Genomic DNA, 57,671 nt, shown 5'->3' with positions numbered 1-57,671 from the left:
TCGCGAATCCGCGGTGATTCTTAAAGAAATGCCTTTACTTCCCTCTTCTCCTGCCGGAACTTTGAAAGATTTACGAAAGCATCTCCATTCATTCCGCGGACTTTCTTCCCCTTCTCCCCAAATCCAACTTGCCTGCCATGTCGTCAACGTCATCCTCTAACATCCTCCTTACGTTCCTACCTCTTCTTTTTATTATAAAAAAAGGAGTTCGTAATGTTATAGGTTGATAACGACATTCTATGGGTATATGATGACTGTATCACAACCCTATCACAGCCCTATCAAAGGAGTTCATTATGCGCAGACCCGATATGCTCGTTGAAAAAGGCGAGGAATTTTTTACGAACGGTTTTTCTATCTTCGTCAACAAAGTCTACGAACGTTTCGATCTGCCTGAACATGTTCATGACTTCTTTGAAATCTGTTATGTTTGGGAAGGCAGCGGTTTTCACTATATCGGAGATCAGACAATTCGCGTGTCCAAGGGTGATTTATTTTTTCTCCCCATTGGTATCTCGCATATTTTCCGCCCTTCATCCCCACATCCGAACAAGCGGCTGATGATAGGCAACTGCATTTTTGACCAGTCACTTTTTCATTTTCTTACCTCTATACTGCCAGATCAGTACCAGATGTATCGGTTTAGTGATCTGGTTTCGAAGGGGGATCAATGGCTGCAAATGCGGGAACGCTCGGGGGAGTTCGGACATTTGTTCGACTCTTTGCATCATGAATTTCAGCGTAAGCAGACTGGCTATGAAACCATGATATGCGGTCTCCTGCTGCAGTTGTTCATTGGTATGGAGCGGTCTTTGGAGCAAAAAGATACCCCGTTCTCTCCCCAGCAAGACCGAATGGACGCTGTCCTGCACTATATGCGCAGCCATCTGTCCGAGAAAATTACGTTACCCCAATTAGCCAAAGAGATAGATATCGGCCCCCGGCAACTGCAGCGTATGATCGAATCTTATTCTGAAGGGTCATTCACCTCATTGCTCGCCCACGAGCGGATCAGCCAAAGCTGCCGGCTGCTGACAGATCCGCTGCATCGCGGCCGGTCTATTGCCGATATCGCGGCTGCCGTGGGTATTCAGGACCCGAAACGGTTTTATCGATTGTTTAAGGAACGGACTGGCGTGACGCCGGCGGCTTATCGTGCGGGGAAATAAAAAATTAGGTCCCAACCAACATATACGTTGATTGGGACCCCTTATAAATTATAGTGACAGGACGATTTGGTGGGATTCACTATCGTCATGTAACAGGATGTAAGGACCCTCCTCGATAGTGAACTTTTTCATATCGGCGTCCTTTCCATCCATCGACAACGTTGTTTGTCCACTAGACTTTTGTGAAGGATTTTTGACAGTGATGTGGTACACTGTGCTTCCAAAACGGTAGTTGGCGGCAAACTCCGGCCATTCTTTTGGCATACATGGGCGGATGTACAACCGTTCTCCCCTGCGGCGCAGGCCGATAATCCATTCAATTCCAGCTTGGTACATCCATCCTGACGCGCCTGTATACCAAGTCCATCCAGCATGACCTTTATGAGGTTCTTCGGTATACACATCTGCAGACATGACATAAGGCTCACCCACATATTTACGCACTTCTGATGACGTTTTCGTATGCATAATGGGGTTTAACATATGGAACAGCTCGAACGCTTTGTCTCCTTCTCCAAGCCCACACCAAGCAATGATGCTCCAGAGCACACCGTGTGTGTACTGGCCTCCGTTCTCACGGATACCTGGTGGATAGCCCTGAATATAGCCAGGACTTGGATCGGTTTGATCAAATGGCGGATACAGAATATGCGCTACCGACAGGCTTCGATCCACAAGTTCTCGATCAAATGAACGCATAGCTTGCAAAGCTTTGTCTGGCTGCGCCATGCCAGAGATGACAGACCATGATTGCGCGATCGCGTCAATCTGGCACTCCGCATTATGGATGGACCCAAGCCATTGTCCAGCATCAGTGAATGCTCGTCGGTACCACTGACCATCCCACCCTTTTTCATTCAGCGAATCCGCAAGCTTCTGCTGGATGTGTAGATAATTTGCTGCTCGCTCGTTTTCTCCGCGACGTTCACTCAATTCAGCCATTCCTTGTAAAACATTACCCAAGAACCAACCTAGCCACACACTTTCTCCTCGCCCTTCAGCGCCAACCCGACTCATCCCGTCGTTCCAATCTCCAATTCCGATCAAGGGCAGTCCATGCTCACCAAAACGTAAGCCTCGGTCAAGCGCACGCAAGCAGTGCTCAAAGATCGTACCACTTTGCTCGGATAACACGGTCGGCTCATAACGTTCATGCTCCTTTTCGCCCAAAGGTTCGCTTCGAAGAAACGGAACTCTTTCATTTAGAAGGCTCTCGTCTTCCGTATGTTCCATGTACCTGACAACCGCGTACGGCAGCCACAACAAATCATCGGAAAAACGAGTACGAATGCCGCGGTGCGTTTCTTCATGCCACCAATGTTGAACATCTCCTTCTTCGTACTGGTGGCTCGCGTGAAGTAGTATTTGCGCCCGTGTGAGATCGGGACGACTATGGAGCAACGCTAGTGAATCCTGTAGTTGATCACGGAAACCATATGCGCCACCTGCTTGATAAAATGCAGAACGCGCCCACATCCGGCAAGAAAGGGTCTGATATAGCAGCCAGTTGTTCAGCATGATATCCATCTCAGGACAAGGGGTCGAAACTGTAATCGTACTCATGGCATCATCCCAAAACTTGATCACATCCTCGAATGCCTGATCGCAAACAAGCGATTGACGATACTTCTGTGTAAGCTGAACAACGGATTCACGCGAATCTTCACAGCCTAGTATAATGTAAACGATTTGTTCAGAATTAGGCTCTATCACGAATTTGGTTTGAATGGCTCCACACCCCTCGTACGTAGGCCCTGTTGCGCCTGACAAGTGAAGCCGGTCCATGACAGCAGGATGATCAAGACTGCCATTCCGGCCAATAAATTCCAAGCGGTCTGCTGTCCATGACAAGTCCATATTGGGAATAACACTAGCTGCCGGATGAATCGTTAGAAAAGCGGTCGCATCACGAAAATTTTCTTGATACGTATTTCGTGCCATAAGTACTTCATTCTCCGGATCCCAATCCGTGACAATGAACGAAGCATTCCCTTCACGGTGTACACCAAGCACCCATTCAGCATAATAAGTCGCCGATAACCTCCGCTGCTCGGAAGTGTTGTTGTACAGCCGCAATTTAATCACTTTAACTGGATCATTCAGCGGAACATAAACGGTCATTTCTTGTTGAAGACCGTGGCTTTCATGAAGATAACGCGTATATCCGCGACCATACACTACCTTATACGTGGAATCCATTTGCTCGCGAGCTGATGTTAACGACCAATACGCCATACTTTCCTCGTCCCGCAAGAAGCATACTTCCCCTGGTTGGTCGATGGCGGGATCGTTCGACCATGGTGTTAATTTACATTCGCGGCTATTACGCCACCATGTATATCCGGTGTATAGTTCTGATGTCATACAGCCGAATTTCGGGTTAGCCATCACGTTAATCCATGGTGCTGGCAGGTAATTACCATTTTTCAGTACGATGTGGTACTCTCGGCCGTCTGCTGTAAAACCTCCCCAACCGTTGAAGAAGAGAAGATCATTTGTTTCGACTGGTTTAGCCGGTGCAAAACGGTTTGTTGATGCCGTTATCGGGACCAGTTCAGCTAGTGTGTGGTTAGGCACAAATGCTTTTAATTGCGCCTTCAGACTTGGACCATCTGCACGTAGCACAATACGGGATACAGCGAACAACAATGACCTGTCACCCTCCACTAATTGAGAAGCTGGCAGGATATGCACACTGCCTTGTCCTGCAGCCTGTCCGCCAACGATTTGTTCCACCATACGCCGAAGGGCATCCTGTAAATCTTGCTGATATCCCTCTACGGATTCATTCAATATGACAAGATCGATGAACAGCCTATTATGACGCAAGTACTCGAATCCAACGATTAACTTGTTAACAAAAGATAAATTCATTGTATCTTCGACCTGTATCATGACAATAGGCAAATCACCAGAGATTCCATATGCCCAGAGTCCTTGTTGTCCCTTTTGGTTAACAGCAATACTGTTTGCACGCTCTGGATTCAGAGGAGCAGTATACAGCGTACGACCCGCTAACAGTTGAAAAACAGCCAAATCCGCAATAGTTATATGTAAATGCTGCATTTCAATTTGACTTCTCGTCCATGCAAGTTGAAAGGATCTCTCGACTTGTTGGTTCATGGATAACTGCTCAACCATATCGATCGCTTGTTCTTTCGACTCCGCAACGCCAGTTAGAGCTGTCAATTCGACTCGTTCACCAGGCTGCAGTGTTATTCGTCGTCGCATAATAAATGCAGGATCTGCCACCGAACCAACTGTGCCGCCCAGTCGGGTTGCGATGCCACTAGGCCTAGATAACTTATATCCCCTGCCTACAAATCGGGCTCGATCTGTTTCATACTCCACAGGTCCAAGTGACTTGTCGCCAGTTGTTAACGTATGGAATGCCCACACTGATTTTTCCCCACCATCGCGAGGACGTTTACGAGCAAGCAGGCATTCTGTATCCGCATCGAATTGCGTTTCAATGAATAATTTGGTGAAAGCCGGATGTGCTTTATCTGCATCATGAGGTGCTAATGCAATTTCGAGAAATGTCGTCACCTCGATGATCCGCGCTTCACTCCCCTTATTAGAAAGCGTTAACCGACGAACTTCGGCATTCGCTTCAGGTGACACACATATATCAAGAGTCGTGTGCACATCCTCTTCCTCACTTAGGAACGTGGATCGCTCCTGCGAGAATTGCACTCGCTGTTTGCGTGACGGCTGACGGCATGGTTGAAAAGTCGGAGACCATACTTTATCCGAAGCGACATCCCTAATATACATATAGCTTCCCCACTGGTCCGTCACTGGATCTTCCCTCCAGCGTGTTACGTCCATGCCTTCAAACCGGATGAATCCGCTGCCGCTGTTGGAGATCATCGCTGTGAGCGATCCGTTCGAATGTACATTCACCTCGGGAACCGCAGTATCCGCAGAATCATATTCACGCAGAGGGGCAATATGTGCCGGTTTCGGTTTTTCAATCCTTGACTGCCCGGATAATTCTCGTTTTATGATGGAATCCCGTGAAGGAATCCGCTCTTGTAACAAAAGTTCCGCCGCCTGCACACGTTTATCGCGATGAAAATGATCATACATTTTACTTGGCAGTAGTACATTGGCAAGCGTCAGTAAGCTCATTCCTTGGTGATGTGCCATAAAGCTTTGGATGATCTTGCATGTATCACCTTCAGGCATTCGCCCAGGGGTAAAGTCAATAGCCTCATAAAAGCCATATTTGCCGCGCGCGCCTAGTTTTTCCATTCGAAGCAAATCGTTCAGGCCTTCACGCAGCGCAAAAGGAAGTGCCATCACGGTCGCATAAGGCGCGAGAACCAGATCTTGTTCAAGTCCGCGTTTAAAACCTAGGCCTGGAACGCCGAATGCCCGATACTGGTAATTCATTTGATAATCGAACGCGTAATAACCGGATTCCGAGATACCGAAAGGAACACCCCGTTCACGCGCATATTCAATTTGCCGATTCACAACTCCTCGATACGTACTTGCCCAGATCGAGTTCCGATAAGAGCGCATAATCAAGCTTGGCATCAAGTATTCAAACATCGTACCGGACCACGAAACCAGAGTCGTCTGATTCCCTTGCCTTTTTGCCGTTCGACCGAGTGCTAGCCAATGGGATACGGAAACTTGCCCTAGAGCAATCGCTACGAAGCTTGTTTGTCTGGCTTCAGAAGCTAACAGGTCATATAGAATGTTATCCCGTTGGTTCGATGAGGCATGGTAACCCAGAACGAAAAGTTTGGCTTTATAGTCATAAAGCGGTCTGAAGTCGGTCTCTATAATTAATGCTTCGAGACGATCCATCAGCTTGTAGCCGAGCGTTACCCAATCGCTAGAGGCTACTTGAGGCGATGAATAGCTGTCCTTCTTCGCTTGATTCAAAGCAAGATGATCTTCCAGTCCAAGGTGTGTCATTTCTTCAGGACTTGTTTGATCAAGGTCAACGGAAAATTCAACATTCAGGCCCAAATTACCACTTATATCTGACGAAAATCGCTGTTTGCTTGTTGTGAAATCAGTCTTTAGCCAATGGGCTAGACCTTGCTTTACCGTCATTAAACTAGCAACGAAATTTCCCGAATCAACTGTTGAGACATAGGCTGGCGGCAGTACACCAAGGGAAAGGGTATCGTACCAGTTGTAAAGATGCCCGTTCCATTTGTCTAACTTTTCGACAGTACCAACAGTCCGTTCTAAACGCTCCACAAGCTCAGGTGTATCAATAAACCCGAAATCCCGAGCAGCTAGAGACGCTGTTAGCAAAAAACCAATATTGGTTGGAGACGTACGATGTGCAACACCATTTGGAGGATCCATTTGCACATTATCCGGTGGCAGAAAGTGATCCTTAGGACCAGCATAATCCTCATAGAATTCCCAAATTTGTTTAGCTAACACACGCATCTGGTCCTCTTCCACAGCGGTGAATTGCAGCTCTTCCTGCGCAATCGGCTGGTTCAACCAGCGGACAGCAATAGGAGCTAACGCCCAAATCAAACAGAGCGTGAAACCCATCCATCTTAATCCTGTATTCTGCTGCATCGCTACAGCGCAAGCAAACAGGATAATTAATCCATATCCGCCGCTTGCACCCAGCAACAACGACTGTTGTTTCCCCCTATTTCTTCGTTCAATCTGAGAAGAACTTGTCCATTCAAGCATACGACGTTTGCTAATCGACAATCTGTATAGGGTCTTACCAATCGCATCGAGAAGAACAGCGCTTTGAAATGGTAAGGTCAGAATATTTATTAGCACGTGTAAACCCGTAGATAACACCCTCCGGGGATGCCAAATGGCTGTCTTCATATGAACAAGTTGCCGGATCATCGGCAAGAGCATGGTTACAAGAATGAAAACAACCCAACCAACCGAGGATCCAGGCAGCACACTGAAACCAAGTGCCAATATGAGGAGATAAATAATTGGAAGCAGACTGCGGCGCAAATTATCGATCATTTGCCAACGTGTAATCGCGGACAAATCAACAGGCCTTAATGCTCCCCGTCGGTCGCAAACACGAGGAAAAAGCCAACAGAGCATCTGCCAATCTCCTCGGACCCATCTGTGCATGCGCTGCTGATAAGAAAGAAAACTTGCCGGGTGGTTATCGATCAGTTCAACATCCGATAGCAACGCAGCCCGCAGAAAGCCTCCTTCAAGCAAATCGTGGCTAAGTACTGTATTTTCAGGAATACGTTCGCATAATAGTTCTGCAAATGTATCCACATCAAAGATGCCTTTTCCCGTAAAAATGCCTTGTTCCATTGCGTCCTGATACGGATCTGATGCTGCAAAAGCATATGGATCTAATCCTGGCTCCGAACAAATGTAAGCAAATCTCGATTGCATGGCCGACTCATAACTAGTTCCAATTCGCGGCTGCAGTACTCCGTATCCTTCTACGACTCTAGTTCGCGCTTGATTTAAGCGTGGTCTGTTATAGGGAAGGTGAAGCGTACCAATCATCCTCTGAGCGCTTCCCATCGGCAGCTGTGTATCCGCGTCCAATGTTATGATGTAGCGAAATGGCGGTAGAACTACCCCATCACCTATCAGGGATTCGAAGCTCGTCTCTTTACTTCCTTTCAACAACTCAACGAATTCCACCAATTTCCCGCGTTTCCGTTCCCATCCCATGAAGACTTCCTCAGCAGGGTTCCATTTTCTGCGGCGCTGGAAGAAATGAAAGGTTGCTCCTTCTGGAATCGCATACCTCCCGTTAAGTGTCGCAATTCTTTCTTTGGTAAAAGCAACAAGCGCATGGTCTTCTTGAAGCGTTTCCTGCGCGGCATCCGTAAAATCACCCAAAAGAGCGTAATGAATGTTCGGATCCCGGTTGGCCAAATAATGAATTTCCAGACGATTGGTGAGCTCTTCCGCTTCCTCTGTTGTGGACCAAATGGCAGGAATGACAACCATTGTGGTTGCAGTCGAAGGCACTCCGTTCGAAAAATCATAACGCAGCAGAGGCCGAGGGCGTATCGTCCGCTCGATGCCAAAGTGGAGCCAAGTAATGACCCATTCGCTTACAGGAAGGGAAAGCATAAGCAAAACAACTCCCCAGCCTACTGGTGTTAAGCTACGTGCACCGCCAATCCAAGCACTAGTGGCAAGAAGTGCAAGCACGAACAATCCGATTAACAGAGTTAAGTAGGTACCCGTTGCTCTCTTTGCAATACCTGTTCCGCGCACTGGTCTAGTCTCGCTGCATAATCGCAAGGAATGTTCTAACTTCTTGATCCCAGCTGGATCAAATAAAAAATAAGCCACAAACGTCGATCGTGGTGGGTCAATTCCCTTATTTCTTTGCTCGTCGCCCCACTGTTCATTCTCTACCTTGGAAAGTGCTACTGCATGACTTGCGATCAAATTTTCGGGTAAACGCAAACGGTGTGCTAATTTTTCAACCCGATTAAGGATCTCGTTCCTGCTATAAGAATCAAGAAGCGAATAATCATCCGTACGATCTTGGCGAAGCGTTTGATCCAGCAAGCAAATGCGTTCGAATAGGTTATCCCAATCCATACGCTCATTTTTTCGCAAACTACTGATCAAATTACCTGCCTTAACTTGAAAGGCTGACTGTAGCTGAAGCTCGTAAGATACAATGCGGTCCAGATCAATCGAACTATTCTCTAACTTGCAAACTAACCATTCCCGCACGGTCGCGGAATCCTCTGCCCATTCCCGCAAGTGACTAATCAAATGGACGATCCAAGGGCCTGATAGCGGAGCTTTTTGCTCGGCTTCGTCTAATATTGCGTTAATCGTCTCTGGATTTAACTTGGAAGGTTCTATTCTTGAAAATAACTGTTCAACTTCTACGCAAATCTCGCGTCGTTCCCGGACAAGTGACATGGTTTCTGATAACCTTCCGATCAAAGTCATCCGAAGTATGAGTGAGATGGCACAGGTCTCAGCAAGTCGCAAAGCTGATACTTCTTGGTATGCGTTCAAATAGGAAGCCAGGGTTTCCTCGTCCAATATACCGTCAACTTGTTCCAAATAATCTTCGCAAAGCGTTTGGATACGAAAAGTCCCCTTCTTTTGAAAGCTAGGTAAGTAATCAAAAGAGCGGTTGGAAAAATTAGCTTTCACCTCTATTGCTTGTTCCTCAATGAATTCAGCATTATCCAGCAGCCATTCTTCTGCAGGTAAAGCACAACTTGCAGGGCTGTTCTGCAACGAGAATACGAAATCCCTTAAGCTCTCTATGTCACTCTCAAATTGATTCCATATGTATTTGGGGTGAACTCGCATTACTGTTGGTGTGTGCTGTAAGGCGAGTTCACGTGCTCTTTGACAGATTTTATCCGTATTATTTATCATTTGCCCCTCCGGAGATCAGTTTCTACAATTTCTTGTCTTACTGTCGTCCGGTACAACGAGGATTCCGGGACAATCAAATTATTCCCAGTTTTGTATAATATCATTAGTGCTTTTTAAGATTGTATTTCTGTAAACTTATTACATCATGTCAATTGATTAAGAAGGATACCCTTAGAATGTAATGATAAACTGTCAATGTAGCGTAAAATAGCCCCCATCTGAAAAAAAATCAGTTGGGGGCTATTTTACGTTTACGACCTTAATATAGTGTCATCAGTCAGTCGGAGGTATCTTTCGGAAACTCCCTTTCCCTCGGGAATTACCTTAAGAGATTGGTTTTCGCCAGTTCGATGATTTCGTTCCCTTGCCCATTCAAAACTGCTTTCAGCATCCACATCGTAAATCCACGTGCCTGCTCGAAATTAATTTTCGGCGGCATAGCCAGCTCCTGACGATTAACGACAACGTCCAGTATTACCGGACCGTTGTGTTCGAGCCCTCGGCGGACGGCGCTTTCTAACTCATTCGGATCCTCGACCCGAATTCCTTCGATTCCCATGGCTTGAGCTAGTTCAGCAAAGTTGGGATTGTCAAGTTCCGTTCCGAATTCTAAAAAACCTGCTGCTTTCATTTCTAATTCCACGAACCCAAGCGCACCATTATTAAAGACAACGATCTTGATGGGGAGCTTATGTTGACGAAGAGTCAATAAATCTCCGAGCAGCATGGTAAGTCCCCCGTCCCCCGACAGCGAAATAACCTGACGTCCGGGCTGCGCAACCTGTGCTCCAATAGCTTGGGGCATGGCGTTCGCCATTGTCCCGTGGTTAAACGAGCCCAGAAGCCTTCTTTTTCCATTCATTCTTAAATATCTGGCAGCCCACACAGTCGGCGTTCCTACATCGCAAGTCACAACGGCATCCTCATCTGCGAGATCGCTGATTACCTTCATGAGGTATTGCGGATGAATAGGCGCTCGGCCGGGAGCTGCGAGATTGTCCAGTTCCTCGCGGACTTTGGCATAATGTGCGGCAAAGTGCTGCAAATGATCAGGGGAATGCGGTTCGGTTAACAAGGGTAATAGCATTTCGACCGTCGTCTTCACGTCTCCGCACACCCCATATGCGAGCGTCGTTCGCCGACCTAGCCGGGAGGAATCCAAATCAACCTGAAGGATGGTCGCTTCCTGTGGATAAAATTGCCTATATGGAAAATCAGTACCCAGCATGAGTAAGACATCGCATTCCATGATGGCGTGGTATCCGGAGGCAGATCCGATGAGACCGGTTAATCCAACGGAATATGGGTTATCGTACTCCAGATACTCTTTACCTCTCAGCGCTATGACCATCGGGGATTGCAGCTTCTCGCAAAGTTTCATGAGAGAAGCATGAGCTCCCGCGCAGCCGGCACCGCAAAGCAAGGTGATCCTCTTGCCTTTGTTTAAGTAGTCGGCAAATATCTTCAATTCGTCTGTAGAAGGGCAGACAATCTGCCGGGTGGAATGGATAACACGTTGCGGAACAGGGCTTTCATCGTATTCGAAAGCGGCTACATCACCTGGCAGAACTAGGACAGACACGCCCGACCTTGCCGTTGCCGTTTGCATCGCCATCGTAACCGCTCGAGGCATTTGCCCCGGTCCGGTTACAACTTCACAAAAGAAGCTGCATTCCTGAAACAACATGTCCGGACGCGTCTCTTGAAAAAAGCCGCTGCCGATTTCACTGCTCGGAATATGAGCAGCAATCGCAAGTACTGGCACCCGGTTTCGATGGCAATCGTACAATCCGTTAATGAGATGCAAATTGCCTGGTCCGCTGCTACCCGCGCAAACCGCAATTCCGCCACTAAGGGCGGCATCTGCGCCCGCCGCGAATGCTGCAACCTCTTCATGGCGGACATGGATCCATTCAATTTTTCCGGAACGACGGATCGCATCGAGCAAAGCATTGAGCGAATCTCCGATAATACCGTATATGCGCTTCACACCAGCGTTCAGAAGGGACTCCACGATGGAATCCGCTATGGTTCTTCTCAAGAGAATCTCTCCTTTATGTTTTTCTTATTTTGCCATAATATGAGCAGCCTATTCCTGATTCCACAACGATTTAAGCCAGAAAAACCGCTGTGCAAAGATCAGCAACCATTAACAGATCTTATCCGTGTGAATATGGATCGATTTATCCCAATCCGAAAATGTCAATGTATCCTTATCCCAATAATACTTCAGATCTTCATTTTTCCAGTCCTTGTAAATCTCTTCCCAAGTGAAGCCGCCATGTGCCTTTAACGAGCTTCGGTCTATCACTTGATCTTCAGGCTGATATCGAAAATCACAAGATAGCCGGATTTTATTCCCCATTTGGTTTGGCATGGCCTTATGAACCGTATGGCTTTTGAACATAACAACATCGCCGGCCAAGTAATCTCCATAAGCCCATTCTAAATTCAGGCCGCATAATAAGGACTCCAATCCTCCAGCACCGCTGCTTCCTGTCACATTCAGCAGGCCTAACTTATGACTTCCTTCCAGCATGGCAAGACCTCCGAGCTCTCGCGGACAATCCCCTAGAGGGAACCAACAAGTCCATGTGCTAGACGAGCCTTGAATATACAAAAAATCTTGATGAGGTGGTGTTGGGATCATACTGGGATGAGGCATGATGAGCCTGCAAATATTGCGCGGATGCGGAAAAGGCTCGGACCCAAAAAGGATTTTAAATACATTTAATAGTTCAGGGTCCTGTGCAATGGCATGAAATTCCTCTAACTGCTGCACTTCGAGATAGATTTCTGTGGAGACGCCAACCCCATACGTGCCTTGAACAACCAACTGCGATACGTTCTCAGGATCAGCTACCCCATCCATAATATCTGTGTCACAGCTTAACAACCCACGCCGCTCCAATATGTGAAGGATTTGCTTGCGTAGACGAAATACTCTTTCATTAGAAAGCAAGCCGCGAAAAAAAAGATATCCATCCTGATCTGCTTTATCATGTAGTGCACCTGGATGTTTTAAAAGGGCGGTTGAATCCTCAAAATCTTTGCTAGGCTGTTTCATGGCATTGTCCATTTTCATGTTCATTTTGTACGCCTCCTCATCGATAATTACTGTCATTATATAGGATTAAATGAACGATGAATTTAGAGGGAGTCGCACATATTTATAATTTATAGACTTTTGCTTTCTTAATTTTTGCTAATTTCAAAGGGTTCTCGTATACTAACAATAAGTTTTTTGCAAAATTCGTATATATTGTTGTGGAGGAACACCGTGCACAGAATCAGTTGGGACGAGCTTAATCCAGTAATCAATTATGCAAATATTTTAAAATGCGAACCGGAATTCCAATTTGGGCCCAGAGTCATTACAAACCATCAATTCATCTATATCTCCAAAGGTAGAGGAACCGGAAATATCCAAGGGCGTACGTATGCTGCGAAAAAAGGGGACTTGTTTTATTATGGGCCTACGATTACTCATTCCTTTAAGGCAGATAGAAGCCAGCCCTTTGAACTCTATGGCCTTCACTTTGGCTTAAATGAATCAATAGACTATTCAAACTCACCGTTCTCTTCTTATCCACAACCATCCTATTTCAACGCTGAACAAAGCGAGAATCTGTTGGTTATTGGTGAAGGCACTGTCGATACATTAAATATCGGAGATCTCATTCCAGCTGGCGATTCAGGTGTTGGAGAGGTCATCCACCAAATCACACTTTCCTACATAAAGGATAGCCCTATGTCCGCCGTGATGAACCGCTCCCTGCTAATCAGCCTCTTTGGCTTATTACATAACCATTCCCAACACCTGACCGATTCTCACCCACACCTGACTAAGGTTTTGAATCAGATAAGGACAAAGTTAATTGAACATGCAACGGCTACCTACGTCAGACAATGGTTGTCCGACTGGTCAGACTATAATGAAGATTATTTGGCAAGAAGCTTTCAAACGCAGTTCGGGATCTCCCCTCATCACTTCCATCAAGTTCAAAAAATAGAGAAAGCCAAAGAACTTCTTACCCAAACCAAGCTCAGCATAACGGAAATTGCGGAACTGCTGCATTTTGATACGGTTCACTATTTTAGCCGTGTGTTTAAATCTCGGACGGGCTATACCCCAACAAGTTATCGGACTATCCGAAGAATGTTATAAAAACAACAACAGTAGAAGACGCGACGAGAGCCCATTGACATAAAGCTCGTCTTCCTTTACACTAAATTTAGTACCTAGTACTAATATCTGATACTAAAAGGAGTGTCAACTCATGCCTTCTGCTCTTCCCTTGCAAGCTCGTATTTCAGCTATTGGCACCTATGTGCCCCAAGCTATTCTGACAAACGAAGATCTCTCCCATATGGTGGATACGAACGCTGAGTGGATTGTGCAACGCACAGGGATTCGTGAGCGCCGAATCGCTGAGGCGCATGAGTTTACAAGCCATTTATGCATAGCAGCTGTACAAAATTTGCTCACGCGGTATCCCGATTCACTTGACGATGTCGAGCTCATCGTCGTCGCGACACATACACCCGACCTGCCATCCACCCCAGTCGCGTGTCAGGTTCAAGCTCATTTCGGCATCGCAGGCGCGGGCGCCTATGATCTCAATGCAACTTGCGCAGGCTTCGCCTATGCGCTGCATACAGCAAGTGCACTTGTCGCAGCAGGCGTGCATCGCAAGATTCTCGTGATCGGCGCCGATGCCCTCTCCAAGATCACGGACTATACCGACCGATCCACCTGCATTTTATTTGGCGATGGCGCAGGCGCGGTCGTGGTTGAACGAGAGGAAGAGCATCCTGCTTTCCTAGCGGTTCATATGGGCTCAGACGGCAGCGGCGCTAAGCATGTGTACCGAACTGGGTTAGCTGCGGAATTGAACGGAGCTCTCTTAGAAGGAGACGGGAAGCTTGTCCAGAATGGACGCGAGGTGTACCGATTCGCTGTTTCGACGGTACCGCAAGGCATCGAAAAGCTGCTTGAGAAGAGTGGGCTGCCGCTCGAGGCGATCGATTGGTTCATCCCTCATAGCGCTAATCTGCGCATGATTGATTCCATCTGTGAGAAGAGCGGAATTCCCCTGGATAAAGCGTTATATAGTCTAGAATATTTCGGAAACACCTCAGCAGCTTCGATTCCGCTTGCACTTGATCTGGGGGTTAAAGAAGGGAAAGTGAAGGCGGGGGACATGCTTTTACTTTATGGGTTTGGCGGAGGATTAACTCATGCTGGCTTGATCGTACGCTGGGGATAATTCCAGCAGCTGCTGCTCCAGCTCCAGCTTTGGTTAAACGGGGGCTCTGATTCTCTGGTTCGAGGTTCTGACTTCGGAAGTTCGTTTCGGAAGTGAGCTTCCCTAGAGCCCTTTCCTCAGCCAAGGCTTCCCCGGCTTACCAACGATCTGCCGCGAACGCACGCGCTGCCCTGTCAACCTCATCACCATCGCACGTTGATACTCGCTGATCGTCTTGAGATTCGCTGCCACATGGCCAGCAAGCTGTTCCGAATTCTCGACGTGGTCCGCCACTGCTTCCAGAATTCTGCTTAGCGCTCGCTGGCTCCTCGCCAGCGACGTCAGCATGTGCAGCTCTATGCGCTCACGATTCAGGTCCCTCACAGCTTCTCATCCTCACTTAACGGGAATGAGCCGCCGCCGAAATCCAACCCATTTCCCATTCCGAAGCCAGTACCTGATTCTTTGCCGCCAAGTAAAGCTTTCATCTGATGGTTCAAGGCATTCTCCAGCTTCGTTAATCCATCAATGAGATCAATGACACTATCATGGATCTCGCCCGTCACTTTCATTTGAAGCTCATGACCTTCCACATTCATCGCGTTCACATGCTGGCAGATCCAGTTCTGATACTTCGTCGCATCGATAACTCTCGCTTCCAGCATATGCGTTATTTCATCCTGCAGCTTGGCAGTCGCATCTAGCATTTGCATATAGAGATCCGTTCTATCCAAGGCTATTCCCTCTATTCCTCATCAGGTACATGCATTTCCTTCATAACCATTTCCGTTTGCTTCGCGATCGCTTCTTCCAAATCGGCAAGACTATTTAAATAGGCCGTTACCTGACGAGTCAGTTGTAATGCCCGCTTCTGCAAGTTTTCTAATCCAGCAAAATCAGGATGTGAATCCGGCAGCTCCTGCACGATGCCTGCCATTTGTGTAGACACATGACGATGGGTTTCCAAAATCTTAGCCATTTCCCCATGCGAAGCTGCAATATGAGCAATAATGGTTGTCACGCGCTGTTCCAAGTGCTACCCCCCTAACAGCTTTTTTCACTCTACGATATGCCGTTTTGTGAGATTTGGTGCCTAGATGAATCGATGCGGATCCACGCCCCATTTGTCGATAAACTTCTGACGATTTCGTTTGACAAGCCGCTTTAATTTTTGGCGCCCCTGCTTCCTGTAGCTGACACTCCCACGGTGATAGATGAAGCAATCCCCTGCAATGAGCAGCCGATAACCGGCCAGACGGACCCGATAGCACAGATCATCATCCTCGAAGTGGCCCGGAGAAAATCTTTCATCCATAAGACCCACTTTCTCGAACAACTCCCGTGTAAAAAGCATACAAACACCGACCAAGCGGTCTGTCTGCTGCCACCTTGCTGGGTTCACATGATTATATTTTTTCGCCATTTTCATCGTTGTCGTGAATTTCTCTCGAATCTTCTGTTTGCCGCTGGCATAATTCGTCATCGGGCCAACCATCCCGACATCTTCGGCACTATTTAAGCAATTCAACAGGTTCGGCAGCCAGTTCGGCGTGACGATGGTGTCATTATTGAGCAGCATCAACACATCTCCACTCGCAAAACGAAGACCATAATTACAGGCAGCTGGAAAGCCTACATTGACTGGCATCGCAACCAGCTTGAGCTTCATTCGGCGACAGTAGGCCAATGTGCCATCTGTAGAGCCATTATCCACCACGATGATCTCATAAGGGACGGCTGTATGTTTGCGAATAGAGGCTACACAGGCTCTCAATAATGACAGCCCATTATACGTAGGAATAATAATGCTTGTTAGCTGCATGCTCATTCCTCCTTGATGACTTCCCTTTTTCGGATGATATCTGGAAAATGGATACGTTCACCTTTCTCATGCATCGCGGCTTCGAGTGCTTCTACGTGATCTCCAATGCTTAATTGGAGATTCACATTTCGACGTGCCGGACTCCAGGCAAGTGTCCGAAAGCTGGTAGGCGCTGTAATGTGAAGCCCAGCTAGTATGGCTTGAATTTGTGCTTTGGGAGGAACCATAAGCGCTGCGTAACTCACATGCTGGAAGGCATTCCGTGAGAGCGCATGGGGTACGTCCATCAGAGAATTCGCATGCAAATCCGGTTTATTGAAGGAGACATTGAGAAAATGCTTCATCACGGTGAGGGTATCCCAGTCAGCGAACTGAGGTAAATACGGTGTCCGATTATTGAGTGCAATGTCAGCCCCACGGTCGATATCTTTAACAAATGGAATTAATCGCTCCGCTCGAACGACATCTTCCCCTTCCACAAATAGCAAAATATCCGATGTCGATAACTTGGCACCGATTGCTCGCCCAACATGCGGCCCGATTTGCTCAGGGTAATGCACGATTAGAGCATGGGAGTGACTTCTCACCCTCTCGAGCGTATGATCACTAGTACCGTATACAATGACAATAATTTCATGGAGTGGCATCCGCTTTAGCTGCTCTAGCACCCGACTAATGGTGCGCTCTGCGTTCTTTACCGTGACAATAGCTCCAACAGTTCGCACGGTGGGCAGAAGCATCCAATTCGTTGCACGCCTGCCCAACGCTACAGCGTATCCAGCGACATAACCGCTAGCAGCTGCTGCATAATTGGATATATTCGCTAAATCCGACTGCGACTGCGCTTGCATCCACCTAACCCAGCAATCATTCATCACTTTCTTCCCATACTGGCGATTCCCCTTATCTGGAGCAAGTGCATCATGTCGGCCTGCTTGATAACCTTGTTTTCTCCAGAATTGCTCAACTTGCGGCAGCGACCTCACTCGTTTACGCGATGAATGACGGATCGACTTCTTCACAAGTACTCGTTTTCTGCTAATTCTCCGAGTTGAAATGGGGCGACGCATCCGTTTCTTGATTTTAGGTTTCACCTGTTCACCTCAATCATCTCTCTGATTCGCAGATTATCCTGCCTGCGAGCTCGAGCATCCGTGTTCTGAATTAACCAGTTAATGGCTTCCAAATGGTCGCCAACAATCAGATCCCCGACAGGATCGCCTTCTTCCGCCCGAAACCGAACCCGATTGCGGCTTCCGACCTGGATAAACTTGGCAGCCTCTACACGTAAACCACGCTGTACAGCAATGGCTTGGGCGAGAGGCGGGATCGCCAAATACTCCGCACCTATCGTGTTAAGCGCTTTGCGACTCATTGCGTGAGGAATGGTGGTCATTGAGGTCCCTTGCAAATCTCGACGGTTAAGAACCGCATTCAATGCATATTTAGCGACCACCACGCGATGAACCTCCGCGCCCGAAATGATACCAATATATTTGTTTAGTGCAACATCCACGCCACGCTGCACAGCAGAAATCAAAGGGATCATTTCCCCCGCTGGAATTACAAAATCGGCATCTACGAACAATAAAATCTCGCCTCTAGCTTCTCTAGCACCGATACTTCTTCCAACATCATGTCCGAACCGTTGTGCATAGGATACGACCCTCGCTCCTGCACTCTCGGCAATGTACTTACTTCCATCTGAAGAACCATTTTCAACTACGATAACCTCTGTATGCGGATGTACCCGAAGGGCCTGCTGAATGACTTTACGTAACGTGCTCGCTTCATCGCAAACAGGAATGATAACCGATACGACTGGCGGATGTGGTGAGAAGGAAGATCTACGCGATTGCGGTGAAGATGCGAATAACCGTTGGGTAGGTCGTCCCTTGCTACGATTCGATATATGTTTCGTTAAACGCTTCGCTATCCGCTTCCCCCTCCGCTGAATACGCTGCTGGCTCATTCGTTCTCAACTCCTGTCCTTGGCGGAATACCTGCTCTACTTATTCTATGATCTTCTTACAAAAGGGGTAGGGCTGACGCCGCAGTCCAGGAAAACAGGCTTCCCGACTTATACACCTACTATTTCAGTTATGTATGAAGAAGTCTCATAGAAAAAGACGGATGGAGCCGTTGTTAGCGGCTCTCACCTTGTTGAACTTTGCTCCATAATTGGTGAAAAATAGTGGAATTATCTCGCATTTGACGATCAGCCTCAGTGTGGACTACACGAGCGGATGCTGCATTTCCCATACATAGCCTTGGTCAAAGCCAATCTTGAAACCCTCGTTATAGGCTGCATTGAAAGCCGCATTATAGGCCATTGCAGCTCTCTTCGATCTAAGGGGCCTTCTACGGATAGCACGAATGACTCTGCGCCCGCGTGAATATCTGCGCAAACGACGCAATCTGCGAGGTTGACGTTTGTTTCGCAGACGGCTAATCACTCGGACTTTTCGGATTCCTTTTATTCGCTTTCTTGGCCGCTTCTTAGTAAGAAGGGTACTTCTTCTTTTGGGATTCTTACGAACAACGGTAAGCTTTTGCGTTCTCTTTTTTTTGACAACCACTTTCACTTTCCCTCACCTCAACCTTCATCTTCTCATGCATTGCCCACTACCCAACATTACCGAGGTCCAAACACAATGCTTAACATCGTTATTAACCGATTCGTATAGGTATGATCTCGCATGGTTCTATACAGCCCACGCAGGGCAATTTGCTTACGTTCTTCTTCATGGATCAAATAATGATTCATTAGATGAACGAGCTCTTCCGGTGATGAATAAGTGACAATGTCGTAGCCTGGTGTATAAAAGTTGACCAAATCAGACCGAATGTCGGTTAATTGAAGGACTCCGCAGCCGGATATTTCAAACGTTCTCGGATTCGGCGATGCCCCTTGAATACGCCGGGAGTTGTTGTTATAGGACTGGTCATCAAAAGCTCTATGCATATTAATGACTATCTTAGCTCCGTTGTAGGCATTGGCCGTTTGCTCTGGGGTCATCCAAGTATTTAACTGGATCTGCGGTGCCAGCAGCTTGTACTGACGAAGTCTCTCCCACCAAATGCCGGAGATAAATACACGTTTCGTTGCTAAATAAGGGGCGATTTGGTCAAACAGCGCCACACGATTCCAGTAGGCTGACCCGATGAAGCTAATATCGCGCTGCATCCCCACCGGCACATTTTTCGGCCTGAACATCTCTGGTTGAAAGGCTAGCGGTAAATAGTGTACCTGTGCGCAGCCCATTTCTCGATACAGCTGTACACAATTGATCTCCAAGGTGAACATGAAATCATAATGTGGTGCATACGAAGCGGTAAGATCCGTGTAGTAGGGATCATCGGTTAACCATACCGCTGTCCGAATGCCCATTCGCCTTACTCGGTCTACGACGTCCAGCGCCAGATTCATCCCATCAAGTACAATCATCAGATCAGGTCGATGTCTAGCTGCCAGCGTCTCAATCGTTGCAGTCGGATTTCCGATATGAACGGCGTCTTTATCGGAGTTACCTATGATCAATTCCCGAACTAAGGGGCGCAGCGCCTCAATAATCGCAATATCCAACGGGCCGTAAGGAAATCCTTTCCCCGAGGTTATATATAACACACGTACATTCCAGACCGGGCTTGGCGCTCGATCTCTAACCGCTTTTTGCATAATCGCTTCGCACAAGCCTAACCTGACACCACTCGAATATCCCGCTTGATATCCGTCAGCATGTCCTTGTCCACGTGCATGCACAGTGTTGCGAAATTCCATCATGACCCCTCCCTTCTAGGTAAAAATAAGTTCCAAGAGCTTGCTCAGACGAATAGCAAACGTATGTTCTGTAATCGTTCTACGTAACCCGTTTGTTGCAATCCGTAACCGATCTTCTTCATGCAGTAAATAATGCGTCATTTTATGAATGAGCTCATCCACCTGCCCATAGGTCTCGATGTCATGCCCTGGCGTGTAATAACGTTCCAGATCGTGGCGGCGATCCGTCATTTGAAAAGCGCCACAGCCCGCAATCTCATAGGTTCTCGGATTGATGGAGTGCCCGGGTAGATTTCTACGATTCCTGTTATAGGTTTCGTGATAGGTAAGACGATGAATATTCAGCACGATTTTCGCGCCATTATAATATTTCACAGACTCTTCAATCGGAATCCATTGCAGCTTGATGCCGTGTTGAAGAAGGGAATAATGCAGAAGCTGATCCCACAGAGCACCTGCAATTACCACTTTTTTCCCAATTAGAAATGGTGTCAGTGCATTAAATAGTGCAAGTCGATTCGGGAACCCGACACCGATGAAGCAAATATCACTTCGGTACTCAGGCGCCACATGTTCGGGGTGAAATACGGCAGGACTCGCTGCCAAAGGCAAGTAATGCACTTGCCCGCATCCACACCCTTGATACAGAGGGACACAGGACATTTCATGGGTGAATACATAATCATAATGAGGAGCCAAGCTGACGGTATCATCTGTAAAATAAGGATCATCCGCAAACCAAATGGCGGTGCGAATGCCCATTCCTCTAACGAGATCGACGTGTGAGGCATGATCAGGTGGAAACACGTGGAGCCCATTCATGACGAGTACGAGGTTAGGGCGTAGCTCTGCAGCTAAGCGAAGCATATCTACGGCATTCGCGGTATAGACGACGCGAACTGTCTGCTGTAAGCCTTCGATGATCCCTTTATCTATCGCATCGAACCCTTGCAGGATGAAGAGTACACTCACTTCTCGAAGCGGGACGTTAGCAGGTCGGCAGGTATTCAGCACATATTGGCAGCGTCCCATACGTCTGCCGTGCACGAGACCAGCTTCAAACCCTCTGGCCCGCCCTTCCCTACTGGCTTTGTCAAGCGACATGTTCATATCACACCTTCTTCTTTAGGAGCGCAGGGTCATAATAGTCCAATTGCAGGAAAAAATGTAAAGCTGATTGCCAGTCTCGGAGTGGCGTTAACCCATTATTGGCAATGGCTTGATGCGCAAAAGCGGAATACATCGGTCTCACCGCAGGAGCAGGCGGACAATCCGAGGTAAGAACAGGCAGCAGACTAACTTGCGAGAGACCTGCTGCCAGAAGAATCTGCTGCGCAAATTCATATCTAGAGCACTCCCCTTCATTCGAGGCGTGATATAGGCCATAAAGCTCGGTATCGATTAATTCTCGTAAGAAAATCGCCAGATCCAAGCAATACGTAGGGGAACCCCACTGATCATCGACAATCGTTAATGGTCCGCCGGCAAGCGCCTTTTCAATTACTTTCGTAACGAAATTCGTGCCATGCTTGCCGTACAACCAGGACGTACGGACAATGAAGTGCTTGGAACAGCTCAAACTAACGAATTTCTCTCCGAGCAGCTTAGAATGACCATACACATTGCTTGGATTCGGGGTATCTGCTTCGGTATAGGGGGCCCCCTTCGTCCCATCAAACACATAATCGGTGCTGACATACACCAGCTTCGCTCCGATTTCTTCACAGGCCTTCGCGATATGCAGTGCCCCCATCGCATTCACTTCATAGGCCCGCTCCGACTCCATTTCAGCCTTATCCACATTTGTATAAGCGGCCGAATGAATAACAACTTCCGGTCTTGCCGCAAGCAGCATCTGGGCAACTTCCTGCTCATTCGTTATATCCAACTGCTCTTTGTTCCAAGCTATAACTTCATGCATGGGAATCAATACCCGCTTGAGATCATAGCCGAGTTGCCCTCCGGCACCGGTAATGGCGATTTTCACAGATGATCCCCTACTTGGTTATCGGGATCCCGATAAGATCCGTCTGCAATACGCTCGCACCATGTGCGTTCATTGACATACCAGTCCAGCGTCATCTGAATGCCAAGGTCAAACGGATACGCCGGCGTCCAGCCTAGCTCACAACGGATTTTGGAACTATCAATCGCATATCTGCGATCATGGCCAAGCCGATCCGCCACATAACGGATCTGATCTTCCGGCTTATTCAGCAGCTTCAGAATACGCCTGACCACCTCGATGTTCGTTCGTTCATTGTGACCGCCAATGTTGTATACTTCGCCTGGCACACCCGCTTCAATGACACGCTCGATAGCCGAACAATGATCATCCACATATAACCAGTCGCGTACATGCAGACCATCCCCATAGACGGGGATGAGTTCATCACGAAGCGCACGTGTAATAATGAGCGGAATCAGCTTCTCCGGGAATTGCCTTGGGCCATAATTATTGGAACAGCGCGTAATCACCGCTGGGAAGCCGTAAGTTTCATAGTAAGCGCGCACGAGCAGATCGGAGCCAGCTTTACTTGCGGAGTATGGCGAATTCGGAGCAAGGGGAGTATGTTCATGAAACGCACCTTCTTGACCTAACGTGCCGTATACCTCATCTGTGGAGACATGTACAAATTTTTGGATGTTGTTCCTCCTTGCCGCTTCCAGCAAGCTTTGTGTGCCTACTACATTCGTCATAACGAAGCTGCGAGGACTATGAATACTGCGATCCACATGCGATTCCGCTGCAAAGTGCACAACAATATCAATGCCTCGCATCACTTGCATCATGAGCTCTTCGTTTCCAATGTCCCCCTGGACGAATTCGTAACCAGCTTGCCCTTCTAGTGATCTGACGTTATCCCGATTCCCCGCATAAGTTAGTAAATCAACATGACGGATTCGATCCTCCGGATGATGTTTCTTCCAATAATGAAGAAAGTTACTTCCAATAAATCCCATACCACCAGTTACTAGCAACGATTGCATTATATCTCCTCCTTCCTGACTAACAATGTGGCTTGAAAAAGAGATTCATGCGTGCCGGCGTCAATCCACCATCCCGTGAAAAATGTATGCGTAAGTGCTCCTGCTGCCGCATAGACATTGTTTACATCTGTAATCTCTAGTTCACCTCTAGCGGATGGGACTTGTGATTTAATAATGGCAAATACAGAAGAATCATATAAATAGATACCTGTCACCGCATAGTTGGAGTTTGGCTTCTCAGGCTTTTCTTCAATGCGATCAATATGTCCGTCCTTCATACTTGCAACCCCATATCGCCTTGGATCCGCGACCTCCTTCAGAATAACCATCGCCCCTTCTACTTGCTTTTCGAAGGTATGGATGATGGGATGCAAGTTGTCCTCAAATAAGTTGTCTCCCAAAATAACAACGAATTTCTCATCACTGTGTACGAAATCCTCGGCCAGTGCGAGCGCCTGTGCAATGCCTCCGGCTTTCTCTTGAATCTTATAAGTGAGATTCACCCCAAACCGTTCACCACCGCCTAAATAGTCTACATATAAGCCTGATGACTGCTTGCCCGTAATAATAAGAATATCGAAGACCCCTGCCTTAGCTAGTTTCTCGATCGCATATTGAATCATGGGCATATCACCAACTGGAAGTAAATGCTTATTGATAATATTCGTAAGTGGACGCAAACGGCTTCCGGTTCCTCCTACAAGCACAACACCCTTCACATGACATCCCCCTCTCACATTCATTCCTATGGCGTTTACTTACATCCATTTCTACTATCATATGCTATGATGATAGACGGAAATTGGACGAACATCCCTTAAACGAAAATTGGTTATCTATCTACCAATTGCGACGCGTAGTCCAAAATAGGAACAACAAAAAAACGGTGATCTCGCAATGACTGCAAGCTCCCGTTTTTCTATGGGTGGACAAGTGAACTTCCTATCTATTTAAAATCCTTTCCCCATTGCGATCCAATTCACGATGCCTTGTTGCTCCGACGTGAACTTCGTGCGATTGATCGAAATAACCGCACTGTCCAGTGCTTTCTGGCTTACGGTTACATAACATGCTGGATGATTCGTCGTCGCCGTTAGCACATAATTGTTATTCGCAAATCGTTCATCAAACTGCAAGACCACTTCAATCGATTCATCTTGGATCTGCATTTCAAAAGGCATAAGCCCAAATTGCTGCAGCACATTTCTAATCTTGCGCGGCATCCGCGGCACACTATCCACGAATTTATTCAGTGTCAGCGAGCGTTCGGCTACATGCTCACCAATGACTGCACCTGGCTTCAGTTTCGTTCCATCCACACTGCCAGAGGCCAAATGATCGTTGGTTACTGCCCCGTTAACCAGCTTCGTGCTATCTACACTGCCAATGGCTAGGTGATTGGCGCCAACCGTGTTGGCCGCTAACTTACTGCCTTCCACACTGCCGGGGACCAGCTTCGAGCCCTGCATCGCGTCTTCAGCTAGATGACTTGCGCTAACAGAACCTGGAGCTAGCTTCGCCCCGTCAACCGCACCATCTGCCAAATGATACGTACCGATCGCTTTCACAACTAGCTTACTTCCGTCAACACTTCCATCAGCCAGCTTCGAGTTAAGAATCGCTCCGTCCACGATTTTAGCGCTATCTACACTGCCAACCGCAAGCTTAGTACCATCTACAGCATAGTCAGCAAGCTTATCTGTTTCTACAGCACCCGCTATTATATGCTCATTGCCTACCGCACCAAGACTTAATTGTGTACTCGTTACTGAACTCAGAGCAAGATGCTCGCTTGTAATCGCACCTTGGCTAATTTTGGTGCCATCTATGCTTCCCTTCGCCAGCTTCGTTCCTTGCACCGTACCGTCAATGAGATGATCACTACTGATGGTACGCGGTGCAATCTTCGAGCCTAGGACGGCTTCATCCGCCAGATGCTTCGCATTCAACGCGCCTGCGGCAATCTTACTCCCATGGACGCTTTCACTTGCCAGCTTCGCTGCTGTAATAGCGCCGTCCGTAATATGCTCCGAGTTGACGACTTTGTTTGCGAGCTTCTGACTAGTGACACTGCCATTCGCGAGCTTAGCCTCGGAGACCACATTGTCGGCCAGCTTCGTGCTCGTCACGCTCTGATTTTGCAGTTTATCATTCGAAATGGAATCCGCTTGCAGATGACGCTCACCCACAGCTCCGTCGGATAGCTTTTCGTCTGTAACCGCACCTTTAGCTAATGTTTCTGTCGTAATGGCATTCTCGACCAGCTTGTTGCCTTCCAGACTGCGATCCGCAAAAACATCAAGTGAAATGGAGCCTTGTGCCAAATGCTCAGAAGTAATGACACCTTTTTTGAGATGAATGCTTTCAATAATGCCATCCTGCAAATGACGCGTTGCAATGGACATGAAAGCAATCTTCGCGCCTGTCACCGCTTCTTCTGCCAGCTTGCTCGTCGTGATCGTCTCTTCCTGTACATGCCTCGTCGCAATGGCTTCATCCGAAATATGGTCACGTTGGATAGCTAAGACATCGATTTCGACACCGCCAATGGCGCCAGGAACGATATGCTTCGCTGAAATGATCCCCACTTGCAAATGATTTCCTTGAATGGCACCATAAGCAATTTTGGACGAAGTGATACTTTCATCCTGCAGTTTAGACGTGTGTACACTATCTTCTGCGAGTTTATCCGAGTTCACAGCGCCCGTTTGCAGCTTCGAACGGGTGATGGCCTGCTCTTCCAAATGCTCCGTACGAATCGTTTCTTGACGGATATGTCTCGCTTCAACAGCGCCTTCCCCCAGCTTTATTGAAGTAACAGCTTCATCTTGCAGCTTGCTGCTCGTGATCACACTGTCACTCAGATGCATGGTTTCAATAACGCCTGGAGCGATATGTCGATAACTTACGCTCTGATCACTTAACTTTTCCGATGTGATAGCGCCATTTTGAATCAGTCTAGAATCAACGATCTCTAGCTGCATATGTTCACGCCGTACGGTGGAAGGGGCGATGTGATCGCTTGTTATGGCATCATTTTCAATATGGCTCCCGCGAATGGAAGCTGGCGTAATATGTTTCGACTCCACCACACGTGGTGCAAGCTTAGGACCCGTAACCGACTGATCCGCTAGTATCGGCGTCGTAATGGCAAGATTAGCTAAATGCTCACCTAGGATGCTTTGTGTTTGAATATGTGCAGCCGAAATGCTGCCAATAGCTAGCTTATCTTCCGTGATCGACCCATTTCTAATTTTATCCATCGTAATGGAATCATCCATCAGCTTAGCCGTATCGATAATGTAATTCGCCAAATGCTTCGCCTGAATAGCGCCGCTATGAATTTTGTCTGACGTAATCGCTTGGCTATCAATCAGATCGCTTGTAATAATCAGCTCCGAGAGATGCTTTGGCAAAATCGAGCCGTCCGCCAGCTTCACAGAATTAATCGATTGATCCGCGATTTTGACGGATGTAATACTGTTATCTTGAAGCTTGCTGCCTGGCACCGTATTGTCTTGTATCTTTTCACCAGAAATGGCATTTGTCGCGATATGCTCATCATGAATCGCATGATAAGATACCTTTTCCCTCGTTACACTGGACGGCGCAAGCTTTGAATGCTCGATGCCGAAATCCTTGATCGCTCTAGGCCCTAAGCTAAGTGGCTTTATTTTACTTTCGTCAATCGAACGGCCTGCGATTTTCTCCCATGTCACCGCTTCATCTACGATATCGTCGGTGTAGACAACGGGATCGATGAATTTCCCTGTTTTGCGCTCGGTTAATAATAAATCAGGGGCAGGTGCTGCTGGCGCCTTCGATACTTGTATGGTTTTCGTTGAATCCTGATTATACGTACTCATTGTATGATGCAACGGCCCTGTTTTGAAATAATCAGCCCCCTTGTCTTGTTTAGGCTGGGTTTTCACATCATCAAGCCACTTTAATTCATTCGTGCGGGAGTTTACTTGTTGCACACTCGGCTTTATACCAACGCTCTTTCGCTTTCTCATCGATTCCTCTCCATTCACCAAGGATTAGTCATTGGTAACATATTCAATCCTCGTGATTGAAGTACGTTAGCCTGCAAAAATGTGCACTAACCTAGATGAATAGCCGATGCCTCCAGCATTGTTCTGTACAATTCCCATCTCACCTCAGCTGCCTGCTGCCACGTAAATTTGTCACGGACGCGCTCCAGCCCCTGCTCCCCCATCCTCCGCTGCAACGCCTCATCCTGAAGCACACGCAGAAGCGTCGGAGCAAGCTCCGTGGGCATGTCTTCTTTATGGATCAGCAGCCCCGTGCGGCCATCTTCAATCACCTCTTGAATGCCTCCGGCTCGTGTAGCAACCACAGGAACCCCCGATGCCATCGCTTCCACATTAACAAGTCCAAAAGCTTCTGAACCCATAGAAGGAACAACTACAACATCTGCTAAACGTATCCATTCCGGCATCTCTTGATGATTGACATAGGGAATGAACCTCACATGTCCTGGCATCGTTTTGGCAACTCGTCCTAATTCTTTGACATAGCTAGTGATTCGCTTAGAACCATAAAAGGCACTTCCTACAATCAGCAACAAGGCGGATGGCTCGCTTTGAATGACATTTCGCATCGCATGCAGCGCATGATGGACTCCTTTTTGAGGGATGAGCCTTCCCATATATAAAATGATTTTTCGATGTTCGAAGCCTAACTCTCTCCGAATTTGCGCCCGAGACTCACTGCCCTCGCCTGACCACTTCGAAATAAAGCGGCCTACGTCGACACCTAAATAATGCGTCACAATTTTGTGAGCGACCCCTGGTACTTTTTGCTGCACATAGCCTTTCAGAAATTCACTATTCACGATAATTACATTCGCCGCCTGCAAGCTTGCTCGTAACGCCTTCGCGGATATATAAGGAGGGTTAATAAAGGCGGTCGAATGAATCACGAGACTCAGCTTCGCTTTGGGAAATTTCCTGCGAAGTAGACGCACATAATGGGGGCGATTCTCAACTTGAATAATGGCCGGTTTCAATCGAGAGATCTGTTGACTAGCACGCAATAAGTAGCCATGTGCTCCTTGGAAAGTAACGCGTTGATACGTGACTCCCTTTCTGACGCTGCGCCAGCCTTGGAGAGCCGCCTTCCGACCGATCACCGTAATCGGCATGCGGTTCACTAAGGCTTCGGCTGTATGTTGCACGACATGCTCGACCGAGCTGCTCCTCCCCGAAGGTATGGCGAAAGAGCCCGGCGTCAATATGACGAGATGCCGCTTCGTGAGATGAGCCGTTCGAATTCCCCCTATGACTGAACGCATATGAGCAACTCCCTTCCTAACACTTCTTCTATACATATGCGGATTAAGACGAAAAGCGTGGTTATTTGTCCAACTCTGACAGAAAGTATCAGCATCCGTACAAGCAAGCTATTCGATTTATCCATAAACTAACAGGGATTCGGAGTTCGGAACGCATTTACGCCAAGCTGAAGAAGGAGTGAAGTACATGAAAAATCCCTATGTGGGTATTTTAGTCAACGATACCTTATTTGCAGGAATTCCCTTAGGGAACACCCAGTATGAAGCGATTTCATTTTACGGCGAGGCGGGCAAGCAATATAAAATTACTCCCTGTTACTTCCGTATAGACGATGTCAAAATTGATACACTGGAAGTACATGCCTATGTACAATTCGATCAACACTTTGAGCGCATGTGGATTCCGTTACCTAAAGTGATTCACAATCGGGCTATCTACTTAGATCCTGCCTGTTATGAGAAGCTTGAAGAGTGGACTCGTCATGGTGTCATTCTGTTCAATCGTTGGAACCGCTATAGCAAGATGCGGATTCATGAAATTCTCATGAAGGATGAGCGCATCCGCCCTCATCTCCCCAGCTCCAATCCGGCTACGCTTAAAAATATTCGAATGATGATGATGACTTATAACACCCTCATCATTAAACCAACGAACTCTAGTATCGGTCGCGGAATCATGAAATTAGAGAAGAAGGCTGGTTTCTGGAAGCTCCTCTATCCGGCAAATATGAAGCTCAAAAACCGCATTTGGCGATCCGTCATCTTTCGCAAGCAATTACCTCTCGTTCTCCGTCGCAGAACAAGAAAAAGCAGCTATATGATCCAAGAATGTCTCCCTCTTGCTACTGTAGATGGAAGGCCTTTCGATTTACGCATTTCCGTCCAGCGCGGCGCAAATGGGGAGTGGGGAGTTACCGGCATTGTGGCGAAGGTTGCCTCTCGCAAGCATTTTCTGACCAATGTTGCGCAGGGCGGAAAAGTCAGAACCTTACCAGATATTCTTGCCGCCAACTACGCCCATCTGGATGCAGCAACCGTCTGCCGCGATTTCCATGACTTCGCACTCCTTGTAGCCAAACATCTCAGCACAGCTCTGCCTAACTTAGCTGACCTTGGACTCGATATCGCCATGACAACTGAGGGATTTCCCTTATTCATAGAATGCAACGGGAAGGATCAACGTTACAGCTTCCTGGAAGCTGGACTGAAGGAAGAATGGAAAGCTACCTATTACAATCCGATTGCTTACGCGAAGTTCTTGTTAGACGGCGGGATCGCGCCGTGCTAATGAGAACACCAAAAAAGCACCGAAAAAGCACCGCACTCACGAGTTTCCCTCGTAGGTACGGTGCTTTTTGTGGCGTTGCTGGACACTTGTGCATGGTTTTAGTTCCTCGGGACTAGAATTCGGAATTCCGATTTCCGAATCCCGATTTCCGAATCCCGATTTCCGATTTCTCCGATTTCTCCGATTTCTCCGATTTCCCAAACATTATCTGCATGAGGGCTCCCGCTTCACCATAGCCTGAAGCAATAACTGGAAAAACTACAGTTAATACTGGCAATTTTCTCTGATGGAGATGAATAACTGGATAACCTACAGCTAATTTGTAGCCTTTCAGCAAAAGGTGGATCATTTGGCTGAAATTAACTTTATGTTTTCCATTTATTTACTAATAAAATCGAAAAACATCAGAAATAACTACCTATTTTCCAGTTATTTCAGATTCCTTGCAATCGATACTTTACATGCTGAGACTCTGAAAAGCCAAGGTGGCCCAACCACTTCCTGTTTTCTCCATCATGTCCTAATTTTCCTTATTGTATCTCAGCCCTGCCCATAAGATTGGATTTCTCTACCAATAGTCGCAGTCATTATTTCACATTCAGCGGCGCAAGCACACGCTGCACCTCCGCGTTCAGCAGCTTCGGATCCGGTACTTTCACCGTTGTATCGGTCAGCTGGTACTTCGACTTCAATTTATTGACTTGCGCTACACTTTGGTCAATTGTCGCCATCGGGATTCGCCCCGATTGAACGGCGGTACGCAGCGCAGCTAGAACAGCGATCGCTTTGTTCGGATCGTGTCCGACCATCACGACATTCGAGCCGGCAAGCACTGATTTGACCGCAGCTTCGGCCATTTCATAATTCTCAGCAATAGCGCCCATCGTCATATCATCGGTCATAATCAGCCCCTGGAAGCCCATCTCCTTCCGCAGCAGATCGGTCATAATGGCTTTCGACATGGAAGCGGGATACTTCGTATCAATCTTCGGCAGCAAAATATGCGCGACCATGATCGCATCCGCCTGATGCTTGATCGCATCAGCGAAGGGAACGAGCTCAATCTTACGCAAGCGAGCGAGGTCATTTTGCACAATCGGCAGGCCGATGTGGGAATCAACCGAGGTGTCGCCATGACCCGGAAAATGCTTCACCACGGGAGCGACTTTCATCTCCTGTATGCCGTTCATCATCGGAATTCCGAAACTGCTTACGAGGCTTGCATTCGCTCCAAAAGAGCGATCACCAATTACCGGATTTTTCGGATTGCTATTGATATCGAGATCAGGTGCAAAATCCATATTTAATCCATAGGCATTCAGCTCTTTCCCCAGCAATTGACCGATGTTGTGGGCGACTTCCGTTTTGCCTGATTTGCCTACCGTTTGACTCGTCGGCGTTTTGGTAATTTCATCGGGCAGACGGGTTACACGCCCCCCCTCTTCATCGACACCTATCCATAGTGGCAGCTTATTTACGCTATTGGCGGTTTTCAACTCATTGACCAAACCTACCAACTGCTTCGTATCTTTTACATTCGGCTTATAGAGAATAATCCCGCCCACATGATAAGTCACTAGCAGCTGCCGTGCCTGTTCGTTCATGGTGTAATCATCGATACCAGCAAAAATCATCTGACCCAACTTCTCGTCCAAGGTCATCTTGTCAATCACAGAGGTCGGAGTTGGCGACGGTGTAACTGTAGGCGTAGGTGCTGCAGTCTGTGTAGGCGATGGTGTTGCACTTACCGCTACCTTAGTGGGTATAGGCGTAGCAGATGGTTTGGCTTCATTATGCGACATACACCCTGAGAGCAGGGCGATCATGGCCCCTAAACTACCCATTGTGCGGATTCTTAGAGAGAAGACTCGCTTCATTAGAGGTTCCTGCCTTTACTTTGACTTCCTTCTTTAATGAATAGACGTTTTACTCGCCAAAATCGTTGCATCATTCCCTTAATCACTTCGAAGTCCTTTCAAGAAACATTGCAGCAACGCATAGATCCCATAAGCCCCTAAATATGCGCCGGTAAACAGGAACAGCTTGTTCGTAAACACGCTATGGATATTCGTCATAAAAACAGTGTCATCCCGAAGGATTTTATACACCGCCAATGAGGTGATCACCCCAAATACATAAGCACATGCCACAGCTCCACCTGCTATGACATGCTTGAATGGTTCGAACAGCCATGCACTGCACAACATAAGCAGCGGAATTAGAATAATAAACACAACAATTATGATCGACATTGTCACTTTCACCTCATCAACAGCATTGACGAATTTCCTGTCGAAAATACGGATACAATCTCCTTAAATCGAGTCGATCCACGCAATAGGCAATTGATTCTTTTACCTTTCTGTGGCAAGATTAGCGATGTACCGCTAATAGGAAGCTTTGTGCCCTGCGCAAAATCCTAACCAACGAATGAACAGGAGTTTATGATCTATGTCTAAGCCTTTTTTCCGATTACTGACTGAACTATCCTCACGTAAATGGGTGTCTCAACTAACAGGTGCCCTTGCCCGTTCCAAAATAAGTCGACTCTTTATCCCTCGTTTTGCCCAAACGTATGGTATTCGAATTGAAGATGCAGAGAAGCATATCAAGGAGTACAAGTCACTTAATGATTTCTTCACACGCCGGTTGAAACCTGGTTTACGTCCGATTCATCAAGATACGACGCGCGTCGTGAGTCCTGTTGATGCGATGATCACAGGGATTGGTGATATCAAGGAAGGCTTGATCGTCAATGTCAAAGGTCAAGACTATACAATCGACGAATTACTGAATCGCTCACCGCGTACAGTGAATTACAACAATGGCTTTTATTTCGTATTGTACTTAAGTCCGACAGACTATCACCGAATTCATTCGCCAATCTCTGGGGATATCCTGGAAAAAGAGCATGTACTCGGGAAAGTGTATCCGGTTAACGAATTTGGCCTGCGTCATATGAAACGTGTGCTAAGCCGTAACGAACGTCTGATTACCTTCATTCAACATGAAACAGGGGAAGTTGCCGTAGTTAAAGTTGGCGCGCTCAACGTGAGCTCCATTCAATATGTGACACCTCTTCCCAAGACGCTGGAACGCGGTCAAGAGCTTGCTTATTTCGAGTTCGGCTCAACCGTAGTACTGTTATTTGAAGACGGTATGTTCGAACCTCGCTCTGATTTACAACTAGGCTCCAAAGTGAAAATGGGCGAAGACCTCGGACGCTTCCTCGACGTGTAGCCTGGAAGTTAAACCTGAGAGGAGAACACCATCATGGCATCCATCACAAAACCTTCTCCGCAGCTTAGTTCCAAGGGCTTGCAAGGAGCGGGAGACATCAAGCCGACTGTATATCGAATCTTATTCGCAATCGGTCTAGTCCATCTGCTGAATGATTCGATTCAGTCCGTTATTCCTGCGATTTTCCCGATTCTCAAAAGCGAGATGGGTCTCAGTTATTCCCAAGTAGGCTGGGTCCAATTCGCCATTAACTTTACGGCTTCGATTATGCAGCCAGTCGTCGGTCTCTATACCGACCGCAAGCCCTCACCCTATATGCTGCCGATTGGCATGGCATCGACGTTAACCGGCATGCTGCTGCTAGCTTTTGCCCATAGCTATTGGGTTGTGCTCTTGTCTGTCTGTTTTGTCGGACTCGGTTCGGCTGCCTTCCATCCGGAGGGATCAAGGGTTTCGCATATGGCCGCGGGAGGCCGGAAAGGTCTTGCTCAGTCGATCTTCCAGGTCGGCGGGAATGCCGGACAGTCACTGGCGCCGATTATGACCAAATGGATATTCATTCCACTCGGCTTGTTCGGCTCGATCTGGTTTACCGGTGTCGCAGCCATTGCTATCGCCGTACAACTGTACATAGCACGCTGGTACAAAGTAGTCCTGCACGATACGCCTATAAAAGCCAAGTCCGCCGTGAAGCGTGTGGTCAGCCCTGAACGGCGCAAGCAAGTGAGATTTGCCATCAGCGTTTTAATCTTCTTAGTGTTTGTTCGCTCGTGGTATGGGGCGGCAATGAGCGGCTTTTTCGCCTTTTTCCTACAAGACACCTACGGCATATCGATTGACCGCGCACAGGATTTCATCTTCTTGTTTCTCGCGGCAGGAGCTGTTGGCACATTCTTCGGTGGCCCCATCTCCGACCGTTTTGGCAAACGAAATGTGATTTTCTTTTCCATGCTAGGCTCGGCACCGTTTGCTTTATTGTTGCCGCATGTGTCCATCGCGTGGGCTTACGTGCTGCTCGTTATTATCGGTATTATTCTATTGTCCAGCTTCTCGGTTACCGTCGTGTATGCCCAAATGCTATTCCCTGGCAAAGTGGGTACAGTATCTGGTCTCATCACAGGCTTAGCCTTTGGCCTTGGCGGCATCGGAAGTGTCGTGCTCGGCAACCTCTGCGATACTTGGGGAACGAGACATGTCATGGAGCTGTGTGCATTCCTGCCTTTACTGGGGATCCTTACGTTCTTGCTTCCTTCGGATCGGAAATTGAAAGCATGGACGGAAGAGCAAGCGTAGCCTCTTATGAGGGTTTAACTCGTTCATGAAGCCGAATAAGAACTTTCGGAAGGCTTATGGTTTATATCAACTGCAACAAAGTGGATAACATTTGCAAAGAGCAGGGGGAATCCTCCTCCTGCCCAAATTAAAAAGCAGTTCGGTACGCTGAGTCAGCGTTGTACCGAACTGCTTTTGTTTATTATTCGTGATGCGCGTCTTGCGTATCGCGCTGCGTACGTCGGCGTGCAACGCCTGATTCGTAAGCAGCTTCCATCACGGCTTCTCTTACTTTTTCAACAACAGCATGATTGAACACGCTCGGAATGATATAGTACTCGTTCAGCTCGTCCTCACTTACAACCGCTGCAATCGCTTTGGCCGCCGCAAGCTTCATCTCTTGCGTAATCTTGGATGCACGGCAATCCAACACACCGCGGAAAATACCTGGGAAGCACAGCACATTATTAATCTGATTCGGATAATCGGATCGTCCTGTCGCCATCACGCGAACGTAAGGCTCCGCTTCTTCTGGTGTAATTTCTGGTGTTGGATTCGCCATCGCGAACACAATCGGATCAGTTGCCATACGTTTCACATCTTCTGCTTTTAGAACGCCTGGTCCTGAAAGCCCGATGAAAATATCCGCACCTGCGATCACATCAGACAGCATGCCCGCTTCAAGATTTGGATTCGTGTTGGATGCATACCAATCCCAAGCGGAATTCGTATACGTTTCACCTCGCACAATTGCCCCTTGACGGTCTACACCAATCACATTGGTAACGCCTGCGGAAAGCAGCATTTTCGTACAAGCAATCCCTGCCGCTCCGATCCCTGTGATAACTACTTTACACGATTCCAATTGCTTGCCTACCAGCTTAACCGCATTGAGCAACCCAGCTAGGATAACAACCGCGGTCCCGTGCTGATCATCGTGGAAGACAGGAATATCAAGTTCATTTATTAAACGTTCCTCAATTTCAAAACAACGCGGTGACGAAATATCCTCTAAATTGATTCCGCCGAATGCAGGCGCAATCGCTTTAACTGTGCGGATAATCTCTTCCGTATCCTGCGTATCCAAACAAATTGGGAAAGCATCTACCCCCGCCATTTGTTTGAAAAGCATCGCTTTTCCTTCCATTACAGGCATTGCCGCCACTGGACCAATATTACCTAGCCCCAGAACGGCTGTCCCATCTGAAACAACAGCAACCGTATTTCTTTTAATCGTTAAGGAATGTGCCTTCGATGGATCTTCATGAATTGCCATACATACTCTGGCTACACCAGGCGTATACACGCGGGATAGGTCGTCACGATTTTTAATCGGCATTTTTGGAGTGACTTCAATTTTACCTCCCAAATGCATCAAGAAAGTCTGATCGGATACGTTAATAACGCGTACGCCAGGCAAACTTTTCAGTACGTTCGTAATCGTTTCCGTGTGCTCAGGATCACTAACACTGACTGTGATATCACGTGTTGTTGTCGTCTTGCTTGCGCGTGTTACGTCGACGGCCACGATGTCGCCGCCCGCATCACCAATTGCGGTTGCAATTTTACCAAAAGTCACGAGCTCCTTATGTATCTCCAAACGCACAATCACGCTTGTACCCCCACCATTTAATCCAGCCATACGAAGGATCACTCCTATGAGAAATTAATTTAATTGACCACATGTTAGATCATAGCATATAAAAGCTGTCATGCCAAAGAGGCCCTTGATCACATGATTTGATCAAGGGATAAGGATTTTTAATGGGTGAGGTCATGGATGTAAGATTAAGAAGTTGAGATCAAGTCAAGGGATGTAAGATTAAGAGATCAAGAGCAAATCAAGTGATGTAGGAGCAACCAAGAACTTCGTAGGTATGACGTAATCGTGTGACACCTTGCCTAATCTCTTCCTCCGTCAAATGGGCAAACCCGAAGCACGCGCCTGCTTTCCCTGCGGGGAGCATGTAGTTGCTGGCGTCTGTCCACGTGACGCCAGCATTACTACATGCTGCTGCATAAGCGGTATAGCTACGCAGGTCACCGCGCCACCAACCGAAGAGATGCAGCCCGCTGTCACTGTCCACCCATTCGAAGAGGGTGGACAGCTGCTCCTGCAGTAGCGCCTGCAGGAGCAAGAACTTGCTCGCGTACACCCGCCGCATGCGGCGCAGGTGTCGCTCGTAGCCGCCGCTCGCCATGAAGGCGGCGAGCGAGCGCTGTTCGAGCAGCCCCGTCGGGTGCGGCTCGAATAGCCGCTTCGCGGCTACAAAAGCGTCGTGCAGCGCCTCCGGCAGCACGACATAGCCGATGCGCAGGTCCTGCAGCATCGTTTTGGAAAAGGTACCGATGTACACCACTCGGCCCTCTTGGTCCAGCACCTTGAGCGGCTCAATCGGCCGCCCGCGGTGCCTGAACTCGCTGTCATAATCGTCTTCGACGATGACAGCGCCTTGCTCCGCCGCCCAGCGCAGCAGCTGCTGGCGCCGATCTAGACCCAGCACCGCCCCCGTAGGGAATTGGCGGCTGGGTGTCACGAACAGCAGCCGCGCGTTCCACGGCTGCGGAATCAGCCCTTGCTCGTCCAACGCTGCGTGGACGGGCACACCACCGGCCGCCAGCACAGCGCGGCTGGCGCCTTGATAACCGGGGCGCTCCAGCACCACGGGATCGCCTGGGTTTACAAGCAGTTGGGTCAGCAGGGCGATCGCCTGCATGGACCCATTCACGATCACGATGCGCTCAGGCGGCGCATCGATGCCCCGCATCCGCCTCAAGTGCAGCGCAATCGCTTCGCGAAGCGCGTAGTGCCCCTCGGCGATGTAGGCATCCTCTTGCGGCGACTCCGTCATCCGCCGCACTTGCTCGTACATCCCGCGGTTCCACTGCTCCCGCGGGAACTGCTCCATGTGCGGCCGCGCCACCGCAAACGCGATCTCTTGAACTCTCCCCTTTTCCTTTTCCTTTTCCTCTTCCTCTTCCTCTTCCTCTTCCCCTTCCCCTCGCTCCCTCCCCCTCACCAAATCCTGCCCAACCACCCTACTTGCCCACGCCGACAACCTGATCTCCCTGCCCTTACTAGACTGCTCTTTTTCCTGCCCATCCGCGTAGACCACATACGTACCTCTACCTACATCTGCCTGCAAATAACCCTCAGCAATCAGCATGTCATACACCTGATTCACGGTTCCACGTGACAATTGAAATAACGCTGCGAGCTCGCGACTAGAAGGCAGCTTTGTATTGTATTTCAACTTATTCGCCAGTATTTCATCATGGATGGCATGATACAGCGCCGCATACTTGCTTGCATATCGCTTGCGATAAGCCTCAAAAGGTATATGAAATTCCATACATACCCTCCCTCATCTCTTCCATTCTTTACTCTTCATTCCCAAAAAACAACCCATTCACGTTCCGCAACATATCTTCTACCTCACCCACCAAATGGTCCATAAAAACAAAACCAAATTGGATCTTTTTATCAATCCAATTTTCAATTATGCTATCTAAAATCTCATATTCATCCCCCAAAGACAAGGAGAATTTAATCCATGAACCTACAACCAATTACGTTAGAAGGAACGCGTGTCACCCTCTTACCCCTACAGGAATCTCATATCCCTGGCTTAATTGAAGCTGCGAACGATCCCAACATCTGGTCCAATATCATGACTCCGCTGCTTAACCCTGCCGAGGTCCATAAATTTGTGTATCAAGCGCTCAATGAGCAGGATTCAGGTCAGTGTATCCCATTTACCGTATACGACAATCAATCCAAAACCATTGTCGGCCACACACGACTCTTCGATATCTCAGTGCCTCACCGGAACTTGGAAATTGGTCATACGTGGTACAATCCAAGTGTCTGGCGCACACGTGTAAATACCGAATGTAAGTATATGCTGCTCCAATACTGCTTCGAGTCCCTGAACCTGCTGCGCGTCCAGATCAAAACCGACCTCCGCAACGAGCGCTCCCAAGCCGCTATTGCCCGTTTAGGAGCTATCAAAGAAGGCATTCTGCGCCAGCATCGTGTGCTGTATGACGGCTATGTGCGTGATACGGTTATGTTCAGTATTATCGATAAAGAGTGGCCGCAAGTGAAGGATCGTCTACAAGGATTCCTAAGTATCTAAACCCGCAATGCTTCCAGAGAAAATTTATTGATCACAGTGACGTACACCCTTGAAAGTGATATAATAACTGGGAAAAAATGAAACGCTCATTGGAAGGAATGACCCACTCTTATGAATCCTTTGGCAAGACAGTTAAACGAGACCCTGCAACGTGAAAATTCTCACGTACATGACATGCTTTCCGCATTAGGTAAATCGATTTACTTCCCGAAAGAAGGCATTCTTAGCCAATCGGCTGAAGCAAAGGCCAAAGCAAAGAAGTTCAATGCTACCATCGGTATAGCCATCGAAAATGGTCAACCTATGCATCTGAAGGTCATTCAAGATACACTCTCCACTTACAATCCTAAAGATATATATGAATACGCTCCACCGGCTGGTAAGCCTGAGCTACGTACAGCTTGGCGCAAAAAAATGCTCGAAGAGAATCCGGGCATTGGCAGCAAACTCATCGGTAACCCGATTGTGACGAACGCTTTGACACATGGGCTAAGCATTGCTGCTGATTTATTTGCAGATGCTGGGGACGCCGTTATTATTCCGGATAAAAACTGGGAAAATTACGAGCTCACTTTCGAAATTCGCCGCGGCGCGCAGATCGTGAACTATCCGCTTTATAACGAACAAGACAAATTTAACGCCGAGGGATTACGTGAAGCGCTGCTTGCACAGAAATCCAAGGGCAAAGCGATCGTGGTCCTGAACTTCCCGAACAATCCGACAGGCTACACACCGGATAGCGAAGACGGCACTGCGATTACGGCTGCTATCAAAGATGCTGCAGAAGCAGGCATTAATGTCGTTGTTTTGACTGACGATGCTTACTTCGGTCTCTTTTTCGAAAATTCATTGCAAGAATCCTTATTCGGTCAACTGGCTGATCTTCACCCGCGTGTGCTTGCTGTCAAAATCGACGGCGCTACGAAAGAAGAATACGTATGGGGCTTCCGCGTAGGCTTCATTACGTATGCAGGTCAAAGTGATGCACTTCTTGCAGCACTTGAGCAAAAGACAATGGGGATCATCCGTGCAACGATTTCAAGCGGCCCGCATCCGTCCCAAACCTTCGTGCTTCATGCGCTGAACTCACCGGAGTTCGCCATTCAGAAGCAAGAGAAATACGAAATCATGAAAGGCCGCGCGAACCGTACTAAGTCCATTCTGGACAGTGGTAAGTTCGATGATGCATGGGGCTACTACCCGTTCAACTCCGGTTATTTCATGTGCTTGAAGCTCAAAACCGTTGATGCGGAAGCGTTGCGCGTTCATTTATTGAATCAACACGGTGTCGGCACGATCGCACTCGGCGAAACAGATCTTCGCGTAGCTTTCTCCTGCATCGAAGAAGGCAACTTGGAAGAACTGTTTAACCTCATTTATCAAAGTGTAAAAGAAATAGAAACGGTTGCCGCGAACAAATAAGCGAGCGCTCCAACAAAAAAACAAAAAGCACGAACTAACTAACGTTAGAGCGTGCTTTTTGCTTTTCTTTTATACACAAACCATCCCGCTTCTCATCATCTAAGCTAACCCTTCCGCCCCTTCGGATCCAATCGATTCCGGAGCTCATCGCCAATCAAATTCACCGATACTACAAGGAACGTAATAGATAGTCCTGGAAATACCGCGATCCACCAAGCGACCGTTAGCATCCCGCGACCCTGAGATAGGAGCGTGCCCCAATCGGGGATTTCTCGAATTTCGCCCAACCCTAAAAAACTGAGCGAAGATCCAACGAGAATGGCACTGCCAATGCCGAGAGTACCCATCACAAGTAAAGGTGACAAGCAGTTCGGCAGAATATGCTTGAACATCATGTCAAGGTGAGAGGTACCTACGGCTCTCGCTGCTTCTATAAACGCACGGCTTTTGATCGCAATGACTTGTCCGCGTATGACCCTTGCATAGCCCGGAACACTCGCTACACTTACAGCCACAATAATCGTGAAATAGCTGGACCCCAACGCAACCGATACGGAAATGGCCAGCAAAATACCAGGGATCGCCATTACGATATCAATCGCCCGCATCAAGATCGAATCGATGATCCCGCCTACATACCCAGCAATAAGGCCGAGGATGGCACCAATCAATCCACCAATGAGTACAGAGCCTACGCCGGTAAGCAGCGATTGTCGGCTACCATATACAAGCAGAGAAAATATATCTCTTCCAAACTGGTCAGTTCCAAAAATATGGGCCCATCCCGGCATCTGCAGCGTCGCATCCGTCATATCTGTCGGTGAGAATGTGGCGATCCATTGCGGCACAAGCGCACAGACCACCAAGAAACCAACAAGCAGTGCAGATACAACGAAGAAAAACCTGGCTCGCAGAAGACGACCTAAGCCTAGCTGTAATTTAAGTCGCTGCCTTTGTAATGGCGAAACGAGTACTTGCGACGACGTTAATTTCACGTACGCCACTCCTTTCCTTAGCGCAAAGCGCTTTTAGACCCACTGCGAATGCGAGGATCAATGACGGTATACGTAATATCTACACATAAATTGACCAACACGTAGAAGATCGAAGCAAACATGATTGCCGCTTGCACAACAGGAATATCCTTTTGCATAATCGCATCCACAACGACCTTGCCTACTCCCTGCCTTGAAAATACGGTCTCTGTGACGACAGAGCCAGAAAGCAGCTCTCCCACCAATATACCTACCATCGTTATCGTTGGAATCAGTGCATTACGCAGTACATGCCGGTAAATCACATTCCGTTCCGTCAGGCCCTTAGATCGCAACGTAGTGACGTACTGCTCATGAATGACTTCCAGCATGCTATTGCGTACCATCCGTGCCAAAGATCCAGAACAAGCTATACCTAAGCAGCTGGCTGGCAAAATCAACTGTTGCCAACTCCCATTTCCGATCGCAGGTAACCAGTGTAACGATACAGAGAATATTAGAATAAGCAGAATACCAATCCAGAATGTCGGCATCGAAATACTGAATAGCGTCACGAACCGAATGACATAATCCATCATTCGATTCGGATACACAGCAGATAGGATGCCAAGAATTAAACCCAATCCGATTGCGATAATGACACTAGCAACGGTTAACGAGAGGGTAGCTGGAAATTGCTCGATCAAATGTGCAAGCACTGGTTGTTTGGTTACGTACGATACACCGAAATTACCATGTACTATATGCGACATGTAGGTAACGTACTGCTGCCAAGTTGAATCACCTAATCCTAAGCTATTATGCAGCTTGGCAATCATTTCTTCGGTCGCTGTTTGGCCAAGAATCAATTCTGCGGGATCCCCTGGGAGTACATTGAGAATTAGAAATACTAATGTCAGTGATCCCCATACGACGATGATGGAAACATGCAGCCTTCGTACAATAAATTCCGCCACTGCGCACAGCCCCCCTTTTATTTTTTCAGCCAGGCGTCATAAAATAACGGAAAACCATGTGCATCGAAAGGAAGTCCTTTCAATTCTTTCACCGATGCTACGGAATAGGGGAAAACATAGATCGGAATCGTATAAGCTTTGTCAAACAGCAGGTTTTGCACCTTCTGATAAATGTCCTTCCGCTTCGCATCATCCAATTCCGCATAGCCTGCATCGAGCAAGGTATCCAACTCTGGATCTTTAAATCTGCTATTCTTATTCACCACACGGTAAACATCCGGATCCGCTCCATATTGGCTTCCGATCCAAATATCATAATCACCGCTATTCGATCGCTCCGTATACGCCCCAACAGATAGCGAAGATATTTTCAGCTCGATTCCCGCTTGCTTCCATTGGTTCTGGACAATCGCCATAACATCCATTCTGCGTTCCCGATTGGCATAAAAGTCGATCATGTCGACCGTCAACCGCTTGCCATCCTTGACACGGATGCCGTCGGCACCTTTTTTCCAACCTAAATCATCGAGGATTTGACCAGCTTGTGCAGGATCTGATTTCCATTTCTTTTCCAGTGATGGATCATAGCCGAAAATAGATGGAGAAATCGAAGACCACGCCCGCGGGAAAGTACCGAGATATACGGTTTTGACGATTTTGTCGATATCTAGAGACAAGCGCAGCGCTTCACGCAATTTTACATTATCCCAAGGTGCCTTCGTATTATTAATGTGAATGGCCGCATTGTAATTTAGCAGCTCGGCTTCCTGCACTTGGAACCTCGGGTCCGCTTTAATCGCAGCCATATTCGGTGGCGGGATAATATCCGCTGCTTTCACGTCGCCGCTTTGCAGCACACCCACCCTCGTCGCTTCTTCCGTGATGACCTTGAATACGAGCTTATCCAGATAAGCCGGCCCTTGGTGCTTCGCGTTTGCGGGAGCCCAATTGTAGGCTGGGTTTTTCTGCAGTACGTATTCCGTACCTTCCGTTAATTTCACGAATTTGAAAGGACCTGTTCCGACTGGATTATTGTAGAATTTGTCCCCATACTTCTTCACTGCTTCTGGTGACACGATGCCCAAGTTCTCAGAAGAAAGGTTTCTCAAAAAAGGCGCAAACGGCTTCGTGAAGTTAATCCTCACCTTATAGGGATCCAGTACCTCCACCGATTGAAAAGGGCCTATATTGTTCTTCGCCACGCCCGGTGCTTCAACCGTGTTAATGCGTTCAAAGTTAAATTTGACCGCCTCCGCGTTAAACGGCGTGCCATCATGAAAGAGTACATCCTGACGAAGTGTAAATGTATAGCTCTTTTGATCTGGAGAAATCTCCCACGAAGTCGCAAGCCACGGCTTAAACGTGTGATCAGGCAGCTCCACAATCAAGCTATCGAAGATAGAACGCATGATACGCGAGTTCTGCGGGCTTGATGTGCGATGCGGATCCAGAATGCCGTTCGTAAGCGCGATGCTCAAGGCAAACGTTAACTCGCCGCCGGGAGTGACCTGCTCATCATTTTTGGATGTGGCCGTAGCTTCCTTCGTTGATGCAGCCGTTTGGCACCCAGACAGAATGACCGCGAGGCTTATAAATAGGGGCAAATATTTACCTGATAATCGCTTCATTTTTATTTTCATTTTATTTCTCACCTATCTATCAAGGATTTTTGCACATGCGAATGCAGGTTTAAAGTACAGCCTTTTCTTTGCGATTTCGATTCACAGGTACCTCTAAGCCCAGATGCCCCCGCAATGTATCGTGCTCGTAGTCTTGACGATAGAGTCCTCTCTCTTGCAAAATCGGCACAACCAGCTCCACGAAATCCTTCAGTGTGCTTGGAATTCCGGGGCTGATAATGAAGCCATCCGCTGCCTCTTCTTCGAACCATTGCTGGATCGTATCCGCGATTTTCTCCGGTGTTCCAACGAAGATACTTCTCGGCGTTGCCAGTCGCAGTGCCACTTGACGGAGCGTCAGATTTTCTTCTTTGGCTAATCGCTTAATGCGTTCGGTTCCGCTTTGCATGGCGTTCGATCCGAGTTCACCCAAATCCGGGAACGGTTCATCCAATGGAAACTTGGAGAAATCGAAATAGTTGAAGGGTCTGCCTAGCGCGGTCAGCGCATTTTCGATGGACACGAGATTTACTTTCTCCTGATATTTGCGCTCAGCTTCCTCTTCCGTTAAACCGATAATCGGGCTTATCCCTGGCAAAATTGAAATGCTTTCTGGTGATCGTCCGAAGCCGGCCGCTCTTCTTTTCACATCGCGATAATACTGTTTGGACTCTTCCAAATTATCGTGGCCAGCAAAAATCGCCTCCGCATGCTTCGCCGCAAAATTCCGCCCATCTTCAGATTGCCCTGCTTGAAATATAACCGGCTGCCCTTGTTTAGAACGGGCAATGTTGAGCGGTCCTTTGACTGAGAAAAACTCACCCTTATGATTCAGCTTGTGCAGCTTCTCTGGATCGAAAAACACTCCTGACTGCTTATCTCGAATGAACGCGTCATCCTCCCAAGAATCCCAGAGTCCGCGTGTGACATCTAGGAACTCATCGGCAAGCCTGTATCGCACGTCATGTGCCAAGTGATCTTGCTTGCTATAATTACCTGCTGTTCCTTCTAGGAAGGTCGTCACTACATTCCAACCCGCTCTCCCACCGCTCACATGATCCAGCGACGCTAGCTGTCTAGCTAATGTAAAAGGCTCGCTGTAGCTCACCGTGACCGTTGCGACTAGCCCAATGTGAGACGTCACTGCAGCCAGCGCCGATAGTATCGTGAATGGCTCAAATCGATTCAAGTAATGCGGCGTCGACTTCTCCGTGATATACACGCTATCCGCGATAAAAGCAAAATCGAACTTCCCTGACTCCGCAATATGGGCCTGCTCTTTATAAAACTTAAAATTCACGCCCGCATCCGTCACCGCATCAGGGTGTCTCCAATCATCCCAACCATATCCGACACCGTGTATCATTGCCCCAAATGTAAGATGCTTTCTCTTTCCCATGTCCTAACCTCCTATTAGATACAATAAAATAATTATTCCGATTAGAATACTTTGAATTTGTATATGAGTATCTTATCGAACCCTCTCCTTTTTGTACAATTGGAATATTGGAATTGGTGATTCATGTTTTGTGAAGTGAGAATCGGTCGTAAGAACCTCCTGTCTATAGACGACAGAAATTACAAAAGAAAACCACTGAAAATCATAAGAACATTGATCCAAGAATGCCAAATCAAGACGGGAACAATACTTCTGGACTTGATCGTAATGCCTCCGAAATACAACCCACCAATCGCATAGGCTATGCACACACCCCAAGAGAATCCAAGGGAATAATGCTGCAAGCCAAAACCTACACTGGTCACAAATACTGCCCCTTTATCACCCAATTGTTCGGAGAATCGACTAAGCAGTATTCCGCGCCAGATGATCTCCTCCAGCACATTTGTGATGGAAAATGCAATCGCGAACAACCAAATCTCTTGCACGTTATGCCATCCGTTCCGAATAACAAATGGCATAAAAGCTAACGTAATCGCTGCCATTGCGATAAGTAAGAAGTACTTAACCTTCGATTGGCGGAAGCCTGACCAGATCAAGGGGATGCCCATCCGCTCGTTCCAATGCGGTGCTTTCGCATAGCGCATGAAGGGTACTTTTTGCATAAGCGCTAAGATAAGCAAGGGAATGATCATACAAATCAGGGACAATCGGTTTAGGAGGATCTGCCATTCCTTTGGCTCTACATCGTGGATCCAATTTGCGTTGATGAATAGATAGCTAGCAAATCCGACACCCAAACCTATCGTTGTCAGCAGAAATGATCGCATTGGCTTGTAAATGAAGAGCAATCCGGTACAGACTCCCCACAAACTTAGCAACAGGTAGTTTTGTGTCTGAAGGGAACTTACAAGTAATCCAACTAAGAGCAAACAAGCTAAATTCCTAAGTAATGTGACATTCATTCTTTTCCCTCCTTATTGATTAGACAATCGTGGAATTCCGCTGGACGGTACTCTTGTGTCCATATTATCGAGCTACACTGTACATATACTGGATTATTGTGAGGGGATGTGAGAATTGACATGGATATGAAGAAAATGGGCTTTGCGGATCGCGTAATCTTTATTCTCGGACTAACCTTAGCCGGAGTAATGACATTTGTCCTTGTAGCTGGGGTCATTGTTGCTGTTTTAAAATTTTACATCGACAGCAAGGAACGAACACTTCAAGTTCAGCCAAGTCCAATGCTAAAGAATGATCCGAGATCGCCTTGGGGAACCGCTTCGTCGAATAAGCATGTATCTGAGGACGAAGAATGGCAAATCAACGATGAGCAAGAAAGAGCACCCAACTAGGTGCTTAAGAGAGGAGGGGATGTCATTGGCACCGAGAAATCAAGGGATGTCGAAATTCTTCAGTGATGTGAAGCAATGGTTCCTACATTTCGCCACTACCTATTCCATCGCGGTAAAAAGCGGTGCGAATGTTGCAGGAAAACAAATCATGGAAGCTATGGAGCAGTTGAATCAACCTGCTGATATTCCTGCTGGAAAGCTGTTCGCAGCTGTTAAAATTGGCGTACAACATGCCAGTGAGCATATGGTGAATGCAGGAATAACTTTCGTTGAACAAATGAAAAATGGTCAAAAAAGCAGTAAAAAATGAATCTTAGATCGTTATCGATGCTTTAGAAAAAACGTAGGACTACTTCCCTTTACAAAAATAAGGAAGCAGTCCTTTTTCATTCCCATCTGGCAGTTATTCTTTACTTTTTTTCTCTTTTGTTTTTTTCTCTTTTGTTTTTTTCACTTTTTCTTTTCCTTTTTCTTGCTGCTGTTTCTCATCTGCTTCTTGTTCTTCTACTTTTAATTTTTCTTTCTCTTCCTTCTTTGCTTGATTATCCAACTCTTTCTGTTCTTTCAGCTTCTCTTTTTCTTCTCTTTTCGCTTGTTTCTCAAGTCGAGCTTGCTCTTTGGCCTTTTCTTTTTCCTCTTTTTTCCCTAGTTTTTGCTCTTCCATTACTTCTTCACTCATCTTTTATCCCTCCATATTGGAATTAAATACCTGATTTAACCGATGTTTGATAATTGCTGGATTAAAATATTCCAGCATATGAATCCCTGGCAATAACTGAAAATAAATATCATATTTTTTATAAGGAATTTTATCGTGCAGCTCAGGAATACGAAGACTGATCGGCTTTTGGAACAGATCAACAGCTTCTTCTTCGCTCCTACGTCCAGAATCAACCACTTTTCTATAGGATTGTAAACCCATCGAACTGATTGATTTGCCAATGCCTTCTTGTCTATGAGCTATTTTCTCAAACAAGGCAGCTGGAACGTGTTTTGAATTCACAATGGCAATATTATGAGAAACGATGATATCACTTTTGTCGCTTATCAAAATCGATTCTCTTACATATAAAGAAGCGCCGGAGGATTCATAAGTTGGATCGGCATGTTCCTCATTCAATTGTTCTTGTCTCAGGACCGTTACGCGCATCTTTTCATCTAACAAGCTTTCTAATAAATCTGTAGTCCGTCCGTCAGTCACTAATAGCATATCGAAAATCAATCTCTGCAAAAAATCCAATGTCTCCCCCGCATGCTGCGAGTCTTTACTATTCGCATGCCTATCTGTCATACAGTTTCCTCCAATAGCCGTATGTCAACCCATGTTGATTCGTAAGCTGCGTACAACATTTTGTTGTAATAATGAGCTGTTAACGATACAGCCCTGAATCACGTAGCCCCTGCAAAAAGGTGTTAAATTCATTTATATTCAACTGTTGCTTCGCGTCAGATAGTGCCACCTGCGGATTCGGATGAACCTCGATCATGATACCATCTGCACCCGCCGCAAGCGCAGCTTTGGCACATGGAAGCATAATCTCCTTCCGACCCGTGGAATGCGTGACATCGACGAGTACCGGAAGATGGGTCTCCTGTTTCAAGATCGGAACAGCAGAAATATCGAGTGTATTCCGTGTCCACTTTTCATAGGTGCGTATTCCGCGCTCGATTAACATAACTTGGCTATTGCCACTGGCTAACAGATATTCAGCCGCATAGATGAACTCCTCAATCGTTGCGGAGAGGCCACGTTTCAGAAGGACAGGCTTCTGGGTTTGACCAACGGCTCTCAACAGATCGAAATTATGCATGTTGCGCGCACCAATCTGAAAGATGTCAATGTAACGAGCTGCCGTGTCAATTTGCGCAGGGCTCATGATTTCACTGATCGTCACCATCCCCGTTTCATCCGCCACTTCCTTCATGATCTTCAATCCTTCTTCACCAAGGCCTTGAAAATCATAGGGTGAAGTCCGTGGTTTGAACGCACCGCCACGCAAGACGTTAATACCAGCGTTCTTCATCGTGGTAGCAACCGTTAATAGCTGCTCTCTGCTTTCAATTGCGCATGGTCCAGCCACGATGGTGTGTGAAGAACCCCCAATTTCAGCGTGCTTCACTTGAATAATCGTATCCTCACTTTTATACTGGCGGCTAACAAGCAGCTGGCGCTCGGCTGGAGCCTCCTTGTTTGCTTTGGGATTCGCAAAGGTATGGGCAGCTAGCTCGCTCAGCAGTTGTTGATTACCAACAGGCGTATCTTTGGCAATACCCTGCTTCTGCTTTTCTTGCATGATTTCCGTAGCCATGCGTGCACGTTCATTCATCAAATCAAGCAATTGTTGGTTAATGCCATCCCATTGCATGATTAATTGTTGCCATTTGTCGTTCATGACCGGTCCCCCACCTCTTTTCCACAATTGATTCGATCCTTATCCTGCCTACCTACACTTTATTTCGCTTCTGAATATATACCGGTTTGGTCGATGGCACGTTATTCACGAGCCCAACCCGATCCAGAAGCGTTGCGTCGTTCATGATTTGAAGGGTGACAGGCACGTGAAGCATTTCAGATAATTGCGTTTGAATGTCCTCTTTGCTCCATCGTCCAGCATCATGCGAATCAAGAAGAAAGGTTAGGCCCTCCTCTTGTTCTAAAACCTTCCATGCATCTGGAGCTGGAGTCAATGCATAGACAGCCTCTTGGATATCATAGGCATCAAGTAGGGTATCACCGATCACGATTCGGTCCTTACTTCTACCGTAATGTACCAATTTGCCCGTTGCTCGCCCACAAGCACACATGGAAGGTTCAACAGAGATAATATCTTCGTTAAAGTATCGCATCAGCGGAGAAGCTTGATGAGAAAGTGTTGTTATGGCGGCATGCCCTCTCTCTCCTTGGTTAACAGGACCCGAACCATCTTCATGAAGCACTTCTACGCAGAAATCCGCTTCCACGATATGCATAGATCCATACTCACACATGGCTGCAATATTTGCGGTTTCAGTCGAACCATACATATTATAAACGGGTACCCCCCAAAGCATTTCGATATGCGCTTTACGTTTATCACTCATTAACTCACCAGCCACGCAAATAGCGCGCAGTGCTGGAAACTCTTTGTTCGCGTCCAAACCGATGAGCCGTGCTGCCTCAGCCAGAAGCTCCATTTCGCGTGGAAGTCCCGCTACTACAGTGACTTGGAGTCGCTTCATAAGATGTAATACTCTCGGGTAAGGTGTAACCACCGTGCGGCCGCTTGCAGGTACCACTCCTGCTCCTACCTGCCAGGCAGCTTGCTGCATTAAGAAGGCTGGCAGCGCCAAGGCATACGGAAAGCGAATCAGCACAAGATCATCTGCTGTCAATCGGACTCCGCATTCCTGCAGCTGCCTTCCTCCTACTTGCATATCCTCTTGCGTAAACCAGGAAGCGGAGGGATCTCCGGTTGTACCCGTGGATTCGTGATATTGCGCAATCATGCTCATTTCAACGGCTAGATGTCCGAAAGTACCCGCTTTGCGAAGATCTTCCTTCGTTGTCAATGGCAGCTTTTGAATCTCTTCCATGCCTATATGCTCAAGGTTATATTTCGCTAATCGATCCTTATATAGGGGAGATTTCATTAGGCGTACTAATAAATGTTTAAACTTATCCTCCCGCTCCCTCTGAGTATCTGTCATAAGGGCACCTCCTCTCGGCGTTACACGGCGCTTTGGGATGGCGAATGCGACCTTGGCACCATGTTCCTGGCCGCCTTAATTGAATATTCGCGTTGCTTTGCCAAAAGTGCGAGGAATATCGTGTCTGATTTCCACTTCACATTCAATCCCAATTCGATCAGCCATATGCTGCCGGATTTTGGCTGCCAGCTGCTCATCTGTTAACTCCGTCCGAAATGGTTCCGCTTCAATCTTTAATGATCCCTGCTTCAATTTGAAGTGATACCACATGCCCACATCTGGAATTTCCATTAAGAAATGTTCCAGCATGAAGGGCGAATAATCTTCATCGCCGATGCGAACCATGTTCTCCATTCTGCCTCGCAAATGCAGGACGTCCATCGTGATGCCGCAGTTGCATTTGGATTTCTGCAAAAATCCGATATCCCCGCTGCGGTACCGCACCATTGGCATAGCTTCGCGCAGCAGCGTCGTTACGATGATTTCGCCCGTTTTGCCATAAGGAAGCTTTTCCAGTGTAATGGGATCAATGATTTCAACTTTTACATGACCTTCCATCACGTGATACCCCTTATGCTCGCTGCATTCAACTGCAACAACGCCGCATTCAGTTGATCCGTAGAAGAAGGACACTTCGCATCCCCACCATTTTTCCAACCGCTCACGGAACGTATTGGAACAACCTTCACCTGTCAGCAATATTTTTTTCAAGCGAATATCTTCGCCTATCTTTATGCCAAACTTCTCACTTTCTTCAGCCAAAAGTGCCGCATAGGACGGGGTCGTGGTCAGAACTGTAGCTTGAAATTCCTTCATCAATTCTAAAGACTTATCAACAGGTGCCATGTATCCACCTTTGCCAAGTGACAGCACTGCCGTTCCAAAAGCAAATTGATATAACCGCTGAAATCCTAGTCCTGGCAGAGCAAATTCATAAGGCAAGGCAATGGCCGCCACATCGGCATCTGTTTCCTTAAACAGTTCCAAGTATTTAGGCAGCAAATCATAAACATACTGATCAGCTAACGAATATGAGGTGTAGATCGGTTTTCCCGAAGTACCGCTCGTGAGGTGAACCTGACCTATTTCTTTGGGATCTAAGCACAAGATTTTCTGCTTATCGCCTCGAATGACGTTTTTATTCAATAGCGGTACTTTGCTTAATTGCTCAAGGCTTTCTATTTCTGGTACGGTAAACCCCGCTTCTTCCAGCTGAGCGCGATAATAGGCATTGCCGTTCCAAATATGCGTAAGGGTAGCGTTAATCGCTTTTAACTGATATTCTTCGATTCTATGCCGAGGCAGCTTCTCAATCGTTGTTCCATCCTCATCCAGTTGTTTAAAAAAAGCTTTGAATTGTTCTAAATGGGATGTATGTTCGTCCATGGATACCGTCATTTTATGGGTTTGTGCTTTCACAAAACGCCTCCTAACCATTTTCAATCCACACGTCTGGCAGGGTCATTCATCTAGCAGGTGAACCAGAAGCGTTGTGTACGACGCCAAGTAAGCATTCTTCTATTTCTTCTATGTTCAAATAGCTAGCGAGTCCATTCAACCTGTCTTACTGCAAATTTATTTCCTCATTTTTTAACAATTGATTGCTTATCATGTAGTTGATCTTAGTTGATTTGCTCACTCCTTCCCTCCTAGTCACTCTAATAAGAAATGCAAGACATGTCAGCCTTGACTCGGACAACTGTATATTTTTTGAAAAGTGATTCTTTCATCCAATCGTAGTTATTGGGACTCTCATATCGTAACAAGTATATAGTCCTCGTACTTATGAGAAGTCGGCTTAGAGAAACTCAGTTTCAAAGAATGGCGGAACAAATTGGAGGTTCGCATACATGTCAACTGACAGCTATCTCATGAAACAACTCAAGGAAGCTAAGGAACTTCATCAAGATGGAGTTGATGGAGACAAAAAGGCGGCAAAAAGCGCAAATGAGATGCTTTTGAAGCTCCGTGAGAGCCAGCCTCAGCATGCTTTAATTGAAGCCTATTATGGTAGTTCATTAGCCCTCCTAGCACGTGATGCCGTTAAGCTTTTAGACAAAGAAGAAAAAGCACTAGCGAGTTTGGAAGCCTTACATCATGCAGTAACCTTAGATCCGAGTAACAAAGAAATTCGCTTTCTACGCGGAAGCGTCTGCCTGCAATTGCCCGAGTCCTATTTCCACTCTACACAAACAGCGATCGAAGACTTCACGTTCCTCCTTGACCGCTATCAGCAAGCTTCCAATTATCTTACACCTAAACAAGTCAGAGAAGCGCTTCGGAAGCTAAGCAAAGCCTACCAAAATATTGGAAATTCAGACAAGGCCAATGAATTCTTACAGCGCCTTGCCAGCATGCAACCGAAGAAAAATGATGATTAGCACCATGCCATTGAGTGATGCGCTCATGCATGAGTCCAGGGAGGATGTAATCGAGTGACAAACCATAATCCGAGCAATATGGAAGGAACTGACCCATTCAATGAGAAACTTACCCAGGCTATCCAGCTTCATATGGATGGCGTAGCTGGGAATGTAGCTGCTGTTCAAGAAGCTTATGGGTTGTTAGAACAACTGCGGGCTGATTATCCATCGAATCCCCTTGTTGATGCTTACTATGGCAGCACAATGATTCTGATTGCACGTGATAAAACGAAAGCATTAGAAAAATTAAAATGGTCTAATCAAGGTTTGAAAATACTCGATAATTCGGTAGCTGCCGATTCACAAGACAGCACCATCCGACTGCTTCGTGGCAAAGCATCTTACAATCTCCCCGAAAAATATTTCCAACGGGCGAAGACAGTAATTGAAGACTATACGTTCCTCCTCAATAAACAAGATGACATGCTTAACACCGATGGCCAATTACAGCTCATTTATGAACTTGGTGATGCTTATACAAGGATAGGCAGGAACGAGGAAGCGGCCACGTATTTTAGAAGATTGGAAAATGAAACGCAAAATTCCGCATGGCATCAGCTTTCCAATCAAAAATTGCAAACTTTAGAAGGAAAACCAGCATTGGAAATCATACCCAACGAAAATCCCACTACGATGTTGATTGAAGCTACTCGGTCCGTTGGCAGTGCGCTCCTTAATTGGGCAGATGAAAAAAAGAAGAGAGAACTAGCCCAACAAGAAGCGAAAGAACGGGCGAAAGAACGAGAATTAGCAAAAGCTAAAGAAGAAGCGAGAGAAAAAGCGAGGGAACTTGCAAAGGAAAAGGCCAAAAAATTGGCAAGGGAAAAGGCTAGAGAAAAGGCCAGAGAAGTGGCCAGAGAAAAAGCCAAAGAACTAGCAAAAGAACAGGCTATAGAGAAAGAAAGAGAAGCTGCCCTAGAGCATGAAAGACAGGTCGCTTTAGAAAAAGAAAGACAACTTGCCCTAGAACATGAAAGACAACTTGCCCTAGAGCATGAAAGACAACTTGCCTTAGAGTATGAAAGACAACTTGCCTTAGAGCATGAAAGACAAGTCATCCTAGAGCATGAAAGACATCTTGCCGCCTTAAAGAGATCAAAAGCAAGAACACTACCAAGAGTGAAGCCTAAAGCAAAACCCAAAACAAAACCAATGCTAAAGCAAAAAACAAAGCCAATGCCACAGCAAAAATTAAAATCTAAAACGAAACCTAAAGCTAAACCAATGACAAATCTAAAAGTAAAACTAAATAAAAAACAAAAATAAACTTGCGGAAATCACATCAGACTTTGCCTCAGGGGGATTTCCGACTATTCGGGAAGGAGGTGAGATATATGTCTGAAAACCATGGCAAATTTATCAAAAGTTTCTTAGAAGCTGCATTAAAAACCGGTGCTAACAACATCGGTACACGCCTTCTTGACGCAGTGAATGATGCCAACCAACCCGCAGATGTAGTTTTAGAGAAAGTTGTAACAGCTCTTAAGAGCGGTGCACTTGCAACTGGCCAGGAAGTATTACGTGCTCAACTTGGTCAACTTAAGTAGTCAACTTGCATCATGGAATACCCCCTATAATTCGCACAAATAGACAGCGATACTTGATCTGAGTTTCACGCAAATAGCCAATAGCCCCAAGCCTATACAAGGCTTAGGGCTATTTTTTAATAACGAGTACTTAATTGTGCATAGCAGCTTGCCGCTTATAATGATCTTCTAAGACTAAGCAAGCCATCGCTTCAACAACGGGCACGATTCTCGGACATATACAAGGATCATGTCTTCCTTCTGTCTTAATCAGTTGTTCCTCACCCTTGACGTTGATCGTCTGTTGCGTAGCAGAAATGGATGATGTCGGTTTGACGGCAATTCGAAACACGATCTCCTGCCCTGTACTGATCCCACCGATGATTCCACCCGAGTGGTTACTTAGAAAGCCACTGCTGCTCATCGCGTCATTATGCTCACTTCCCAGCATAGCAGCTGCTGTGAAGCCTTCTCCAAATTCGATCCCCTTCACAGCGCCAATCGATAACATCGCTTTTGCCAACTCCGCATCCAGCTTATCGAACACCGGCTCTCCGAGGCCAGGCACAACGCCGCGTATCCGGCATTCAACAATGCCTCCACAGCTATCGCCAATCGAGGCTAAATGCTCGATCTTTTTTATCATCTCAGCCGCTGCAATCGGATCACATGCACGAACAGCGTTCTGTTCGATGATCTCCTCTTGGAACGTCTGACACTGGATTCCCCCGATCTCACGTGTATAAGCCAAGACCTGAACCCCTCTTCGCTCTAACAGCTTTCGGGCTACAGCGCCACCTGCCACTCTTGCCGCCGTTTCTCTGCCAGATGCTCGCCCGCTGCCTCGGTGATCGCGAATTCCGTATTTCTGCAAATAGGTAAAATCAGCGTGACCTGGCCGAAAAGCGTGCTGGATGTCATTGTAAGCATCCGGTCTCATGTCGGTATTATGCAGCATGACAAAAAGTGGCGTTCCTGTCGTCTTCCCCTCAAATACGCCTGATAAGATATGGACGATATCATATTCCTTGCGTGGCGAAGTAACCGAGGATTGCCCCGGTTTCCTTCTATCCATCTGTATTTGAATATATGCTTCGTCAATTTCAACGCCTGGGGTCACCCCATCGATAATGACACCGACAGCTGCACCATGCGATTCCCCAAAAGTCGTAATTTTAAAATTTTCCCCATACGTATTACCTGCCATCTTGCTCAATTCCTCCTTGTTCGTACGCTATATCTACACCTAGAAGTGACATCTGTTCAAAAAAATCTGGGCATGTCTTGGATACGCACCCTGGATCTGAAATACGGATATCCGGGACCCTTACTCCGATTAAGGATAATGCCATCGCCATGCGATGATCATCATGCGAATCTAACACGGCCGCAACTGGCTGACCTGGATAGATGGTTAAGCCATCCTGATGCTCATCTACACGAATACCGAGTTTACTCAGCTCCTCACATATTGCCGCAATGCGATCACATTCATGATGCCTTATATGCGCAGCATCCTTTAATGTAATCGGGCCATCGGCAAAAGGAGCCATAGCCGCGATCGTGAGCGTTTGATCCGACCATTTCTTCATACTGATTGTAAAACCGCCTTTAAGCTGGCGCACGCCCTGCACTTCCACATTGTCTTCTCCTCGAATAACCGTACATCCCATTTGCTCTAAAATATCCAAAATCTCTATATCAGGCTGGCTCGTGATTGTCGCATTAATACCTTCGATTCGTATGGTTCCAGCCGTAAGTGCTGCCAATGCCCAGAAGTAACAGCAGGTCGAAACATCCGGTTCAAGCTGCAACGATTGAGCCTGATATTTGCCTGTAGGCACCACGATTGCTTGACCATCCAACGCTTCTTCAGGTGTTATGCCAAATGAGGCCATCATATCAAGTGTCATTTGGACATAATCCTTCTGCACAATTTCACCATCGATGTGTATGATGATTCGATCCTTCGCATAGGGGGCTGCTAAGAGAAGGCCGCTAATAAACTGGCTGGATGTAGAACCAGGCATGATTACCTCTCCGCCTTGCAGGCCATTGGCATGAAGCGTGAAGGGCAGGCAACGATCTGTTTTTTTATATTCAAAACGAGCACCAAGTTGTGTCAGCGCACCCAACAATGGGGCAAGCGGCCGCTCACTCAATCGTGAGCCCCCCTTCAGGCTCCATTCGCCAATAGCAATTGCCAAAGCACCTGGCAAGAAGCGCGCAACGGTTCCTGCAGCTCCTACATACAGCTCAGCGTTTCGATTCGGCCATACGCCTCCACAACCTTCGATATAAGCTGTCTCGCCTTCTATGACCACCTGCACGCCAAGTTTCGTTAACGCTTCGATGCACCAATACGAATCATCACTTCTTAATATCCCTTGTATGTCTGATTTACCTTCCGCTAAGGCCGCCATAATCAATGCTCGATTCGTCAGGCTTTTACTCCCTGGTACTCGAATGACCCCATTGACTGCTGCCTTTGGAGGATTAATCTTTACCATCTGTTTATCGTTATGACTTGACCACGGGGAGCGTGTTTCCCAATCAGGCTGCTTGACGAGCATTGCGACCACCTCTTTTGTAAGATTGCTATATCTCCATTATAATGAGATAGTTGAAATAAGTGAAATCGGAAAATAACGATCTTGTCATAGAGGTGTTCTATATCAGATGATAAACTTAGAATGGTATCGGATATTTTTAATCACAGCACGTTATCGTAATTTAACCAAAGCCGCACAAGAGCTGCATATTACACAACCTTCCGTCAGCTATGCTATCAAGCAAATGGAGGATGGATTGGGACTTAAATTGTTTCATCGGTTATCGAAAGGTGTTGAGCTCACCGAAGAAGGACGAGCGCTGCTTGACTATGTCGAGCAATCTTTCGCCATGTTAGATTCCGCACAGAAACATCTCCAAAATCTAAAACAGCTAACCGAGGGAGAAATTCGGATCGGGGCAAGCGATTCACTCATCAAGCATCTTTTGCTGCCGCAGTTGAACGCCTTTCATCAGGCATATCCAGGTATTCGCATTCGTCTCTCCCATGGAAAAACACCAGAAATAACGCAACGCCTCAAGGAGGGAGACATCGACTGCGCTGTCGTACACATGCCGATTGACGATCCCCAATTTTACATTCAATCCTTGGCAAAATTGGAAGATTGCTTTGTTGTTGGTGAAGCCTATAAAGAATTGGCAAATCAGACCCTTACCGTGAAAGAGCTCTCCGAGCTGCCGCTCATTCTTTTATCACCGGGAAGCAGCACAAGAGTATTCGTCGAGATGTGGTTTGCTGCCAAGGGGTATCAGGTGAAGCCAGACATTGAGCTGGGCAGCATAGATTTACTCACGGAGTTCGCAAGATTAGGCTACGGCGCCGCTTTCATTAGCCGCTCTTTCGTGCAGAAAGAGCTTCAAAGCGGGACACTTTATGAACTGCGTTTGGAAGATCCTCTTCCATCACGGAGTATCGGCTTTGCTGTCCGGCAGGACAGGAAATGGTCGCTAGCTGCGGAAGCATTTATTCGTATTTTCCGTGCCAGCTCGGATTGAACGCATGAGAAAAACTTCTATCGAAGTCCTTCGAGGATGTGCGACCGCGTTTTATAGGTAGTTTTTATCGCCAATTATCAAGACGTTTTCGGGAACCGAAAA

The 57,671-nt window shown here is 47.2% G+C and carries 49 protein-coding genes (1 of these 49 running past the window's edge); 14 read left to right on the top strand and 35 right to left on the bottom strand.

The features are described 5' to 3' along the window. Positions 1 to 153 carry the 5' end (the start) of a family 78 glycoside hydrolase catalytic domain gene (locus A8709_RS16340; RefSeq protein WP_065853437.1) on the bottom strand. The gene continues 2,757 nt to the left of window position 1, outside the view, so only the first 153 of its 2,910 coding nucleotides appear in the window; its start codon is at positions 151 to 153; its stop codon lies beyond the left edge, outside the window. Positions 154 to 296: 143 nt separating this feature from the next. On the opposite strand from A8709_RS16340, the gene A8709_RS16335 reads away from it, so the two are divergent. Continuing rightward, positions 297 to 1,169: an AraC family transcriptional regulator gene (locus tag A8709_RS16335; protein WP_065853436.1), complete on the top strand. Its 873-nt coding sequence runs from the start codon at positions 297 to 299 to the stop codon at positions 1,167 to 1,169. Positions 1,170 to 1,217: 48 nt separating this feature from the next. Here the strand turns inward: A8709_RS16335 and A8709_RS16330 are convergent, their stop codons facing one another. The 3 genes from A8709_RS16330 to A8709_RS16320 all read right to left on the bottom strand — a co-directional run bounded on the left by A8709_RS16330 (position 1,218) and on the right by A8709_RS16320 (position 12,609). Further along, the gene (locus A8709_RS16330; protein ID WP_065853435.1) at positions 1,218 to 9,518 is read right to left on the bottom strand and encodes a glycoside hydrolase family 94 protein; all 8,301 of its coding nucleotides are present in this window, start codon (positions 9,516 to 9,518) and stop codon (positions 1,218 to 1,220) included. A 319-nt stretch (positions 9,519 to 9,837) separates the two neighbouring features. Further along, positions 9,838 to 11,559 (bottom strand): ubiquinone-dependent pyruvate dehydrogenase, encoded by a 1,722-nt coding sequence (gene poxB / locus A8709_RS16325; protein WP_065853434.1) that lies wholly within the window; start codon positions 11,557 to 11,559, stop codon positions 9,838 to 9,840. A 108-nt stretch (positions 11,560 to 11,667) separates the two neighbouring features. Further along, entirely contained in the window at positions 11,668 to 12,609 is a 942-nt protein-coding gene (locus A8709_RS16320) for a phytanoyl-CoA dioxygenase family protein (RefSeq protein WP_167357096.1), read from the bottom strand. 189 nt (positions 12,610 to 12,798) lie between these two features. On the opposite strand from A8709_RS16320, the gene A8709_RS16315 reads away from it, so the two are divergent. Both A8709_RS16315 and A8709_RS16310 read left to right on the top strand, forming a co-directional pair. Then, entirely contained in the window at positions 12,799 to 13,686 is an 888-nt protein-coding gene (locus tag A8709_RS16315; RefSeq protein WP_065853433.1) for an AraC family transcriptional regulator, read from the top strand. Positions 13,687 to 13,798: 112 nt separating this feature from the next. Next, positions 13,799 to 14,788, top strand: a complete 990-nt coding sequence (locus tag A8709_RS16310; protein ID WP_065853432.1) for a ketoacyl-ACP synthase III — start codon at positions 13,799 to 13,801, stop codon at positions 14,786 to 14,788. 102 nt (positions 14,789 to 14,890) lie between these two features. Here A8709_RS16310 and A8709_RS34595 read toward each other — a convergent pair whose 3' ends face one another. The 14 genes from A8709_RS34595 to A8709_RS16245 form a co-directional block, all read right to left on the bottom strand. After that, on the bottom strand, positions 14,891 to 15,061 hold the full coding sequence (locus A8709_RS34595) for a hypothetical protein (RefSeq protein WP_167357095.1): 171 nt from the start codon (positions 15,059 to 15,061) through the stop codon (positions 14,891 to 14,893). A gap of 86 nt (positions 15,062 to 15,147) precedes the next feature. Next, a complete protein-coding gene (locus A8709_RS16300; RefSeq protein ID WP_065853431.1) occupies positions 15,148 to 15,501 on the bottom strand; it encodes an alpha-helical endospore appendage domain-containing protein in 354 nt (117 codons plus the stop codon). An 11-nt stretch (positions 15,502 to 15,512) separates the two neighbouring features. After that, positions 15,513 to 15,800, bottom strand: coding sequence for a nucleoside-diphosphate sugar epimerase (locus A8709_RS16295; protein ID WP_065853430.1), 288 nt, complete (start codon positions 15,798 to 15,800; stop codon positions 15,513 to 15,515). Between the two features lie 60 nt (positions 15,801 to 15,860). Next, the gene (locus tag A8709_RS16290; RefSeq protein ID WP_065853429.1) at positions 15,861 to 16,589 is read right to left on the bottom strand and encodes a glycosyltransferase family 2 protein; all 729 of its coding nucleotides are present in this window, start codon (positions 16,587 to 16,589) and stop codon (positions 15,861 to 15,863) included. Positions 16,590 to 16,591: 2 nt separating this feature from the next. After that, the gene (locus A8709_RS16285) at positions 16,592 to 17,683 is read right to left on the bottom strand and encodes a glycosyltransferase family A protein (RefSeq protein WP_084225001.1); all 1,092 of its coding nucleotides are present in this window, start codon (positions 17,681 to 17,683) and stop codon (positions 16,592 to 16,594) included. Next, a complete protein-coding gene (locus A8709_RS16280; protein WP_084224999.1) occupies positions 17,680 to 18,561 on the bottom strand; it encodes a glycosyltransferase family 2 protein in 882 nt (293 codons plus the stop codon). Before A8709_RS16280 ends, A8709_RS16285 begins: the two co-directional genes overlap by 4 nt. A 262-nt stretch (positions 18,562 to 18,823) precedes the next feature. Beyond that, complete coding sequence (locus A8709_RS34130) at positions 18,824 to 19,168, bottom strand: hypothetical protein (protein ID WP_141692562.1); 345 nt, start codon at positions 19,166 to 19,168, stop codon at positions 18,824 to 18,826. A 56-nt stretch (positions 19,169 to 19,224) separates the two neighbouring features. Next, positions 19,225 to 20,370, bottom strand: coding sequence for a CgeB family protein (locus A8709_RS16275; protein ID WP_065853428.1), 1,146 nt, complete (start codon positions 20,368 to 20,370; stop codon positions 19,225 to 19,227). A gap of 15 nt (positions 20,371 to 20,385) precedes the next feature. After that, positions 20,386 to 21,474, bottom strand: a complete 1,089-nt coding sequence (locus tag A8709_RS16270) for a CgeB family protein (RefSeq protein WP_208607691.1) — start codon at positions 21,472 to 21,474, stop codon at positions 20,386 to 20,388. A 7-nt stretch (positions 21,475 to 21,481) separates the two neighbouring features. Further along, positions 21,482 to 22,357, bottom strand: a complete 876-nt coding sequence (gene rfbD / locus A8709_RS16265; protein WP_065853426.1) for a dTDP-4-dehydrorhamnose reductase — start codon at positions 22,355 to 22,357, stop codon at positions 21,482 to 21,484. Next, positions 22,354 to 23,361 (bottom strand): dTDP-glucose 4,6-dehydratase, encoded by a 1,008-nt coding sequence (gene rfbB, locus A8709_RS16260; RefSeq protein WP_065853425.1) that lies wholly within the window; start codon positions 23,359 to 23,361, stop codon positions 22,354 to 22,356. The genes rfbD and rfbB overlap by 4 nt, the downstream gene beginning before the upstream one ends. After that, positions 23,361 to 24,080, bottom strand: coding sequence for a sugar phosphate nucleotidyltransferase (locus tag A8709_RS16255; protein WP_065853424.1), 720 nt, complete (start codon positions 24,078 to 24,080; stop codon positions 23,361 to 23,363). The genes rfbB and A8709_RS16255 overlap by 1 nt, the downstream gene beginning before the upstream one ends. Positions 24,081 to 24,311: 231 nt before the next feature. Further along, positions 24,312 to 27,377 (bottom strand): WIAG-tail domain, encoded by a 3,066-nt coding sequence (locus A8709_RS16250; protein ID WP_065853423.1) that lies wholly within the window; start codon positions 27,375 to 27,377, stop codon positions 24,312 to 24,314. Positions 27,378 to 27,463: 86 nt separating this feature from the next. Continuing rightward, the gene (locus tag A8709_RS16245; RefSeq protein WP_065853422.1) at positions 27,464 to 28,678 is read right to left on the bottom strand and encodes a glycosyltransferase family 4 protein; all 1,215 of its coding nucleotides are present in this window, start codon (positions 28,676 to 28,678) and stop codon (positions 27,464 to 27,466) included. A 187-nt stretch (positions 28,679 to 28,865) separates the two neighbouring features. Between A8709_RS16245 and A8709_RS16240 the strand changes: the two genes are divergently transcribed. Next, positions 28,866 to 29,966: a YheC/YheD family endospore coat-associated protein gene (locus A8709_RS16240; RefSeq protein ID WP_065853421.1), complete on the top strand. Its 1,101-nt coding sequence runs from the start codon at positions 28,866 to 28,868 to the stop codon at positions 29,964 to 29,966. A gap of 112 nt (positions 29,967 to 30,078) precedes the next feature. On the opposite strand, the gene A8709_RS16235 is transcribed toward A8709_RS16240, so the two are convergent. From A8709_RS16235 to A8709_RS16225, 3 genes are all read right to left on the bottom strand, one after another. Beyond that, on the bottom strand, positions 30,079 to 30,303 hold the full coding sequence (locus A8709_RS16235; RefSeq protein WP_141692560.1) for a hypothetical protein: 225 nt from the start codon (positions 30,301 to 30,303) through the stop codon (positions 30,079 to 30,081). Between the two features lie 250 nt (positions 30,304 to 30,553). Then, complete coding sequence (gene nagZ, locus A8709_RS16230; RefSeq protein ID WP_141692559.1) at positions 30,554 to 31,843, bottom strand: beta-N-acetylhexosaminidase; 1,290 nt, start codon at positions 31,841 to 31,843, stop codon at positions 30,554 to 30,556. A 78-nt stretch (positions 31,844 to 31,921) separates the two neighbouring features. Next, entirely contained in the window at positions 31,922 to 32,218 is a 297-nt protein-coding gene (locus A8709_RS16225) for a hypothetical protein (protein WP_065853418.1), read from the bottom strand. A 199-nt stretch (positions 32,219 to 32,417) separates the two neighbouring features. Between A8709_RS16225 and asd the strand changes: the two genes are divergently transcribed. Together asd and A8709_RS16215 are read left to right on the top strand one after the other, a co-directional pair. Next, on the top strand, positions 32,418 to 33,206 hold the full coding sequence (gene asd / locus A8709_RS16220; RefSeq protein ID WP_065853417.1) for an archaetidylserine decarboxylase: 789 nt from the start codon (positions 32,418 to 32,420) through the stop codon (positions 33,204 to 33,206). A gap of 33 nt (positions 33,207 to 33,239) precedes the next feature. After that, entirely contained in the window at positions 33,240 to 34,499 is a 1,260-nt protein-coding gene (locus A8709_RS16215) for an MFS transporter (protein ID WP_065853416.1), read from the top strand. A gap of 181 nt (positions 34,500 to 34,680) precedes the next feature. Here the strand turns inward: A8709_RS16215 and A8709_RS16210 are convergent, their stop codons facing one another. Both A8709_RS16210 and pdxR read right to left on the bottom strand, forming a co-directional pair. Beyond that, on the bottom strand, positions 34,681 to 36,120 hold the full coding sequence (locus A8709_RS16210; protein ID WP_065853415.1) for an NAD-dependent malic enzyme: 1,440 nt from the start codon (positions 36,118 to 36,120) through the stop codon (positions 34,681 to 34,683). 199 nt (positions 36,121 to 36,319) lie between these two features. After that, on the bottom strand, positions 36,320 to 37,831 hold the full coding sequence (gene pdxR / locus A8709_RS16205; RefSeq protein WP_065853414.1) for a MocR-like pyridoxine biosynthesis transcription factor PdxR: 1,512 nt from the start codon (positions 37,829 to 37,831) through the stop codon (positions 36,320 to 36,322). Positions 37,832 to 38,032: 201 nt separating this feature from the next. Here pdxR and A8709_RS16195 point away from each other — a divergent pair, with 201 nt between their 5' ends. Both A8709_RS16195 and A8709_RS16190 read left to right on the top strand, forming a co-directional pair. Then, positions 38,033 to 38,617 carry a GNAT family N-acetyltransferase gene (locus A8709_RS16195; protein ID WP_065853412.1) on the top strand — a complete coding sequence of 195 codons (585 nt, stop codon included), beginning with the start codon at positions 38,033 to 38,035 and terminating at the stop codon, positions 38,615 to 38,617. Positions 38,618 to 38,728: 111 nt separating this feature from the next. Next, positions 38,729 to 40,039, top strand: a complete 1,311-nt coding sequence (locus tag A8709_RS16190; protein WP_065853411.1) for an aminotransferase class I/II-fold pyridoxal phosphate-dependent enzyme — start codon at positions 38,729 to 38,731, stop codon at positions 40,037 to 40,039. 104 nt (positions 40,040 to 40,143) lie between these two features. On the opposite strand, the gene A8709_RS16185 is transcribed toward A8709_RS16190, so the two are convergent. The 5 genes from A8709_RS16185 to A8709_RS16165 all read right to left on the bottom strand — a co-directional run bounded on the left by A8709_RS16185 (position 40,144) and on the right by A8709_RS16165 (position 45,973). Then, entirely contained in the window at positions 40,144 to 41,034 is an 891-nt protein-coding gene (locus A8709_RS16185) for an ABC transporter permease (protein WP_065853410.1), read from the bottom strand. A gap of 17 nt (positions 41,035 to 41,051) precedes the next feature. Then, positions 41,052 to 41,990, bottom strand: a complete 939-nt coding sequence (locus A8709_RS16180) for an ABC transporter permease (RefSeq protein ID WP_065853409.1) — start codon at positions 41,988 to 41,990, stop codon at positions 41,052 to 41,054. Between the two features lie 17 nt (positions 41,991 to 42,007). Continuing rightward, complete coding sequence (locus A8709_RS16175) at positions 42,008 to 43,630, bottom strand: ABC transporter substrate-binding protein (RefSeq protein ID WP_084224997.1); 1,623 nt, start codon at positions 43,628 to 43,630, stop codon at positions 42,008 to 42,010. A 49-nt stretch (positions 43,631 to 43,679) separates the two neighbouring features. Beyond that, positions 43,680 to 45,008 (bottom strand): LLM class flavin-dependent oxidoreductase, encoded by a 1,329-nt coding sequence (locus A8709_RS16170; RefSeq protein ID WP_065853408.1) that lies wholly within the window; start codon positions 45,006 to 45,008, stop codon positions 43,680 to 43,682. Between the two features lie 179 nt (positions 45,009 to 45,187). After that, positions 45,188 to 45,973 carry a CPBP family intramembrane glutamic endopeptidase gene (locus A8709_RS16165; protein ID WP_065853407.1) on the bottom strand — a complete coding sequence of 262 codons (786 nt, stop codon included), beginning with the start codon at positions 45,971 to 45,973 and terminating at the stop codon, positions 45,188 to 45,190. 120 nt (positions 45,974 to 46,093) lie between these two features. Between A8709_RS16165 and A8709_RS16160 the strand changes: the two genes are divergently transcribed. Together A8709_RS16160 and A8709_RS16155 are read left to right on the top strand one after the other, a co-directional pair. Then, on the top strand, positions 46,094 to 46,366 hold the full coding sequence (locus A8709_RS16160; protein ID WP_065853406.1) for a hypothetical protein: 273 nt from the start codon (positions 46,094 to 46,096) through the stop codon (positions 46,364 to 46,366). A gap of 25 nt (positions 46,367 to 46,391) precedes the next feature. Further along, positions 46,392 to 46,676 (top strand): hypothetical protein, encoded by a 285-nt coding sequence (locus A8709_RS16155; RefSeq protein WP_065853405.1) that lies wholly within the window; start codon positions 46,392 to 46,394, stop codon positions 46,674 to 46,676. 93 nt (positions 46,677 to 46,769) lie between these two features. Here the strand turns inward: A8709_RS16155 and A8709_RS16150 are convergent, their stop codons facing one another. The 5 genes from A8709_RS16150 to A8709_RS16130 form a co-directional block, all read right to left on the bottom strand. Beyond that, entirely contained in the window at positions 46,770 to 47,045 is a 276-nt protein-coding gene (locus A8709_RS16150) for a hypothetical protein (RefSeq protein WP_065853404.1), read from the bottom strand. A gap of 3 nt (positions 47,046 to 47,048) precedes the next feature. After that, on the bottom strand, positions 47,049 to 47,657 hold the full coding sequence (locus A8709_RS16145) for a chorismate pyruvate-lyase family protein (RefSeq protein ID WP_065853403.1): 609 nt from the start codon (positions 47,655 to 47,657) through the stop codon (positions 47,049 to 47,051). A 79-nt stretch (positions 47,658 to 47,736) separates the two neighbouring features. After that, positions 47,737 to 48,759 carry a bifunctional 3-deoxy-7-phosphoheptulonate synthase/chorismate mutase gene (locus tag A8709_RS16140; RefSeq protein WP_065853402.1) on the bottom strand — a complete coding sequence of 341 codons (1,023 nt, stop codon included), beginning with the start codon at positions 48,757 to 48,759 and terminating at the stop codon, positions 47,737 to 47,739. A gap of 52 nt (positions 48,760 to 48,811) precedes the next feature. After that, a complete protein-coding gene (locus tag A8709_RS16135; protein ID WP_065853401.1) occupies positions 48,812 to 50,053 on the bottom strand; it encodes a phenylacetate--CoA ligase family protein in 1,242 nt (413 codons plus the stop codon). Between the two features lie 75 nt (positions 50,054 to 50,128). After that, positions 50,129 to 51,472, bottom strand: coding sequence for a phenylacetate--CoA ligase family protein (locus A8709_RS16130; RefSeq protein ID WP_065853400.1), 1,344 nt, complete (start codon positions 51,470 to 51,472; stop codon positions 50,129 to 50,131). 431 nt (positions 51,473 to 51,903) lie between these two features. Between A8709_RS16130 and A8709_RS16125 the strand changes: the two genes are divergently transcribed. The 3 genes from A8709_RS16125 to A8709_RS16115 all read left to right on the top strand — a co-directional run bounded on the left by A8709_RS16125 (position 51,904) and on the right by A8709_RS16115 (position 54,023). Continuing rightward, positions 51,904 to 52,434 (top strand): hypothetical protein, encoded by a 531-nt coding sequence (locus A8709_RS16125; protein ID WP_065853399.1) that lies wholly within the window; start codon positions 51,904 to 51,906, stop codon positions 52,432 to 52,434. Positions 52,435 to 52,488: 54 nt separating this feature from the next. After that, positions 52,489 to 53,742, top strand: a complete 1,254-nt coding sequence (locus A8709_RS34925; protein WP_208607690.1) for a hypothetical protein — start codon at positions 52,489 to 52,491, stop codon at positions 53,740 to 53,742. Positions 53,743 to 53,810: 68 nt separating this feature from the next. Beyond that, positions 53,811 to 54,023 (top strand): hypothetical protein, encoded by a 213-nt coding sequence (locus tag A8709_RS16115; protein ID WP_065853398.1) that lies wholly within the window; start codon positions 53,811 to 53,813, stop codon positions 54,021 to 54,023. 130 nt (positions 54,024 to 54,153) lie between these two features. On the opposite strand, the gene aroC is transcribed toward A8709_RS16115, so the two are convergent. Together aroC and aroA are read right to left on the bottom strand one after the other, a co-directional pair. Then, positions 54,154 to 55,209, bottom strand: coding sequence for a chorismate synthase (gene aroC / locus A8709_RS16110; protein ID WP_065853397.1), 1,056 nt, complete (start codon positions 55,207 to 55,209; stop codon positions 54,154 to 54,156). Then, positions 55,199 to 56,575, bottom strand: a complete 1,377-nt coding sequence (gene aroA / locus A8709_RS16105) for a 3-phosphoshikimate 1-carboxyvinyltransferase (RefSeq protein ID WP_065853396.1) — start codon at positions 56,573 to 56,575, stop codon at positions 55,199 to 55,201. Before aroA ends, aroC begins: the two co-directional genes overlap by 11 nt. Before the next feature lie 106 nt (positions 56,576 to 56,681). On the opposite strand from aroA, the gene A8709_RS16100 reads away from it, so the two are divergent. Next, the gene (locus tag A8709_RS16100) at positions 56,682 to 57,569 is read left to right on the top strand and encodes a LysR family transcriptional regulator (RefSeq protein ID WP_065853395.1); all 888 of its coding nucleotides are present in this window, start codon (positions 56,682 to 56,684) and stop codon (positions 57,567 to 57,569) included. Positions 57,570 to 57,671: the final 102 nt, after the last annotated feature.

It is taken from the genome of Paenibacillus pectinilyticus (assembly GCF_001700435.1).
GTDB classification, from domain to species: domain Bacteria; phylum Bacillota; class Bacilli; order Paenibacillales; family NBRC-103111; genus Paenibacillus_E; species Paenibacillus_E pectinilyticus.
Note: the sequence above shows the minus strand (reverse complement) of the source record. Positions and strands in the feature narration are given on the sequence as shown.

What these genes read in the sequence shown, in the direction of transcription:
- A8709_RS16335 (WP_065853436.1), top strand. Translation starts at nt 297, where the DNA reads ATGCGCAGACCCGATATGCTCGTTGAAAAAGGCGAGGAATTTTTTACG.
- A8709_RS16330 (WP_065853435.1), bottom strand. Translation starts at nt 9,518, where the DNA reads ATGATAAATAATACGGATAAAATCTGTCAAAGAGCACGTGAACTCGCC.
- A8709_RS16320 (WP_167357096.1), bottom strand. Translation starts at nt 12,609, where the DNA reads ATGAACATGAAAATGGACAATGCCATGAAACAGCCTAGCAAAGATTTT.
- A8709_RS16310 (WP_065853432.1), top strand. Translation starts at nt 13,799, where the DNA reads ATGCCTTCTGCTCTTCCCTTGCAAGCTCGTATTTCAGCTATTGGCACC.
- A8709_RS16290 (WP_065853429.1), bottom strand. Translation starts at nt 16,589, where the DNA reads ATGCAGCTAACAAGCATTATTATTCCTACGTATAATGGGCTGTCATTA.
- A8709_RS16280 (WP_084224999.1), bottom strand. Translation starts at nt 18,561, where the DNA reads ATGAGCCAGCAGCGTATTCAGCGGAGGGGGAAGCGGATAGCGAAGCGT.
- A8709_RS16275 (WP_065853428.1), bottom strand. Translation starts at nt 20,370, where the DNA reads ATGGAATTTCGCAACACTGTGCATGCACGTGGACAAGGACATGCTGAC.
- A8709_RS16270 (WP_208607691.1), bottom strand. Translation starts at nt 21,474, where the DNA reads ATGTCGCTTGACAAAGCCAGTAGGGAAGGGCGGGCCAGAGGGTTTGAA.
- rfbB (WP_065853425.1), bottom strand. Translation starts at nt 23,361, where the DNA reads ATGCAATCGTTGCTAGTAACTGGTGGTATGGGATTTATTGGAAGTAAC.
- A8709_RS16250 (WP_065853423.1), bottom strand. Translation starts at nt 27,377, where the DNA reads ATGAGAAAGCGAAAGAGCGTTGGTATAAAGCCGAGTGTGCAACAAGTA.
- A8709_RS16245 (WP_065853422.1), bottom strand. Translation starts at nt 28,678, where the DNA reads ATGCGTTCAGTCATAGGGGGAATTCGAACGGCTCATCTCACGAAGCGG.
- A8709_RS16240 (WP_065853421.1), top strand. Translation starts at nt 28,866, where the DNA reads ATGAAAAATCCCTATGTGGGTATTTTAGTCAACGATACCTTATTTGCA.
- nagZ (WP_141692559.1), bottom strand. Translation starts at nt 31,843, where the DNA reads ATGAAGCGAGTCTTCTCTCTAAGAATCCGCACAATGGGTAGTTTAGGG.
- A8709_RS16225 (WP_065853418.1), bottom strand. Translation starts at nt 32,218, where the DNA reads ATGTCGATCATAATTGTTGTGTTTATTATTCTAATTCCGCTGCTTATG.
- asd (WP_065853417.1), top strand. Translation starts at nt 32,418, where the DNA reads ATGTCTAAGCCTTTTTTCCGATTACTGACTGAACTATCCTCACGTAAA.
- A8709_RS16215 (WP_065853416.1), top strand. Translation starts at nt 33,240, where the DNA reads ATGGCATCCATCACAAAACCTTCTCCGCAGCTTAGTTCCAAGGGCTTG.
- A8709_RS16210 (WP_065853415.1), bottom strand. Translation starts at nt 36,120, where the DNA reads ATGGCTGGATTAAATGGTGGGGGTACAAGCGTGATTGTGCGTTTGGAG.
- pdxR (WP_065853414.1), bottom strand. Translation starts at nt 37,831, where the DNA reads ATGGAATTTCATATACCTTTTGAGGCTTATCGCAAGCGATATGCAAGC.
- A8709_RS16195 (WP_065853412.1), top strand. Translation starts at nt 38,033, where the DNA reads ATGAACCTACAACCAATTACGTTAGAAGGAACGCGTGTCACCCTCTTA.
- A8709_RS16190 (WP_065853411.1), top strand. Translation starts at nt 38,729, where the DNA reads ATGAATCCTTTGGCAAGACAGTTAAACGAGACCCTGCAACGTGAAAAT.
- A8709_RS16175 (WP_084224997.1), bottom strand. Translation starts at nt 43,630, where the DNA reads ATGAAAATAAAAATGAAGCGATTATCAGGTAAATATTTGCCCCTATTT.
- A8709_RS16170 (WP_065853408.1), bottom strand. Translation starts at nt 45,008, where the DNA reads ATGGGAAAGAGAAAGCATCTTACATTTGGGGCAATGATACACGGTGTC.
- A8709_RS16165 (WP_065853407.1), bottom strand. Translation starts at nt 45,973, where the DNA reads ATGAATGTCACATTACTTAGGAATTTAGCTTGTTTGCTCTTAGTTGGA.
- A8709_RS16160 (WP_065853406.1), top strand. Translation starts at nt 46,094, where the DNA reads ATGGATATGAAGAAAATGGGCTTTGCGGATCGCGTAATCTTTATTCTC.
- A8709_RS16150 (WP_065853404.1), bottom strand. Translation starts at nt 47,045, where the DNA reads ATGAGTGAAGAAGTAATGGAAGAGCAAAAACTAGGGAAAAAAGAGGAA.
- A8709_RS16145 (WP_065853403.1), bottom strand. Translation starts at nt 47,657, where the DNA reads ATGACAGATAGGCATGCGAATAGTAAAGACTCGCAGCATGCGGGGGAG.
- A8709_RS16140 (WP_065853402.1), bottom strand. Translation starts at nt 48,759, where the DNA reads ATGAACGACAAATGGCAACAATTAATCATGCAATGGGATGGCATTAAC.
- A8709_RS16135 (WP_065853401.1), bottom strand. Translation starts at nt 50,053, where the DNA reads ATGACAGATACTCAGAGGGAGCGGGAGGATAAGTTTAAACATTTATTA.
- A8709_RS16125 (WP_065853399.1), top strand. Translation starts at nt 51,904, where the DNA reads ATGTCAACTGACAGCTATCTCATGAAACAACTCAAGGAAGCTAAGGAA.
- A8709_RS16115 (WP_065853398.1), top strand. Translation starts at nt 53,811, where the DNA reads ATGTCTGAAAACCATGGCAAATTTATCAAAAGTTTCTTAGAAGCTGCA.
- aroC (WP_065853397.1), bottom strand. Translation starts at nt 55,209, where the DNA reads ATGGCAGGTAATACGTATGGGGAAAATTTTAAAATTACGACTTTTGGG.
- aroA (WP_065853396.1), bottom strand. Translation starts at nt 56,575, where the DNA reads ATGCTCGTCAAGCAGCCTGATTGGGAAACACGCTCCCCGTGGTCAAGT.
- A8709_RS16100 (WP_065853395.1), top strand. Translation starts at nt 56,682, where the DNA reads ATGATAAACTTAGAATGGTATCGGATATTTTTAATCACAGCACGTTAT.